Origin of the sequence: Aeromonas sp. 5HA1 (assembly GCF_029237245.1) — a bacterium.
Lineage (GTDB): Bacteria > Pseudomonadota > Gammaproteobacteria > Enterobacterales > Aeromonadaceae > Aeromonas > Aeromonas salmonicida.
Genome location: NZ_JAACFW010000001.1, coordinates 288,358 through 346,028, shown reverse-complemented (window position 1 = coordinate 346,028; position 57,671 = coordinate 288,358). Strand labels below are relative to the sequence as shown.

The window sequence follows — 57,671 nt, the reverse complement described above, 5'->3', positions numbered from 1 at the left end:
AGTTGATTGCAAGCAGTCCGTTGCTCAAGGGGCTGGAGTGTGACTTGGTGATGGTTAGCGAACCGAGTGACGAGCACGAACGCCAGCTGGCACAGGCCAAGCAGGTGTTGAAAAATGCGGGCATCAGGGTTGAAACAATGCCGCTGCAAGGAGAGGTGGTGTCAGTGGTTTGCCAGCATGCCGCCGACATGGGGTGCAACCTTATCGTGATGGGGGCTTACGGTCACTCGCGGATCAGGCAGTTCATTGTGGGAAGTACGACAACTGGTATATTGAAAACAACTGAGTCATCGGTACTTCTGCTGCGGTGACGTGATGAACTGTTTATGGGGAGTTATACGTAAAGGGAGCATTCAGCTCCTTTTTTAGTTATCGTCAAAAAGACGGGGCGAGCGCCCCGTATAAATTTCATGTGCACGGGATATATTACGTAGCCAAAACATGTTACTACGCAAACTAACAATAGCCTATTCCGATTATGATACAAGTACTATTTTACCAAAATGTGCATGAACTTTTTATGGAATAGACACAGGTCATAGGTCCGTTGAATGTAGGCAAGATAAATCGCCAATACCATGTCGCTAAAAGCGCAATGTAAGGCACTATGAGTAAGATCTGGGAGAGCTTCGTGCAAATGTTCCAACAAGTCGTCCAGTGGTTGAGAGTGTCGTCAGCTGAACTCCACTACGTCCCACCCCATCAGGCAGACGAGCACATCTGGGTTGGTTGCCCCATCGGCTTGTCAGCGGTGGTGGTTCGAGAGCGCTGTTTAGCGACGGTTTTGATGTTCAATCCGTATCTATCGGTAATTTTGAGCGTCAACTCTTTCAACGCTTGGCACTTGGCTCGAAGTCTCGGTGTTGTGAGGTTGAGCCATTAGGACTGCGGCTAACAAAGCTCGCCCATACTGAGTATATAAACAATATTGCTGGGACTGAAAACCTAGTTAAGAAGATTCATGATATCTAATTGCAAAAACTCATAGTGAATGATAAAAATCATTATTGATAAGATAAAAGCAATGTTCATTACTGATTAGGTTTATACTAGTGTAAAAATACAAAGTCATGCATGGGAGGCGCGTATGAGAAAACTTAGTAAAAATAGCATGGTTTTATCATGGGGTGCATTAATTATTAGCCTATTGATAGTTGCAACTCAAATGCTTATTTTTTTACAAGTAGGCGCTAACCCTCATGATTTATATATTCTATTTATGTTCAATTCTGTATTTTTGATCGCTCTTTTCGGTTACTTGGCATACAACAGATATCATCTCCATTATTATGTTATGAACAATCAATTTACGGGCTTGCCAGGTAGATTCGCGTTAATAGAAAAACTGGAGAAAGGATTACAAAATCGTATCCATGGAGTGGTGCAAGATAGTTTGGCTGTAGTCTGCATTGAGAACTTACAAGATGTCTCTAATACATTCGGTTTCGAAGCCGCAGATCAACTTATTGTGGACGTATGGCAACGTATTTCTAGGGAATTCCACCCAAGCGCTCAAGTGTACCACTATCAACGAGAACGTCTGGCAATTATTTTCTATGATGAGAACAAAAATTTACAAAATCAAGTCAAAAAGCTTGATAAGGCTCTTGAGGCATCCTTCGAACATCGCTTAGTGCCGATATATTTTTCTACGAAGATAGGTATTGTAAATCTCCATGGAAATAATGCTTTAAGCATTATAAATAATGCTGAGACAGCAATTGAGTTTGCTAGGGCAAGAGAGAAAAGTTCTGAAATATACGATTCTTCAATGGCGATTGACCGATATCGTGCTATGAAGATATTGGGCTCGGTTTGCAAAGCTATGAAAAGCGGAGCCCTCATGTTAAATTATCAACCAAAAATTTCATCGTATGACTTTACTGTTTCTGGCTTTGAAGCACTAGCAAGGTGGAACGATCCTGACTTGGGCAATATTTCTCCTAGTGAATTTATTCCATTAATTGAAAAAACTGATCTCATTCAACATTTTTCTCGCTGGGCTATAAAGCAAGCAATCACAGATTTTTCATCTTATTTTCATGTGAGTGGGGAGCAAATAAATATCGCTGTTAATATATCTAGTCATAATTTATCTGACCCTGACTTCCCACATTGGATACAAAGTTTATTAAAGTCGTATGACTTTCCATCAAGCTGCTTAGAATTAGAGTTAACTGAAAGTGATATTATGAAGCAGCCTGAACTTGCTATCAGAGTTCTAAAGGAGTTGAGTGACATCCCCATAGTTATTTCAATCGATGATTTTGGAACGGGATATTCTTCCTTGTCATATCTTAACCGGCTTCCAATAACGAAAATAAAAATAGATCAACAATTTACAAGGAAGTTAACTACTGATGAAAAGACGACACATATTGTCAGTCATACTATAGCTCTGGCTCATGCGTTGAATATGCAAGTGATTGCTGAGGGTGTTGAAACGGAACATCAACTGCATATATTGAAATCACTGGGTTGTGATAATGTACAAGGCTTTTTATTCTCTCCTGCAATTCCTCTCTTGGAAGCAATTAAGTGGAAAATAGAACCTCTCGACAAAGAGGGTGATTTAAGCCAAGTTAATTAAACAATGCAGGTCATTATTACATTAATTTCTTAAATTTTCTCATCTATGTGTCACTAAACACCTAGATGAGGAAAAAGCAATAATGGAGTTTCCCATGGAGATAGAGCAGTTAGAAGTCCTAAATTTTATAAGCAGGCATCCTCCCTTCAATGATTTACCAGAAGTTGAGTTGAGGAAGATAGCAAAAAATATAGAAGTAGCTTATTACAAAAAAGACACAGACATTCTTAAATATGGCAGCCCCATTCACGATCTATATATGATTAGAAGTGGGGTAGTAGAGGTGTATCGACGTAATGGGGAGTTGTATAATCGTATAGATGAGGGGCGATTATTTGGACAGATGGGAATTTTAATGAATAATCGAGTTCGCATGCCAGCGAAAGCGATTGAAGATAGTTTGATATATTGTATACCAGAAAGTATTTTCAATGAGTTGTGTGAGCGGTTTGAATTCTTTGCTGACTTTATGGAACTAGAGAATGGCTCAGGATTACAAAGGCTCGCCTCAAGTCATTCGGAGGGTAATGACTTCACAACAGTGAAGGCCCGAGATATTTTAACTAGAGGCCATGTCACAATAAATGCGACCTCGACAATTCAAGAAGCTGCACAACTAATGGCGAAAGAGAACGTGACAGCTGTGCTTGTAGTTCAATCATCTGATGGAAATAATAGTGATGAAGACGACCAACTTCTGGGCATCTTAACAGATCGAGATCTATGCATTCGAGTTTTAGCAGAAGGTGTGGATTCAAATATTATGGTGAGTCAAGTAATGAGTAATAGCGTAGTTTCTCTAAATTATAACTCCTATGTGTTTGAAGCTATACTGACAATGCTACGCTATAATGTACATCATCTTCCAATAATAAAAGATAAAAAGCCTATTGGTATAATTGGAATGACGGATATCATCCGTTATGAATCTCAAAATAGCCTACTTTTAGTAAGTTCAATATTCAAACAAACAAATGTTGAAGAGCTCAGAGCTGTATCAGAGCAGGTAAAAAACTGCTTTGTTCGCATGGTGAGAGAAGATGCAAATGCGCATATGATTGGACGCGCAATGTCGGTTATTGGTAGTAGCTTTAAACAGCGGCTTGCAGAGTTAGCTGAACAACAATTCGGCCCACCGCCAATTCCTTATTGTCTTGTAGCTATGGGTTCAATGGCCCGAGATGAGCAATTAATTGTAACCGATCAGGATAACGCTCTAATCCTTGATAATAGTTATAGTCCAGAGGTACACGGAGAGTATTTCTTCAATTTATCAAAATTTATATGTGATGGGTTGGCTGCTTGCGGATACGAGTATTGTACTGGGGGGATTATGGCAACTAATCCTGAATGGCGTAAAACAAAATCTGAATGGGAGGAATGCTTTGCACAATGGATAGATAACCCAACACCGGAAAGATTATTAAATAGCAGCATATTCTTTGATATACTAGGAGTCTATGGTCGCTTAAAATGGGCAGAGCAATTAAATAGCTTCATAGTGAGAAGAGCTAAGAAAAACAATCATTTCCTCGCCTGCATGGCCTATAATGCAATCCAGAGAACTCCACCACTTGGTTTCTTCAAAGATTTTGTTATGGAGAAAGACGGGAAATATCGAAACTCCATAAACCTTAAAAGGCGTGGCACAGCACCACTTGCAGACTTGATAAGGGTTCATTCACTAGCGATAGGCTCACATGCTCAAAATTCTTTTGATCGCCTAGAAGATATAAATAGTGCAGGTATCCTACCAAAAGGTAGAGGTAGTGACCTAAGAGATGCAATGGAACTCATCTATATGGTTCGAATTCGTCACCAAGCATTGTATATAGAGAATGGTCATGAACCTAACAACAATATAAAACCTGAAAACATGTCTGATTTTGAAAGGCGTAATTTGAAAGCTGCATTTCAAATATTAAGCGGCGCTCAAAACTTCATCAAGTTTCGTTATCAGAGAAGTGGTAAGTGATTATGTTTAAAAATAAAATAAAGAAAAATAGTCTTGTTTGTGATCCACATGCTCCTGACTGGGCTGATTTATTCAAGACATTATCTGAACAAGCAATAGATGATATGCTAAGGCGCTATTATTCCGTGCCGATGGTTAAAGCTGACACCCCTTTGGAGGATACTCCCTTTGTGTCGGTTGATTTTGAAACAACAGGCTTAAATTCAAATGATGATCTCATTCTAACAATTGGCCTTGTACCATTTACAATAGATCGTATTCGATGTGCAGGTTCTGCACACTGGATTGTAAATCCAAATAGAGCATTGAATAGTGAGTCAGTAGTTATCCATGGGATTACCGACTCTGATGTTATTCATGCGCCTCAAATAAGTCAGGTCTTAGGTGACTTTCTTGATGCTATCGCGGGTAAAATAGTACTCGTACATTATAAAAACATTGAGCGAACGTTCTTAAATGCAGCGATAACCCGCTGTATTGGTGAAGGAATTAAGTTTCCCGTAGTCGATACATTAGATATCGAATATGCATTACAAATTCGTGAGTGTCGTGGTTTTTTCAATAGACTCATAGGTAAAAAACCAGGATCTGTAAGACTGGGGGATGTTAGAAAACGGTATGGACTTCCAATGTACCCACCTCATCATGCGTTAACTGACGCTCTTGCAACAGCTGAGCTTTTCCAAGCACAAGTGCAGCATCATTTCTGTCGTACCACACTCATTTCAGATTTATGGCAATAATGTTTCGTTATTAATTTATAATGGAGGTGCTGAATATGAAAAGACGTTACATGCATTGACTTTATATCGACGTTTAATTATGCTGCAAAATGTTACATTTTTTACGGATTAGCTTTATTAAAAAGGAGATCACCTTGGATAATGAAAATAATGGCGGAATTCCGCGTCCTGATGGAAAGGTCAATGCGATAGACACTGACTATCAAATAGGCCAGGATAATATTGCATTGAAAGTCGGCCCTTTTGGACTTGATATTCATAACCGAGTTTTTTTAATATCCGGCATGATGATTGTTCTATTTGTTGTCATGACGTTATTATTTAGGCAACAAGTAGAGCCTTTTTTTTCTGGTTTGAGGTCATGGTTGGTTTCAAATCTTGATTGGTTCTTCTTAGCATCAGGTAATATATTTGTTATTGTCTGCTTGGGGTTGATTGTCACACCATTAGGCAGAGTTAGAATTGGTGGTACAGAAGCCAAACCTGATTATTCATATGCTGGATGGTTGGCGATGTTATTCGCTGCTGGTATGGGGATTGGGTTAGTTTTCTTTGGTGTTTCCGAACCGATGTCTCATTTCAGTTCAGCTTTAGGTGGAACGACCATTGAGAATGGTGTTCGTACTGACTGGTCGCCTTTAGGCGGGGCACAAGGAGATACATCTGCTGCCTCTGCACTCGGTATGGCTGCAACAATCTATCATTGGGCTCTTCACCCGTGGTCGATATATGCGTTGTTGGCACTAGGTCTAGCCATATTCTCTTTCAACAAGGGCTTGCCTCTCACAATGCGGTCCATATTCTATCCGCTCTTTGGTGAACGTATTTGGGGTTGGACAGGACACATTATTGATATATTAGCGGTTGTAGCTACAGTATTTGGACTAGCGACATCGCTTGGATACGGAGCATCTCAAGCTGCAACAGGTCTCAATTTCCTGTTCGATATTCCAATGACAACTACTTCTCAGGTCGTGATTATTGCTATTATTACTGCTCTAGCATTAATATCTGTAGTAGCTGGCTTAGATAGTGGCGTAAAACGTCTTTCAGAAATAAATATGATACTCGCAGCATTATTACTACTATTTGTTATTGTTGTGGGCCCGACCTATTTTATAGTTACTAGTTTCTTTGAAAATATTGTATCGTATGTTTCGAATATCCCGGCACTATCTGTTCCATTTTCCCGTGAGGATGTAAATTATTCTCAGGGATGGACTGCCTTCTATTGGGCATGGTGGATATCTTGGTCTCCATTCGTTGGTATGTTTATTGCGCGAGTATCTCGTGGCCGAACTGTTCGCGAGTTTATTATATGCGTAATATTAATTCCCTCAACTGTATGTATATTGTGGATGACTGCATTCGGGGGAACAGCAATAAGTCAATATATCAATAATGGATACCAGGCGGTATCTAATGCTGAGCTGCCACTTAAACTATTCGCTATGCTCGATGCAATGCCGTTCTCTCAAATAACTTCCGTGTTAGGAATTGTATTAGTTGTAGTGTTTTTTATCACATCATCTGATTCAGGATCTTTAGTGATAGATGCCATTGCGGCAGGGGGTAAAGTTGATGCTCCAACACCTCAGCGCGTATTTTGGTGTATATTTGAAGGGCTGGTTGCGATAGCATTAATGTTGGGGGGAGGATTGGCTGCGGCGCAAGCTATGGCTGTAACAACAGGATTTCCATTTACTATTGTCTTGTTAGTTGCAACGGTATCTCTTATAAAAGGCTTGATTGACGAGCCGAGACCGAAAAGAAAATAATAATAAGACCTATGACTATTTAAAAGCGGCATGCGTTTGCATGCCGCTCTCATTTATTTTAGTAAATGTGCATTCTGATCACATTGGAAGCCATGATTATCGGTCATGTGGTGCATTTATAATATTCATTATGCGCATAAGAGTGAGGTGTTTATAATCGCGCCATCTGATCCAGATAGTTTTATTAGAGGTGTTGATTTATGTTTAGTGCTTTGGTTATTAATAAGCAAGATGGTCGCACTGTTGCATCGATTGAGCAATTAGATGAATCTCAGTTGCCGGAAGGTGAAGTTTTAGTTGCTGTTGAATACTCTTCACTAAATTATAAAGATGGTTTAGCTATAACAGGAAAAGGAAAAATAATAAAAGACTTTCCCATGGTTCCTGGTGTTGATTTATCAGGTACAGTCATTAGTTCTCAAGATGTACGATATAAGGTCGGTGATAAAATCGTATCAACGGGTTGGGGCGTTGGTGAAAACCACTGGGGAGGGATGTCTCAGCTTGCAAGATTGAAAGCTGACTGGTTAGTGCCTCTACCCATTGGTTTAAGCAGTAAGCAAACGATGATGATTGGCACTGCTGGTTTTACCGCAATGTTATGTGTTCAGGCTCTTATCGATGCAAGCATAAATCCAGACGCTGGTGAGGTTTTGGTTACGGGGGCAAGCGGAGGAGTTGGCTCTATAGCCGTTACTTTATTATCGAAGCTTGGATACAGAGTGGTCGCGGTTACAGGGCGTCTAGAACAGAACAAGACTTTGCTGGAAGGACTAGGTGCAAGCCGAGTTATAGATCGAAGCGTGCTTGAAGAACCATCTCGTCCGCTTGAAAAGCAGTATTGGGCTGGAGCGGTTGATACAGTTGGGAATCATGTACTAGCAAAGGTCTTAGCACAGATGAATTACAATGGCGTTGTGGCCGCATGTGGCCTTGCGGGGGGCTTTTCTTTGCCAACTACTGTAATGCCATTTATTCTCCGCAATGTACGCCTTCAAGGCATTGACTCTGTAATGTGTCCAATTGAAAAACGTATTGCTGCATGGGAGAAACTAGCAGCATTATTGCCCAATGAGTTTTTCCAACAGGCTTGTACTGAAATTGACTTTCAACAAGTGCCAGAGTTTGCCGAGAATATAACGAATGGTCAAGTAACAGGCCGTGTAGTGATAAAAGTATAAGGTGTTGATATTAGTCATAAAGCCGGACAGTTGTCCGGCTTTATTTTATATGAGTATCATATCGATAATTCTTTTTGCAATTAGATGTCCACATTCTTCTTTGACGATAGATCTCAACCATTCCTGAGAAGCGGAGTGCTCAGAGCGAGGATGCCAAATCATAGAGTAATCGAATGGCGTGAACTTAAATGGCAGTTTTTTTACAACCAGGTCATAACGCTCGGACACAAGATAAGCTAGATCAGCTGGTACAGTAATAATAAGAGGCATGGTATCGATGATCGCTAGTGCTGCCTCAAGATGATAGGCCCGTATTACCATCCTCGGTTGTGGCAGATCAACTAAAGCTTGTTCAATTAGCTCTTTAACACCATCACTTATGGCGATCATTGCATGAGGATAGTGTAGATAGTCGTCTAAAGTCATTCCCCTATCAGCTAAAGGATGTTTTTTGGAGAGTAAACAAAGCACACCAACTTGACCTAAAATCTCGCATTGCAATGGTTCAATAGGCCCCATGGGGCGACATATCGCTAGATCTGCTCCATCATATATAAGTTGCTCAGTCAGTCTATTATGCTGTAGCGATAAGAAATTGAATGATACTTGTGGGGCCTCTCGATAAATTCTGGGCAAGGCAAATGGTAAAATTGTCTGCATTGCATAATCTGTAGTTGCGATAGTAAAGTTTTGGGTGCAATGTTTCGGATCAAATATGGATGGTGACAATAGTTTACATATTTCATCTATGGAGGATTGAGATGCCTTACTGACCTCCAATGCCTTTTCTGTTGGTAATAGATACTGACCTTGCCGAGTAAATAATGGATCTCCAAGCATGTCTCGTAATCTACCAAGGATCCTACTTACACCTGACTGAGTTAAATTTAAGCGTATAGCCGCTTTGCTTACACTATTTTCCTCAATGAGGACTCGCAATGCTACTAATAAATTTATGTCTTGACGATAAAGATCTTCCAGTTTCACATTAAACCACCCAACCTGTTGAAACATCCAATTCAAAGAAGAAATTGTCAATGAGCATGATCTGTTTGGCTAATCGAAACTAAAGCCCATATTCCTTTTTAAGAGCCAAGTACTCTTCTGTCTTTTGTACGTAGCTAAATGATGATACGAAGTTTTTATAGAATTTTATAGGAACAGACTTGTTGAAAGCAAAGCATGTCGGTATATTTGCTAGTGTAATAATGCTCTTCACTCCATCAACTTTATATCTTACGCCTTTATTTACATAGTTAAAGACTGACTCGTTGTATGCTATCATATCAGTCCGATTTTTTAGTAGTTGTTTAATGAGTTGTTCACCCTGTGAAACTTGATATAGATTTTCCGTGGGAACGTTATAATTTAATAAGATCTGTTCTCCTGCATCCGCCTTTATAACACCTATCTTGTATTTGTGTAAGTCCTTTAAGCTTTCAATATATATGTCTTTATTAGAGAGTAAGGAAATCTTTGATGTTGTGATTGCACAAGCCCAGTTGAAAAGAGACTCTCTATTTTTTGTTTTAGCAGTAGAAAACAGCACGGCATTAGGACGTTGTGTTGCAAAATACCACGAATCAGCCCAAGATAAAAAGTGAATCTTTGGCTCTTGATATCCCATCCTTTTCATGATTAAGAACAAGGTTTCTACAGCAAATCCTGTCGGTTTGCCATCCGCACCTATGCCATTTAGCGGCAAGTGTTGCTCAGAGTAGAAAACAATATCGTTGTTATCAACTTTATCTAAGGATGAAAAAGATTGTAGAAGTAATAACAGTCCAAGCATTCTCTTTTCTCCCTACGATATAACTCATAAATATTAATTATAGCAGAGTGTTCGATACTAAATTAAAAATATTTAAGAACAGGTCTAAGGATTTGAAATGACACAGTCACGGCCTGATTCTTTTGCTTTATACAATGCTTCATCTGCACGCTCTTTAGCTTCTTGAAGATGGTCTGACTTCTTCAATTCTGTTATGCCAATCGAAACCGTAAGAATAGTTTTGTTATGGTGATCTTTAATTGCTTTACTACTAACTGTTTGGCGAAGTCTATCCATGACTTTGACTGCCAGGCTGATATCAGTATCTGGAAGTAAAACAAGAAATTCTTCACCGCCATAACGATAAACTTGATCGCGTAATCGGAGGCTATCTTCCATACGATTTGCTATAGTTTGTAGAGCTATATCGCCAAAAGCATGTCCATATGTATCGTTAACATTTTTAAAGTGATCTGCATCGACCATTGCGATACACAGTGGTTTTCCCGTTTTCTTAAATCGCTCAGCGGCACATTCTAGATCGCGCTCCATGGCTGAGCGATTAAGTAATCCAGTGAGAGTATCCACATCAGACAAAGATGCATGCACTCCAGCATAAAATCGGTCAACTAAAATATCAATCTTACGCATGTGAGATAGTAATTTTACAAATATCCTATGTGTTAGCTTCCCTTTTTCCACAGCAGAAAATGCCTCAGGGATATCATTAAGAAGCGCATTTACCCTTTCATTCATACTTATATATAGAGGGTGGTTTGATATTGAGCCAGGAATGTCTTCACCTATGGATTGTGAAATATTGATGTCACTCATAATGCTATCTTCGCTTTCATCTTGGCGAGATAATTTGGAGAATTGAAGTCGATAAAACAATGCTAATCTTGCTGCTCGATGACGTAATAACGCAGTCCTAAAGTTTGCACTAAGTTGTTGTAACTCATCGAGTTCCTCTTCCCGTGTAATTGGTTTTTCATTTTGGGCAACTTCATCCATGTTCATCAACCCTCAAAATATTAATCTGTAATGGTATACATCGTCTTATGCACAATATATCTCAGTATAGGTATTTCTACAGCTTTTTTATTCATAGTGGGGGGAGGGAAGAGCAGATTGGGGCCTTGGTGACATTGGCTCTGACCTGCTTTATCTTACGGCGTAGGGGGTTGGGTAGCGTCGGCTGTACCTCGTTATCCGCCCCCTCTCCAAGCTGACTTTGGCCGTGACGACAGCATGGGTCTGATGTTCACATCCATATGGAGCTTTCGCCATATTTGGCGTTTCTCCTTGCGGTACTTACATAGACCTTGAGACCGTGGAATCAATGACCAGGTTAGCCACCGAGCCTTGACTGAAAAATTGGTAGTTGATGAAACCTTCAGGGCTTGCAACTGTTGCTTAAACAAGCCCTTGAATATCAGGATGGGTATCAATGGTAGTATCACTTCAGTGGAAGCCTCGCCCTCGGCGACCATTGTGGATGTGAGAATACTACCTCATAATGGCTGGCTCGACAGCTTGCTTGGTTGCAAAGGGAGTTCTCGATTACTTCCTCACCAAGCCAACTGATGGCGCTTTAGTGAACGCGCAGGAGCTGGCTGACCATCAGGAAGGATGGTGGAAGGGCAGGCCGTTACAGCATGTTGAATAGGCTCTGAAATTGATACCAAAGGAAGGGCGCACGAAAGTAGCGTAAACAAGACACCGGTTTGAGGCCGGTGTCAGGTAATAACTAGATCTGTACAGTCAGAGGGGCGCGATCAGTGCCCCTCTGATGAATGAGGGCAGCTAACAATCGCCGTCTGTCAGCTGAATAGTGGGCAAGTTTTGACGCTATGCCCACCGTGTAGAATTTTTTAAATTGCCGTTAGTCAACGGCAGGATGCCAGTATAATAAAATACTTTTATTTTAATATTCCTGCGTACATACAATCCGTTGTTCATCATTTTTTTAGTTTTTAGACCGAACTGTGATCGGTATTTACTATCCAAACTTACCGTTAGTTTTATTTTTTAACAATGATACAGTTTTTGCTCTGTAACTAGGAGGTAGTTTTTTTTCTAGGTCGGATTGTTTAAATCCAATAACCTCAGTTATCAGGTAGGTAATGGGTTTCAATCCCTGGAAAATATTCTTAGCTTCCTCAATGTTTAATTTTGTTTTTCTGTGAGATCTGATAATTTCATCACACAACGGACTTAGCATGTCGACCAGTGTCCCATCCTTACGTATAAGGTGGAAATTTAATGAATTATCTTTATCTGATGTCGAGGGGAGGTGGTTTATTTTTATCGGATCAGCGATAACGCCTATGAACTCACCTATACGTCTATTTTGAATAAACCCAAATTCATCGCGATATTTTTCATCATCGGAAACTGATCTTTTTATAACGGGGTAACCACCCCAAAACCCTCTGGCATGATTCGCGAGATAGGAATTTTTAACGTCATTTTGTTGCTGTTTAGCCCATTCGGTAAATTTTATCACTTCATCCTGTGTTAGACTTGAAATGAGTGAGTAATCAGAATCTATATCAACAGTGCCAAGGTGCTCATGTTTGGATTTATATATTGACCTAATGGTTCCGTCCTTGAGCTCTAAATTTTCTTGAATGCTGATTGTTGTACTGAATGTGATTGTTTTTAAATTTGAATTCAATCTTGCTATTGCCATATAACTAACCTCATAATTTATTGTTTTTATTATTTTATCTTTAATAACTCAATGCCATTTGGGATGGTTCTTCCAGTCCAATCATCAATCCATTTGTTAGTGTTGTGAATTGACGTGACTAACTTCTCCTGATTGGATGATGTAATCACAACGATGTTTGGCGCCTGTGCCTCTGCATCCATAACGTACCCATCGGGTAGGTTTGGTTCCAATCCGTGATTAACTGACTCAAAACCATTCTTGAATATACGTTTTAATGCAGCCGTTATCGCGGCTAAGAACTCCTCAATCACTGAATCGGAAGGTTTTTCTTTCCATTCACATGAAAAATTCAGTTGTAGCAGGCTATGAGCGTTAAATTGTTTATCCCTGTATATGTATGACTTAACCCTACCTATAATTTTCTTATATTGCTTTTGAGTACAGCGAACCAATGCTATGAAATTTTCTATATATGTGTCACATTTAGATGTTAGTGATTTTTGGTTATGTTTTCTTTCATTTAAACTAACCTTTGATGCTATAGGGATGGTTTGTTTTAAATGTAAATTTGGCTCTGGTGAAATTTTATTGTATTTTTGAAGTTCAGTTTTTATTTTTTGTTCCTCTAAATTGTGAGTACGTAACTCTAAAATTTTATCATCTCTAGTTGGTGAGTATGTAATACCCTGTTCTAGTAGCCTTCCCCAGGTCGCACGGCGGCGTTTAACATGCGTTCCTGAAATCCATATCAGTCCATCAACACTGTACATAATGCCTGTTGGGACACCATTTTTTCTACGCACGGCAACCATCACATTATAGCCCCGCAACTTTTTTACGAGTCCAGAGATGGTGCTCGGTCTACATTCAAACACTCTATCTAAAACAGATCTTATAAGATTTTTTGGATCTTGCTGAGCTGACAACGTTCCTCTACCAATGCCGGTTTTCATGTCTGTGATAGAATATTCAATTCCCCAGTTTTCATCAGGATTTTTTTGTTTAACGAGGCCAAGAATTTTTTCTATATCTCGCACCGCCTGTATGCAACGGTCATAATCGTTGTAGGTATTGACTAGAGTGCGATCTAGTTTTACGCGACATGCAACGATATGGATATGTTGGCAATGAGCGTCATTGTGTATTACAGAGGTCCATTTCGTGTCATTTCCATATCCCATCCGATCCATGAAAATTCGAGCTGACACGAACCAGTGATATGGGCTGAGGTTATCACCAGCAGGTAACGAAATTGAATAATGCGCACATTTCATTTCTCCAGAACCCAAATACAAATTCGCCTGCTGCTCTAGTTCTGTGAGCAGCCCACTGACATTATAATTTTTACCGCTTTCAGTGAGCGCCAACTCTGGGTAGCTGAATACATTTCCGCCAAGATAATTTATCTGTGTTGTGGCCTTTTTTTTATGGTCTTTCTTTTTGTTGTTAGGATTTTTGAATGGAGAATTCCTGAATATATAATTTAGTCTCCCAGAAAAACCTGGCGTCAGATCAAAAACCTCACCGATCATGTTTGCCCTCCGCATGTGCTACGCCTGAAATATTTATCAGTAATTTATAGACGGATTGGATTTTCTGGAGGATCAAAACATTTTTGGAGTGATTATTTTTGACTTCATCAGAATGTAAATGGAGTCTACACTCCAAAATGAATTCGTTGATATCTGCCGCCAGCCTATTTAGCTGAGCTAACCAATGGATCAATTCTACATGACGGATAGCTGGTTCCGAGTCTATGTGTTTCTCGTTGAGTGCAATTGCGCGAACGAGTTCGCTAATTTTAGCTACCCCGGATGCATGGCATCGTGCCTGTAATTTCTGATATTCGTCCGCTGTAAACGAAACTCGAACTCGCAGGGTGCGTTTGTCCGAGTCTAATTTTGGGGGTCTACCCCATTTTTGCCTTTTTATCATAAACACCCTCTTATAGTTGTTATTAGTGTTTTTGTGCCTATCTGTGATCAATAAGACCAGATAAGTAGCCACCTAAATATAGCTGGTTAAGAAAAATTATCCAGAACATAATAATTTAAATATAATCTGTCATAAATATTGATGTTAAGCTACAAGGAAAAGTCTAAATCAATAATCTTGTTTTAATTATTGCAAATTATAAAAATGATATCAACCCTCACAATGAAATGATTATTGATTTTTAAAAAATTATTTATGAGTAAATTTCTAGGTTCGTAATTTTAGTTTTGATGATAGCTATGTCAGTTACGTGATTGATCATATTTTGACCATAATAAATGGTCATATTTAAATTGATTTTACCGGTACGGATGGCGAAAACGGTTACAGAGAAATTTTGATCTGATAGCGGGTATTTCTAGCACCCCAGGGCATTTCTTCAAGGCAGCCCGGGAATTCAGATAATAAGTGCGACACTCATGGTTAAGCGGTGAGAGGTAGTCAACTGCTGACGGTGGTACGCTTCAGCTCGCCAAAGTAGAAGCAGTATCACCATGAGTTATCAGCAGGTGACTGAAGGGCAACGATACCAGATATCGGCAAAGGATATCCGTTGCCGCTATGGCTCACTCCATTGGTGTTATCGTTCCACTGTCTATCGGGAACTGCGGCGTAACGCCTGCTAGGATAGCTATCAGCCTGGCTGCTGGCCGATCTTCGGCTTGGTGCTTTCTGGCAGATGGATTATCGGTAGCGTGAAATGGAACTCGGCCTGTCCAGCGATGGCGATTGTCAGCTGACAACGGGGTGATCTGCGCATCAGTAGCCGCTGGAAACCGCATTATCGGTATCGTGAAATGGAACTCGGCCTGTCCAGCGATGGCGATTGTCAGCTGACAACGGAGTGATCAGTACATCAACGCCCGCAAGCATTTGCATTATAAGTATCGTGAAATGCTTACATTACATCAATCTCGGTATCAGCGATTTTTGAATCGCCCCTAGGCACAGGGTTGTTGTTTTCAACGGTTTTGTTGTAGTCACAACGAGAGGATTGAGATACCTGCCGGCTTCCTAATCGGCCGTCTGGCCGATGCGTTTGTAAGTTGTGACACCGACGATTTCCTAAACAAGATCTCCTTTCCCTACAGGCCTCATGAGAGGACGGCCTAGACTCTGTGAGGGTCGACGGAGCAACGGATGTAGCGTTTGTGGGCAAACTTCTGGCCGAATGTGACGCATCTCCCTGATGCGTCCGATGACAACGAGTGTGGTTTCGCCTAGCACTGGCTGGAGCTGAAACTGTACCAAACCAGCTCAGGGCGGTTTGTATGCAGTGATAAGGTGAGGTGTTTGGCGTGTTCGAGTTTATTGCAAATCCAGGGCGGGCCATTGGGTAAGAGCAACAGCCATGCTATGGCTATGGCAGCAATGATGCAGGCGAGACCCCAAGGGCCTTTGCGATCAAATAAACTTTTTCAAGGGTTACCCTAGTCTCCCCACGTTCGATTTTTCCCATATGACCACGGTCTATACCAGCAATTAGCGCTAGTTTTTCCTGTTGCATACCTCGTGCAGACCGCAGTTCTCGTACATTTTTACCGAATGCAGTTGCGAGCATCGTCAGCTCAAACTCGTCAGAATCCATGTTATCTCCTCACAAGAGGAGCTATGGTCTACGTTATACGGCACACTGTACACGGCTATCAGTACACTTGTATAATGACACGGTATATAAGCATCATTTGAGGGTGGGTAATGTCCAATCAACAGATCATCCTGAGCCAGGATCAAAAAAGTGGCACAGTGACATTAATTTTTCACAATGCGGATTTCCTAGCCGCAGTAGGAGATGCCCTTAGAGTGGATTCACTCTTACATGTCACTATCAATCAATCCATATATGATGAATTTGTTAAGAGTGTGATGGGTTCGTTTGTTGCTGAGTTTATGGATTTTAAGAAAAATTGGCCGATACCTCAGGAGCTAAGAAGGTGAACAAGTCTCTGACATAAAATGTTGGTGCTCATATGGAGTCGTTTCTCGGGGCCATTATGAGTCATGCTTGGTATTCCAGCCAGTCTACAACCCTTGGGTGAATCACATAGGTCGACAGTGGCACAAGTTAGATAGACGGCTCTTATGTTCCGCGAGCGTCACTAGCACGCCCGAGCTTTTTTGCCGAGTACGGTATCTGCCTCCCAATTGCCAAACTGCTCCCGGCTATCGACGATGGCGGGCGTTCATCAACCGAGCGCTCGTCCTAGATGAAGGTGCGCTTGCTGATGCGCCAGATAGGCAGGTAACCCTCCTGGTGGGCATTACGACGTCGCTCTCGCGATGAACGACAATAGCCTGCGCAGTGGCGGACACAGACACGCCCTGCGCAAAGTGCGCGGATATCTGGTATCGTTGCCCCTCGGCCAACTGCTGATAACTCATGGTGATACTGCTTTTGCTTGTTAGCTGCATAGCTAATGATAGTATATTGAACGTTTTTTGGTTTCCGTAGCTGAGTTTCTGTTCAGCTAATTCAAATTGAAAAAATATTGTAAATATTTATGTTGTTATATTTGATTGCTCTATTAGTGGATTGAAAATGGAAACTATATCCCCCCAGAAAAGCCAATTTATTATGGAAAGGGGCGCAGGGTCGATAAACTTTGATCACGACCAATTTTTAGTTGAAGACCTTTTGGACGAAAATTCGTTAGCTGGATTTTACGGGCCCAGCGGTTCGAGAAAATCGTTCATTATAATAGATATTGCCTGTCGGATTGCATCAGGAAAGAGGTGGCAGGGCCGGGAGGTAAAACAGGGTGCTGTAATCTATGTTGCTGCCGAGGGAAGCAATGGCATGAAAAAACGCATGCACGCCTGGATTAATAAATACAATAATGGGCAAGACCTGGACAATCTGTACCGTATATCACAACCAATATTTGTATCACAGCCACAGGTTGTTACCGATTTGATTTTGGCTACAGAGAATGTTCAAAATGAAACTAATATGCCTGTAAGATTGATCGTTATTGATACGCTTGCACGCAGTTTTATTGGTAATGAAAACTCTGCTGAGGATATGGGGAAATTCCTCGCTGGTTGTGATGAAATAAAATACAAAACTGGTGCAACAATTCTCATTGTGCATCACACAGGGAAAGACCTAGGTCAGGGTGCAAGAGGTGCCTATTCATTCAAAGCTGCATTAGACAGTGAGTATTTTATAACTAAGATAGAAGGCAATGGTACTATAACTACTAAATTAGAATGCACTAAAAATAAGGAGGGGAGTGACGGATTAAAAATGGAAATACATCTACAGATCGAGGCTATAGGGAAAACGACAAAAGGAAAAACCATTGATACCTTGGTTGTCATAGACCATGATAGTCGTTTGGTCGGAGCCCCAAGTACTATACAAGATAAGAACAACCAGCGACTCCGTAAAGATAAAAAACCTAAAGAAACAGTTGATGAAAATTTCTAAAAATAATGACCATAATATAAAGAATTTCGCTCTGGCTGCTCCTTTTTTAGGGAGAGTACCTAGGTTGTTCATGCCTATGCCAAGTGGTAAGCGTCCAATAAATATTATACTAGATGCTGAAAGTGGTCATGAAAGACTGCGTGTTGAATTGGCGGAAGGGCTTGATAGTTCAGACCAAAGTGTGCTTCTCGCATTAATCGCCCTAGCTGGAATTGATAGTAAAATAATTTCGTCAGCCAATACAGGGCCGAAGTCGAGTCTGTTGTGGAATGATTTGAATGTAAGTTTCGATGCTGAAACTGAACAATGCGCATTAGTAACTACTACACAGACCGACATTTTAAACATTCTAGGGTGGAATAGATCAGGTCATGAATACAATAGGTTGAAGAAATGCTTAAATAGATTGAAGAATGTAAGTTTACTTATATTTAAGGGGGAGAGACAGTGGCGATCTGGGCTGCTGAGTTATCTAATTAACAACACGTCGGCAATTGGTGAGGAAGATATCGTCTATGTTGTTTTGAACTCCAAAATTGCAAAGGCTGTCGATGGGGGACAGTACGCTAGGATATGTTTGGAGGAGCGTCGTTCGCTTAGCTCAAATATAGCCCAGCTGCTTCATACATGGCTTTCATTCAATATCAATCATGGCTACCACTTATCTCCTTATATAGATACCCTAGTACAGCGGATTTGGGGAGAGCCATGCAAGCCTCACCAATCTAAATCAAAAACAGAGTATGAAAAAAAAGAGATAAGGCGTAAACGTGCTGAGATTGTTACTGCACTGAAGCAGATCAGCGAGTTGGACGGCTGGAGAGTTCGGTTTAATGACAAGGTTGGCTCGAATAAGAAAGTCGAGGTGAAGCGTTTAAGAGTCATCAATGGGGCTGTAGAAAAGAGTAATCCATGACGTTAAAGCGATGTACGCAATCAGCGTTAAAGCATGGTACGTCGCTACGTTAATTCATGGTACGAAAATTGATTTTAAATTCTCTTACAGCCCTTGTCCTACAAGGGTCTTAGCCATTTCATGTTCCTGCTGTTTAAGAAGATCTTAAATGAAAACTCCTTTCATACGAACTCTCATACGAAAAAAACTCAGTATCTCTATTGCTCAGTGTAAAACACTGAGCATCATGATGGCCAGTTCCTTTTCCGTTCGCTATTTCGCTATTTCGCTATTTCGCTATGATGTCAATCTATGCGTTTTACATACACAGAATCAATACCAGCCATGAAAATGGTATTATCACCCTCAGCCCTCATATTGAGATAAGTGGGTTCATCATAATGATGTTCATAGAAATAACCGCCTCTTCATGGAAAATCATGGAAAAGTAGTGTGCCATCGAATTTCAATTTGGCTGGTAAACAATTAACGATTTCCACAAGTAAAAATAGTAATGCCATCTATTCATAAAAAGTCCAGACCATATCCAAGAATTTATGCGTGTGTCAATTTTTTGATAAAATCAAAATGAGGGCGAAGCCCTAAAAATTTTAAAGCGAAGCGCCTGATAATACAAATCGAATAACAACGAAGTGGCAAGAGCGTGTGCGAAGCTAACACGCGGGTGTTTAAATTTTAATTGTGCTCAGATATCACTCACTCGCTATGGTAGTGATAGTATTTTTATTCAACGTTAGAAATCTATCTATTTATCTTTTTTATTTCTATCCAATTCAGCAGTTCGAATTCGTCTCATAGTTGCATGAGAGTAGTGCTGTTCGATCATTTTTACGCTGTTGCCGACCTGCGCAGCAATGTGTGCTAGCGGCTCTCCCCTAAGTATCTCATTAGTTATATAGGTATGCCTGAACCAATACAATGTTCCTTCAACTTCCATCTCATCAGCGAAAGATCGCCAAATCTCGGCAGGACGTTTTAGTTCGAATAGGCACTGGCTTGGAGCCTTAGCTTTGGCTTCAGATATTTTTTCAAATCCCTGTATTTTAGCAAGCGGAGACATTACTTCAATTATAACCTTGCTCTCCTGCCCACTCCTTGAAATAATCATCTCACGGCCCTCTTTTATAGTGCCCTCCATTTTCCCCTTGCGTACTTTTAAGTAGTAATCTTTTTCTGTTTTTAGATCATCCCATCTAACACCAAGTGCCTCATTCCCTGTTCTAATACCGGTTAGATAAAGAAACTTGCAATACAAGTTAAAAATTACTCTATCGGTGTTTGTTGGGGATAATGATTGCCATTTAGTTAGTTTATCAAAAATTGTTTTTATTTGATTAGGTTCCCAGCACTCTCCTTTTATAATATTTTTAGTTTCTACTTTATTGCTCATGTCAGGTATCGAGCTTATGAGGGCTTGTTCTTTTGCTTCAAGCAAGATCCTTCTCAATACAATATGGATTGAGTTGGCAAGTGATTTCCCTGGAGCATCATGAGTCTCACAGTATTTATTCCAAAACAGTCTAACTGATCTATCGTTGATGCTAGCAATCTCTTGCTCACCAAAATATGGAAGGAGGTGATTCTTGATCAGGCTTATGTAATATGTATCTATAGGTTTAGAGCGCTTCAAGTAGAATTGAACGATTTCATTCGCTATTGTTTTAAACGCAATCCCCTTTTTAAGCGCAACACCACTCGATAATTTCATTTTTAACATCAGTGCTATTTGATGTGCTTCGGACGTTGCATCTCGTAAGTCGAGTTTCCGTGTGCTCTGACGATAGTCATGAATGCCATCTGCTGGTTGATGGACTCTACAGTGCCACCTGGCGCTGCCTTTTTGCTTGAATAGTGTTATGCCTCCGCCTAAATCATGACGATTTTTGAACGTGCTCTGACTGTCAGCCTCGATCCTCTCTGCCAGCATTCTAGCCAAGTCGTGTACAGAAAATTTACTCAACACATCGATCAAATCGCTCATGAGAAGCCCCTAATACTCAACGCAGTCTCATACTAGCATTGTGTATAGTTCCATGGATATCAATTTAAAAATTGTTGTAAGTTACTGAATTTATAGTGGTATGTTATGTTGCGTTCTGATTGCAAATCAGGACGACGCCACCTGATGGCGCCGGATTGGTTGAGTCGTGGTGCGAGACGGCGCTCGCGTCACAACTACCCGATGGCGTACATCATTATGTAGGATCACAGGGGATGCACCTGATATACGGGGTGCGAGATTGTACTCGCCCCCACGCCATCATGCAATTTGGCAGGTAGCTGATGCCAGTGCGAGTCGCAATGAATGTGTGAGCCCGATCAGGCCCAGCGGGAGAGGGGGGAGGGCATGGCGTAGGCATAGCCCTGCTGATAATCGCAGCCCAGCCGGTTGGCGACCTCGATATGGGTCAGGGTTTCCACCCCTTCACACACCACCTTCATGCCGAGTCGCTGCAGGTATTCCACCAGACCGGTCAACATCTTGAGGGCATGGGGCGTGCGCGCCGCCTGCAGCAGCAGTGAGCGATCCAGCTTGATGATCTCGTAGGGCAGCGCCATCACCCGCTGGAAGTTGCATTCCAGAGTGCCGAAATCATCGCAGGCGATATGGGCGCCATGATCCCGCAGCACTTCGATCAAGGCTCTGTGCTGGCTGTGCAGTGGCGCGTGTTCAAGCACCTCGAACCAGATCTCGATCCCTGCCTTGCTCGCCTGGAGCAGCACCAGCAGCAAGAGATTCTGATAGGTCGGGCTGCACAGCATGGGGTTGAGGTTGATGGAGAGGGCATAGGGCCCGCCCTTCGCCAGGGTAGGCAGATCGCGCATGATGGCCCTGAGCATGACGATATCCACATGCAGGGACTCATCCTGGCTGAGGGAGAGAAAGTCGATGCCCTGATAGCTCTGACGTTGTGGATCCCAACGTCTGGCCAGAACTTCATAACCCTTGACCTGACGGTCGCGACCTATGATCGGCTGATAAAAGGGCACGGCTACCTCGGCTACCGCCACGGTTGCCATGTCACTCATCGGATACTCTTCTTTGAACGCAAACATGGCACTCACCTGATAGACGGATATGGCTGCGCATAATACAGGAGGGAAAGATCAAAGCACCGTAGGAATAGTCTGATAATTGGCGTGATTTTGCTTAGTCAATATAGGACTATTCTGATTAACTTCCCCCGTCATTCTACCTAGACTGGCTCCAGTGATATGCAACTGACTCCATTTTTAATAAATGGCATTTATTAAATGAACGTCGGCATGTGAAAACCAGTCTGGAATAAAAATGAAAAGAATATATCTCATCCTGCTGCTGATGTTCAGCGGTAACCTGTTTGCATCGGCTGAGATCAGCATAGGGACGCTTTATGACTATATGTCAGGCCAGCAAAGCACCTATTTAAAACGCATTCGAAATCAGGGTGACGCTACCGCCTTTGTCAAGGTGGCGATTCACGAAATAACTTATGACGAGGCCGGTCAGCCCCATGAGTCACCGGAGCTGACAGAGGGGCGCCGGGCGCTGATCGCCAGCCCCTCACGCATGATTATTCCGGCCAGCGGGGTGCAGGCAACACGGCTGTTGTATATGGGGGAACGGGATAATGAGCGTTATTTCAGAGTCCGTTTTATTCCTGTGTTGCCAAAACAGGAGGACGGGTTCGATCTGGATGCCAATATGGCTCAAGAAAATCAGCAGCAAGTCTCTGCCGGGGTCAATATATTGACCGGCTTTGGTGCCATTATTTTCGTGATGCCAAAAGAGAGTCGCTTTGATACCCGTTTGATCAAGACCGATACCATGACCACTGTCGTGAATAAAGGCAATGCCACCATAGTGCTGGATTTTTTTGAGGAGTGTGATGGACGGGGAAAAAACTGTTCAACACCCGGAAAAATTCATCTATTGCCGAATATGAAAAAGCAATTGATGAAAAAGAGCGATCACCTTTATCGGTTCGAACTGATCGAAGGTGACAAGAGCAGAAACATGGTGATTGGTCACTGATGTTTCGTATATCCGAGAGAGGAGAGAGTGATGAAAGTATGGATAGCTGCGCCTCTGGCAATGCTGGTATCGGCCAACTTGATGGCGGCGGAACGTATTGAGCATCAGGTCACTGTGACCGCCCAGATCCCGACCGAGGCTTTCTATGTGCAGCCGACCGGCGGGGACAACTGGATGAGCACGCCGCAGAAGCTGGCCTACAACCCTTATACCAAGAAGTTGGACAAGCTGAGCAAGCAGCTGGATGCCAAGAGCACCATAGGCGCGATTAAAGGTTATCTGACCAACCCGGCGGCGATGACCAGCGGCAATGACTACATTCCCCTGACCGTCAAGATTGATGGCGTTACCTTAGGCACCACCTCGGCGGAAGTAATGAAGGCCGATGATGCCAAGACCGGCAAGTTGCTGGGGCTGGAAGTGATCCCGGCGGATGCCCCTGACGCCGGCTACAAGCCAGGCAACTACCAGGGGGTGGTGAGCATGATATTTGAATCGGAAGCGCCACCAAAAGGTCCGTAAATAAATGACGGTCATTAAAATTGGCTCCCTGTATCGGGGGAGCCTTTTCGTCTGCGTTTAGAAGAGTGAGACAGGTCGTGCCGTATTCCTCTTTCCTGCTGATCCTGGTTGTGTTGTGCGTACCTGCCTGGGCCACGGGAGGGCGAACCACACAACCCCTTGATCTGTTGCAACAAGCGGAAGATTTGCCTGATGGTTTTGCCGATCACTTCTTCGGCGTCCCGCTGGCGGTGCGCATCCTGGTGGATGGGCAACTGCTGGGGGAAGGCGAGATAGTGCTGGGCAAAGACACCAGTGTGCAACTGCTGGCTCTGACCGACAGCCACGAGAGCGAGCTGGAAGAACGGGACCGCCAGCGATGGAGCAAGGTGTTGAGCGAGCCTCACTTGCTGGGCCCTTGCCAGAATCGGTGCGCTGACCAGGTGCTGGCGCTGGAGTACAGTCTGGAAAACTCCCAGTTGTCGGTGCTGACGGCGGGTGCCGAAAAGGGACTGCACGCTAGCCGCTATTACCGTCTGCCCACAACCGGCAGCTATGGCGCCCTGCTGCGCCACCAGTTGAACCTGACCCAGGGGGAAGGGGAGCAGCGCAGTGGCCGTTACAACCTGATGGCCCAGGGCAGCATAGGCCAGTGGACCCCGCTGCTGGAGGGGGAAGTGAGTCAGTCCGGCAACGGGCAGGCGGCGCAGCACCATGTGCAGCAACTTTATGCCGAGCGTGAGGGAGAGGGGCGTTTCTACCGGCTGGGCTACTTCTCGCCCTATGCCCAGGGGTTGGTACGCCAACCCACCCTGTTTGGCGGCGGAACCCCGACCGTGCTGGGGGTCATGCTGGGGGACTCTGACACCCTGCTGATAGAGCAGGGCCAGGCCAGTACGACGCCGCTCTATGTCACTCCGAGCCGGCCCGGCATGGTGGAGATCTATCGGGACGGGCAGCTCATCAACTCGCAGCAGGTGATCTCGGGCTTGCAGGCCCTCGACACCAAGGTGCTGCCCGCCGGCATCTACGAGGTGGAGTTGCGGGTGCTGGAAGATGGTCAGGTGACCGAGCGGCGCAGAGAGATGATCTACAAGCCGATGAACTGGCAAAACCCGGATGAAAGCTGGCGCTTCAACCTGTTTGTGGGCCAGCAGACCCGCTTGTTCAGCAACTGGGAAGAGGAGACGGTCCGGCCCCTGAGCAGCGGCGTCATGCTCAACCATCTGCTCACCGCCTCGGTGATCGTCGGGGCTTCCAGCCAGTATATCGACCAGCGCTGGCAGCATGGCCTCTCGGCCGACTGGAGCCTGAATGATCAGTGGCGGCTGTTTGGCAACCTGATGGCGACACAGGCGCTGGGCAGCGGTTTCGATATGCAGGCCTTGTATCACTATGGCGAGGGCAGTCTGGTGCTGAGCCATCAGCAGCAGCGCCAGCAGGGGCAAGCCGCCGGGGAGAGCCGCGACCTCAAGCAGAGCAACCTGTCGTTGCAGCAGCGGCTCGATGAGCGCCACTCCGCCAACCTCTATCTGGCTCATCAGGTGGGGCGCGGGCTGGGGGCCGATCTGGGCTGGCGCTACAACGGTGATCTGCTTGGCCAGACGGTGAGCTGGAACCTGACGGTGTTTGACCGCCCGGGCAGCATCAGTACCGATAATGCGAGGGACAGGGGGGGCATGCTCTCCCTGAGCATGAACCTGGGGGGAGACCGCAGCCTGCTGGCCATCGGCATCGGCAGCCGGACCTCCCGCTCCGGCGGGCAGGAGCGCAATGCCTCCCTCAGTTACCAGCAGTTGCTGGAGTGGGGCGCCCTGCAGAGCGTGGGGGCCAACCTGACCACCGACAGCTACGGTGTCGGCACGGCGGGCTACGCCAGGTTTCAGGGGGCCTTGGTCAGCGGTGATGCTCACCTGCAGTCGTCTTCCTATAACCAGGCCCTGAGCGGGGGGATCAACCTTGACAGTACCCTGGCGTTTGGCGATGAGGGCCGCCTGATCATGACAGGCCAGTCGCAAGGGCAGGAGGCGGGCATGATAGTGGATGTGGAGTCCGATATACCCGAGCTGACCCTGCGCGCCGATGACGATCAGGGTGGCAATATCAAGTTGCGGCCAGGTCGAAATTTGGTGCCCGTCACCGCCTATCGCAGTGGCGCCGTGCAGCTGGATATGGCCGGGCAGAATGCCCCTTCCATGACCATTCGTCCCAACGTCTTGCCCTATCATCTCAACAAGGGCGGCGTGGCCTATCACCAGGTCCGGGTGATGAAGACGGTGACAGTGATAGGCCGCCTGCTGGATGGGCAGGGGATGCCATTGAAAGGGGCCATGGTGGTCAACCATGCGGGCCGCACCGTCAGCGAGGCCGATGGCTTCTTTGCGGTGGAGATGAGCGAGCATAATCCCATGCTGAGAATGGAGATGGATGGGTTATTGAAATGTGAGCTGCCGGTTAACATCGAGAAAAAGCCTTCGCAACAAGAAGTGATTCTACTGGGTGATCTATCCTGCCAACAGCCTGAAACCATATTGAGCTCGTTAAACCATGATTAAAATTATTTTTTTGATAGCAGTGTTAATGCCATTTTCTTTCGCACAGGCTGTCGTTATAAAAGTAAATGCTGAGTATGCGCAGTCGTTAACAAATCCAGGTGAGAATGAGTTCAGGATTACTGATCCATGTAAACCACTACCACTGTCTGTATTTTGCAATGACAATCTTTCACGGGTCATTTCAATTGATTCAGATATTGATCGGCCTTTAGTAAAGGGAGGGACTTGGTGGGAACGTCTTTTTTATCACAGTTTCCCTGGTGAAAAAACAGTTCAATTATTCAATGAGAATGGCTCGCCAGCATCAATGAAGTTCTCTATGACCCATACAGGATATAGTATTGACAACCCATTTTTCCAAGTTACCAATGAAAGCTTGCAGGCAGATTCAAATGCAAAGTGTAAACTGGTTGATAATATATTGTCAGTAACGGGGGATAGAACGGACACAATTTTTTATGCAATTGATCTAAGCGCACAGAAAACAGGGGGGGTATGTTATAGTGGCGATTTTAGTCTATGGTCAGGTCGTCCTACGCCTCATGTTGGAAAAATAAGAAAATTTTATCTTGGCTATAAACTCACACCAGTCAATATCGGTACCATTAGTAATGGTACATATAAAGGAAAGCTGAGTTTAAGTGTTGGTTCAACTAAGGATATTGATTTTACCAACGCAACGTACCGCTATCCAATCGTTGTTGATCTAGAATTTTCATTAGTAGTTAGAAATCATCTGAAAGTTGTTTTTCCTCCAGCAGGGAATAAAGTTGTTTTACAGCCTGACGGAGGATGGCACCATGGAAACAAAACGCCATCTTTAAGCGGAGTGATGCCCGTCCAGATTGCGAGTAGTATTCCATACTGGATTAAGCTGGAGTGCCAATACCTGAGTGCTGTCGATGACTCGTGCCAGATAAAAAGTGACAAGAATGCCAGTTTGGTCTCTATGTCTATTTATAAAAAGAGTGCAAAAGGCAATGTGTTATTGAGTCCGACAGTGAAGAAAACTTTTGAAAAAAATGAACCAATCTCCAATGGGTTATTTTCTTTTAAAATTAATAAAGATAAAGTGAAGGATATGATGAATTATCCGGGCAGCACATATAAAGGAAATGTAACTATCATCATGGATGCTATGATAGAGCCTGTTTATAACTGAAGTATTTAACAAAGACCGTGCTTATTGGCATAAAAAAACAGGCCACTGTCACTGGTAATGCCCAATCTCAACATGGCGCTCTTTTTCTGGGTGCTGATGGTCTTGACGCTGCGATGCAGGTACTCAGCCACCTGGGTGACAGACATGCCGCTGGCCAATAAACGCACAACTTCGCTCTCCTTGGGGGTGAGTTGAATCGAGGTGGTGTGATGATCCAGCCCGGCTTCGGCCAGCAGGGTTTTCACCGAACTGCCGATATAGCTGTGCCCGGATAATATCTGGCGGATGGCATCGGACAATTCACCGATCACTGCTTTTTTGAGCAGAATACCGCTCACTCCTAGCTGGAGCAGCGACTGCAAGATACCGGCATTGTGGATCTGGGTCAGCACCAGAATAGGCAGGGTGGGATAATCCCGTTTTAATTGCTGGATCATGGTCAAGCCATCGCTGCGCTCATCCCCTGGCATGCTGAAATCGGTGATCAACAGATCACAGCTATGTTGCTGCAATGTGTTTAATAGTTCGGAGACTTGATGCGCCTCGGCAACAATCTCGCAACCAGGTTGGTTATGTGCAATAAGGCTGCGGATCCCGGTCAGTATGAGCGGATGGTCGTCGGCAAGAATGATCTTGAAAGACATAGGTGAGCCCCATATAAAACAGCGAATAATATTTAAACTATCAAACATCTCATTTCTATACTACTTTGCGCACCGCATTTTTTCGAGCGTTAATATGATGTCATTTCCTTCTGGGTTGTCACGATGAGGTGTCCTCTCGTGGTGATATTTCGATGCATGGTCGTCATATTGGTATTTAATATCAGTATATTAAGTCAACCTCTTCTTGCTGAAAGCAAAGTCGCCTTACCCACTATCAAAGTCGGGTTGTTGGTGGGCGGCTGGGGGCCGTATCAACAGTGGGATGGCCATAATGGCAGCGGCTTTAGCGCCGAATTGATGACCATCTTGGCCAAGAACCTTGACTACCAGATTGAGTGGAAAGCATACCCCGACTGGAACCGGTTATATGCGGCCAGTTGCAAAGGTGAGGTCGATATTTTACTGGATGCCTTTCGCTCGGAAGAACGGGAATGTATTTCATACACGCGCCCTTATTATTCATCACCGACCGTGGTCGTGGTACGCCATGACACCTCTTTTTTTCAGGATGTCAGTGCCTTAAGTCAATCCAGGATTGCTATTGAAGCCGGTTTTCTGACCGAAAAGTTGGTCCGTCTCCATTATCCCGATGTCTCTCGTATTCTGTTTCAGGACTCCGGTTCTGCCATGCAGGCTGTGCTCGACAAGCAGGCCGATGCCTATATTGGCAACCTGCATGTTGCCAATCAATTTATTGCCCGGCACCCCGAATTGGCCGTGGTGGCCCAGTCCCCTTTGCTGATGGAGAGCTTGCATCTGGGGATCAGCAAGCGGAAGCCCAGGCTGGGGGTCCGGTTTGACACTGCTATTCAGGCATTGAGTGTGGAAGATCGCAGTGTTCTGGAGCAGCGCTGGTTGGGGGATAACAGCCTGAGTTTCTTGGGGCATAGCGCGTTTTTGCTGCGGCCCGATGAGCGTGAGTGGCTTTCTCGACTTCCTCCGTTGCAATTAGGTTTTATTCAGGGCTGGGAGCCTTTTTCTTACACGGATAACAGTGGCAAGGTGAGCGGTCTTATCGGTGACTATCTTGCGCTGTTCAAGGACAAGCTGGGTCTAGCCTATCGCTACCGCACTGATCAACGTTGGCCCGAGCTGCTGCAGGCATTGCTGCATCAGGAGGTGGACTTGACCATTATTCCAACCCGTATCAGCCAACGCATGGTTGGTTGGGAAATAAGTCAGCCCATTACCGCCTTCCCAGTGATCATCGCCATGGCCCGTGGCAACAGTACAGTGGGCGGCCTTGCCGAACTGGTAGGCAAGCATCTGATCGTGACCGACAGCATGCTCGTTGCCGAGCTAAAGAATCGCATTCCCGATATCAGGGTTAGCGTAGTCTCGGGCCCTGAAGCCGGTCTGGCCATGGTAGCCGCAGGGTCAGGGGATGCTTATATAGGCAATCTGGTGGTAGTGTCGCGCCTTATCAATAAGCAGTTCGACGATAGCCTGCATATAGTGGCGCCCACCCCCTTCAAGGATGAACTGGCTGTTGCAGTGCGTGACACCTATGCTCCCCTGCTGCCGCTGATCAATCGGGTCCTTGTCAGCATGAGTGACAAGGAGAAGCAGCAGATCCGCAATACCTGGCTGGCGGTGAACTACAGCGAAGGGATCCCGTGGCAAAAGCTGATACAAACCCTGATCCCCGTTGGCACGGGTGTCACCTTGTTTATTCTCGCACTCTCCATCGCCTACTGGCGTTTGCGCCAGGAGATCCTGCACCGCCGTCAGGTGGAGGAGGCTCTGGCGCGGGCCAAGGAGATCGCCGAGCATGCGGCCAGCAAGAAGGCTGAATTTTTGGCCACCATGAGCCATGAGATCCGTACCCCCATGAACAGCATCGTCGGCATGGCGGAGCAGCTGAGCTTCACGTCGCTCGACCTGGAGCAGCGGCAGATGGTTGCCATCATCAACCGGGGGGCCGAGGGGCTGTTGCAACTGATCGGCAATGTACTCGATTACTCCAAGCTGGATGTGGGCAAGATGGCGCTGGCGCCGAGCTCTTTTTTGCTGCGCGAACTCATCGACAGCGTGTTGACCATGATCAGCAGCGAGGTACAACGCAAGGGGCTGCAGTGTTACCTGCGTGTCGATGATGAGGTGGGCGCCCGCTTCACTGGGGATCTGCTGCGACTCAAGCAGGTGTTGTTCAACCTGGTCAGCAATGCCATCAAGTTCACCGAGCGCGGCTTTATCGAACTCTCCATCAAGCTGGAGGCGCAAACAGACGGGGAGCAGCGGTTGCTGATCGGGGTGCAGGATACCGGCATCGGCATGAGTACCGAGGCGCAGGCCCGTATCTTCTATGCCTTTGAGCAGGCAGATGGCGCCACCACCCGCAGTTATGGCGGGACCGGGCTTGGTCTTAGCATCAGTCATACCCTGGCCGAATTGATGGGGGGAGAGATCAGGCTGGAAAGCGCGCCCGGGCTTGGGACTTTCATCGGGCTCTCGGTCACGTTACCTCTTGAGCTGCGCCGTGAATATGACTCCATTCTCATGGGGTTGCGTGCCTTTATAGCACTGGAGGATGGCAAGCTGCGCCATACCTTGCGCCTGCACCTGCTGTCGTTGGGCGTGCAGATAAGCGATGAACGGCAGGGGGCCGACTTGCTATTTGCCGATGGGGCGGATCTCTCTGAGCCCTGCATCTCTGTTGCCCCACTGGGCAATGCGCTGGGTTATCAGTTGCGTGAAGGGCGTTACTGGCTCAACAGCAATCCCTTGACCTGGCAAGCGGTGCGGGAGGTGTGCTATCGCCAGCTGGGCCAGGGTGAGCAACTGCTGCCCGACCCTATTCCCGTGGCGCCAACTTCCCGGCCTTTGCCATACCGGCTGCTGGTGGTCGAGGATCATCATCTTAATCAGGTATTGGTGCAGCGCCAGCTCAAGCAGCTCAATCTGGTGTGCGATCTGGCCGAGAATGGCCAGCAGGCGCTCGCCATGCTGGCACAGCACAGTTACGACCTGATCCTGTGTGATTGCCAGATGCCGGTGATGGATGGCTACGACTTTACCCGTCAGGTGCGCACTGTTGAGGGACTGGCGCGGCTCCCCATCATCGCCATGACCGCCAACGTGATGCCGGAGCAGGCGCAGCGCTGCCTGGTGGCAGGCATGAATGATGTGCTGGGCAAACCCGTGCTGTTGGACGGGCTTCGCCAGATATTGATGAAGTGGCGCATATTGTCCGTCCCCAAACTGCTTGATGTGACATCCCTGCAGACGTTTTTCGGCGTTGGGGAGCCTTTTGAGCAGATGATGACGCTGTTTCGTCAGGAGCTGGAACAATCCCTTGCTTTGGTACATGACGACGACAAGGGGCTGGCTAACTGGGTGCACCGTCAGGCCGGCACCATCTCCATGATGATGGTAGATGACTTGGCGCAGCAGGCCTGGCATCTGGAGGAGAAGATCCGCAAGGAGGGGGCCGAGCTGTGTGGGGCCGAATTGGCCGGATTCAGAGCTGTGTTGCAGCAGATAGTCGATGAGTTGACTCTGCTGCTTGCCAGTCCTCGGGAAGAGGGATCAGGAAGAGACTGAGCTGAGATAGGAGAACCGGGGCTCACGGATGACATCCGGATGCACGGCTTGCGCCAGCCACGACCAGTCGAGCAGGGGGGTATCCGCCTTGAAGCGCTGGTAGGCCTGACCCTTGGCTATGGTCAGGAACAGCGTGGTCGGCAGGCCGATGCGGTTGGTGTAGCGCACCATGACGTCGCCCTGATAGCTGATCAGCCGCTGTTGCAGCTGTGGCAGCGTCAAGCCGCTTGCTTGTCCCGTCTCATCCCAAATCTCAAACATGGCGCGCTATGTCCCTGAAAGGTATGAAGGCTACTGTTTCTAAAAGTAGCGGATGATGCAATTGTCAGATCTGACAGTGTCAAATGGATGCAATTTTAAAAAGCAAAAACCCGGCACCAGGCCGGGTCTTCTAAATGATGGTGGAGGGAGAAGGATTCGAACCTTCGAAGGCAGAGCCGTCAGATTTACAGTCTGATCCCTTTGGCCGCTCGGGAACCCCTCCACAGGGGTAAAGCATAGGTTATTCAGCCATTGCAATCGGGAAAATGGTGGAGGGAGAAGGATTCGAACCTTCGAAGGCAGAGCCGTCAGATTTACAGTCTGATCCCTTTGGCCGCTCGGGAACCCCTCCACGGGGTATTTCCTGATTGTCACTGCATTTGCACTTGAATGGTGGAGGGAGAAGGATTCGAACCTTCGAAGGCAGAGCCGTCAGATTTACAGTCTGATCCCTTTGGCCGCTCGGGAACCCCTCCCCAAGTGCGAGGCGCATACTACCAGATCCGGCAGCTTTGTGAACCCCTTCTGGTGATATCTGGCGACAAAAAAGTGCGAGTCGGTCATTTTTTGATATCTTTCGCTCATTTTTCATCCTTATCAACGACTTCTACACTGATTGCCGGCATGAAAGCGGCGAGTCGCCCGCGCGTCCCAGCCTTGATGGAGAAGCATGCCATGGAGAGCTTGCCAGCATTTTATACTGAAAATATGGCCTCATCATGTAACTGTGATGGCTGACCGGTTCATGGATGGACATTGCTGCTGCGCCATTTTACTCTCACCATGTTATTCAACTGTTAACATGGACTGTGGACTCTTCTATGCAGCCTCTCGATATTGCCGTGTTGCGCGGCCAGTTTCCCGCCCTCAATCAACTGGTTGATGGCAAGACCCCCATCTTCTTCGACGGCCCGGGCGGCGCCCAGGTGCCTCACTCAGTGCTCACCGCCATGACTGACTATCTCGGCCGCTTCAACGCCAATCTGGGGGGGCCTTTTTTCTCGGCCCGAGCCACGGAGCAGCAGGCACAGCGAGCCAGAGAGGCAGTGGCGACCCTGCTTGGGGCGGACAGAGCTGAGGAGATCGTCTTTGGCGCCAACTTCACCACCCTGACGTTTGCGGTCAGCCGCGCTCTGTCACGGGAGTGGCAGGCGGGGGACGAGATCATCGTCAGTGGGCTGGATCACTACTCCAATGTGTCGAGCTGGCAGCAGGCGGCGGCTGATCGCGGCGTTGTGGTGCATCAGGTGAGGGTAGATGTGGCGAACGGCGGGCTCGACTACGGGCATCTGCTCAGCCTGCTGGGCCCCAAGACCCGGCTGGTCGCGGTGACGGCGGCTTCCAATACGACGGGTACTCTGGTCGATATCCCTCGCATCGCCGATGCCGTGCACGGGGCCGGGGCGCTGCTCTATGTGGATGCTGTTCATTTTGCCCCTCACGAGCGCATTGACGTGCAGGCCTGGGATTGTGACTTTCTCGGCTGCTCCGCCTACAAGTTCTTCGGTCCGCACCTTGGTATCCTGTATGGCAAGCACCGCCATCTGGAGCATTTCACCCCTTACAAGGTGGAACCTGCAAAGAATGTGGCGCCCGGCAAGTGGGAAACCGGCACCCAGAGCTGGGAAGCGCTAGCCGGAGTCGAGGCCACCATAGGGTATCTGGCCTCCCTCTCCGGGCTGGATGCGGCCGAACATGATCTGGAGGCCCGTCTCGATCTGGCATTTTCCCGCAGCCACGCCCATGAGCAACAGCTCAGCGCCCATCTGCTGGCCAAGCTGGCCGAGCGCCCCTGGTTTACCCTGCATGGTATCAATGACAGCCAGGGGCGCACCCCCACCTTCGCCCTCACCTCTAACCGCCATACGCCGGTCGAGATGGCGGAATTTCTAGGCCAGCATCAGGTCTGTAGCTGGGCCGGCCACTTCTATGCGCTGGCGCTGGTGGAACAGTTGGGGGTGAGCGAGGGGGTCTTGCGGATAGGTTGCATGCACTACAACACGTTGGCCGAGATCGACCGGCTGTTTGCCCTGCTCGACGACATGCCCGCCTGAAACAGTTGTGCCCGGCAGGCCGGGCACATTTTGCCAGTGGCTGAACGCGCGCTTTATCGACCCACTATGGCGTGGTGAATATCCTGCAGCGGCAGTATGTGACGGGCGGCCCCGAGCTTGATGGCCTCCTTGGGCATGCCGAACACCACGCAGGATGCCTCATCCTGGGCGAAGGTGTTGGCCCCCGCCTCCAGCATTTCCCGTAACCCGCGAGCGCCGTCATCTCCCATGCCCGTCATTATGATGCCGGTGGCATTGCCGCCGGCAAACTTGGCGACCGAGCGAAACAGCACATCCACCGAGGGGCGATGGCGGTTGATGAGGGGGCCATCCATGACATCGACGTGATAATAGGCGCCGCTGCGCTTGAGCAGCATGTGCTTGCCGCCGGGGGCTATGAGTGCCAGACCCGGAATGACCCTGTCATTGCTTTTGGCCTCTCTCACCTCGATCTGGCACAGGTTGTTGAGCCGCTCGGCAAAGGAGGCGGTGAACTTCTCCGGCATGTGCTGCACTATGACGATGCCGGGACAGACCCGCGGCAGGTTCGTCAGCACGGCTTCCAGTGCCTGGGTACCGCCGGTAGAGGTACCGATCGCCACGATCCGCTCCGTGGTCTGGGCCATGGCATGCTGGCTTGCCGGCGGCATGATGGCATCGGCGCTGAGTTTGGCCGCCACGATCAACGGGGGCGCCTTGCCTAGCCGTTTGACATTGGCTTGGGCGGCGGCGCGCACCGCCATGGCCAAGGCTTGTGCCGACTCCTGCAAGAAGCTTTTGAGGCCGACCGTGGGCTTGGTGATGATGTCCACCGCTCCGGCGGCCATGGCCTGCAGCGTGGTTTCCGCGCCTTTCTCCGTCAGGGACGAGCAGATGACTACCGGGGTAGGGTGTTCGGCCATGATCTTGGTGAGGAAGGTGATGCCATCCATGCGTGGCATCTCCACATCCAGCACTATCACGTCGGGCCACTCCTTTTTCAGTTTTTCCAGAGCAAACAGCGGATCCGAGGCGGTGGCTATCACCTTGATGTCCGGCTCCTGTTCGAGAATGGCCTGTAACACCTGCCTGACCACGGCGGAGTCGTCCACCAGCATGACCTTGATCTGTTTCATTCCCGTTCCCTTAACGATGTGGCAGCCGATGATGACGAACCCAGACATTGCCGCTGGCCAGTTCAAAGATCAGGCTTCTGTGTCCTGCATGTCCGAGATGATGGGCCTTGATGGTCAGGCCCAGGTGCTGCGTTAGTTGCCAGGCTGCCTTGATGTTCTTGATGGCCACATTCATGGTGGTGAGTGTCTGCTGTTCTATAAACATGTTGCCGCCGCCGAACAGTTTGACCTCATAGTCGTGAATGGGGGCGGGGTACTTGCTTATTTCATTGATAAATAACTGGATTGCTTCATCGGCATAGCGGCCATCCAGTGGGTCATCGCTGCGAGCCCGGCTTGGCAGCATGTAGTGGCACATGCCACCCCGTTTCTGCTCCGGATGCCACATGGTAATGGCGACACAGGAGCCCAGATGGGTGCGAATGATGGTATCATCCTGGCCAAAAAAGAACTCTCCTGGTTGCAGCATGATCTCTTTCATTCTGAAACCCTCATGGTTTCAGATAGATGGACGGCGACACCAGTTGCAAGCCGTGGGGCAGGCCGTTCAGGCTTTCCGCATGGCTGACGATGAGGTAGCCCCCCTTCTTCAAGCGCGGCACCAGACGCTGCAGCACTTGTCCCTTGGTGTCCCGGTTGAAATAGATCATCACATTGCGGATCAAAATAATGTCGAACATGCCGATGTCGGGCAGCTCCTGATTCAGATTGATGTGGCGAAACTGTACCTTGTCCCTGAGCTTGCGATCGATGATGAAGGTTCCCTCCTGAAATCCCACACCCTTCAGGCAGTACTTCATCAGGAAGGAGAGCGGAATATTGTGGGCTCGTTCCATGGGATATTGCCCCGCTCTCGCCTGTTCCAGCACCCTGGTCGAAATATCCGAGGCGATTACTTCCCAATTGCCCTGGCTCAATGTCTCGGCCAGGGTCATGGCCAGGCTGTAAGGCTCTTCGCCCGATGAGCTGGCCGCGCTCCAGACTCTCACCCCCCTCTCTTTTGGCAGTCGTGCCAGTACCTTCTCGCTGAGAAACTCGAAGTGCTTTGGCTCCCTGAAAAAGTAGGTCTCGTTGGTGGTGAGCAGATCCAGCGCGACCTGCAGCTCGGCCCCCCTCTGGTTCATGATCAGGCTGAAATAGTCACCATAGCTCTCCAGCTCATAGTGGCAGAGCCGTTTTGACAGCCGGCTGGCGACCAGGGCTTTCTTGGCCGGTGACAGATCAATGCCCGCCGTCTGGTGGATCCAGCGTTGAAACTGCGCAAATTCATCATCATGCAACTGGGTCTGATACACGGTCGGACTCCCTGTGGCGATAGGGTTGGGTCGGGGGATCCATGCTCACCCGGCCCCTCGATTAAAACCGGACAAAATCCCCATCGTTGCGGGGGCGAGGGGAGGCGCCGAAGCCATCCTGCCCATTGCCGTCAGTCACGAATCGTCCTCGGGTAGCAGTACGGGGGGGGGCGGCTTTCTGACTCGCGCCGCTTTTGTGTTGCTCCAGGGTGAAGAACTCCATGGCCAGTTGCAGTTGCTCGGCCTGGCTGCTCATCTCCTCTGCGGTGGCGGCCAGCTCCTCGCTGCAGGAAGCATTTTGCTGGGTCACCTGGCTTAACTGATTCATGGCGATGTTGATCTGGCTGACGCCGGTGGATTGTTCAGCGGAGGCTGCGCTGATCTCCTGCACCAGATCCGAGGTCTTGTTGATGGAGGGCACCATCTGGTCGAGCAGGCGACCCGCTTTCTCCGCCATGTCGACGCTGCTGGACGCCAGCTCGCCGATCTCCTGGGCGGCTACCTGACTGCGCTCCGCCAGCTTTCGTACCTCGGCGGCAACCACCGCAAAGCCTTTGCCATGATCTCCCGCCCGCGCCGCCTCTATGGCGGCGTTGAGGGCCAGCAGATTGGTCTGGTACGCGATGTCATCTATGATGCCGATCCGCTTGGCGATCTGCTTCATGGCATCGACCGTGAGCTTGACCGCTTCACCCCCTTCCATCGCCTCTTTGGCGGCCTTGCTGGCCATGCCATCCGTGATCTGGGCGTTGTCTGTGTTCTGGTTGATACTGGCACTCATCTGCTCTATGGAGGCGCTGGTCTGCTCCATGCTGGATGCCTGCTCGCTGCTCGACTGGCTGATGGATTGGGCGGTGGCGCTGACTTGCTCAGAGGCGCTGGAGAGGTTGTCAGAAGCCCCTCTGACCTCTGTGACTATGTTGGTCAGCGAGACTATGGTCTGATTGAGGGAGTCCTTGGTGGTGCCGAACACACCAGGATAGTCGGCCTCGATCGTCTGGGTCAGATCGCCCCTGGCCAGGCATTGCACCACCCTGATGACGTCGTTGAGGCTGGTGTCTATTACCTCGGCAATGTGATTGATGCCTTCCCCCAGTGTCTGGAAGAAGCCGCTCTTGCCGGTCAGATCCATGCGGCGGTGCAGCTCGCCCTTGATCACTGCCTGCACTATCTCCGACATTTCCCGCTCGATAGAGACCTCTTTGGTGCGATCCGACCACTCGACCACGGATCCCAACCGCTCGCCATCGTCGCCGAACACAGGGTTGGCGATGAGGGAGAAGGTGCGCCCGCCGAGCAGTATCTGGGTTTGGTAGGTGTTGTTCAGCTTGGCCAGCATGCTGCGTTGATGGCCGGGATTTTTGTGGAAGCTGTCGATGTTGGCACCCATCAGGGTGGCGGAGTTGAAGCTGTAGAGCTCTTTTTTAATGTCGGACTCGGCCTCGTTCAGCATTGCCCTGACAGACTCGTTCATGTAGATGATGTTGAGGTCTGTGTCGGCAATCATCACGTTGGTAGTGGCACCATCGAGCGCCTTCTTGACCCGCAGGCTTTCGGCGGCGGCGAGCTTGGCCGCAGTGTTTGCCGCTTTCACCTCGTTTTCGATGGCGATTTCCTTGGTCCGGTCGGCCCACTCCACCACTGAACCGAGTCGCTCTCCGCTGTCGTTGAAGACAGGGTTGGCAATGAGGGAGAAGATGCGGCCACCGACCGAGATCTGCGCGCGGTAGGTCTTGTCCAGCTTGGCCAGCATGCTGCGCTGGTGGGACGGATCCTTGTGAAAGGTATCTATGTTCTTGCCCATCAGTTGTCTGGTGTCGAAGTTGGGCAGATCCTTGCGGATGTCGGATTCCGCCTGCCCCAGCATGGCGAGCACGGCTTCATTCATGTAGACGATGTCGAGGTTGTTATCGGCGATCATCACATTGGTCGAGGCGCCATCCAGCGCCTTGCGTACTCGCAGGTTCTCGTCATAGAGCGCCTGATTGTCACTGATGGTAGTGAGGCTGCTGCTGAGCCGCTGCCCCAGCAGCGTGATCACGGCATTGAACTCCTGACAGAGCTCCCGCAGTGGGCCGCTGAGTGTGCCCGGTTCAAGCTGGGTTGGCAGGTCACCCTGTGCTATCCCTTGCTGCAGGGTGCGTGTGGCGCCTATCAGCTGGGTCAGTTCTGTTTGCAGCAAGGCATGCGCGTTGCCGTTGCCGAAGAGATTGCCAAAGAATGATTGAGTCATGAGCCTTATCCTTGTGCGACATGCCATTGCTGTGTGGTGTGAGCGTCACCCTTGCTGTTTTTAATACCCTGCTTAAGGGGTTTGCACTCTGTGCTCCAGCTGCCGTTCCTGCTGCTGGGTCAGTTCGCTGAGTTGTGCCATTTCGTCGATGGAGAGCACCTTCTCGGTATTGATGAGAATGACGAACTTGCCATTCACCTTGCCCATGCCGCTAATGAAGTCGGCCCGGATGTGAGCCCCGAAGCTGGGGGGCGGCTCTATCTCGTCGCAGGGAATGGTCAGCACCTCAGATACCGAATCCACTACGACGCCTATGTCCTGATTGCCATGCTCCGAGTCATCCGGGTGTATTCCTTCGATGATGACGATGCAGCTGCGGCGAGTGATGCTGGAGGGTGCATTGCCAAAGCGGGCATTGAGATCCACCACTGATACCACAGCTCCCCTGAGGTTTATCACGCCCCGGATGAAGCTTGGCATCATGGGGATAGGGGTGATGTTGCCGTACTCGATGATCTCTTTGACCCCGAGAATATTGATGGCAAACATCTCGCCATTGATCAGGAATGTCAGGTATTGGGCGTCGCCCTGATTGTCATGGGCCAGTGTGCTTGGGGGCGCGGCCACTTCGGTTGACATGCTCATGGGTCTCTCCGGTTAAAAGCGGACAAAGTCGGCTTCGTCAACCAGGGGTTGCGGCGCCGTGTTGCCGTGCAGCGGGTGTTGGGCAGGCATGACAAACTTGCCTCTGGGGGCCGAGCCTCTATGCGAGTTGTCACTCGGCTTTGAGGGCTTGGCCAAGTTTGCCAGCGAGAAGAAATCCATGGTTTGCTGCAGCTCGTTGGCCTGGGAGCTCATCTCCTCGGCGGTGGCGGCGAGTTCTTCGCTGCTGGCCGCGTTCTGCTGGGTCACCTGGTTAAGTTGACTCATGGCCATGCTGATCTGGTTGGCGGCGCTGGCCTGTTCGCCGGATGCCGCATTGATCTCCTGCACCAGATCGGATGTCTTGCGAATTGAAGGCACTATCTTGTCGAGCAGGCTGCCTGCCTTTTCCGCGGTATCGACGCTGCTGGAAGAGAGCTCGCCTATCTCCTGCGCCGCTATCTGGCTGCGTTCGGCCAGTTTGCGCACCTCGGCGGCCACCACGGCAAATCCCTTGCCGTGTTCACCAGCCCGTGCCGCCTCAATGGCAGCATTGAGTGCCAGCAGATTGGTCTGGTAGGCGATGTCATCGATGATGCTCACCTTGCGGGCGATTTGTTGCATCGCCGCCACGGTTTGCTGCACCGAGCGACCCCCTTCGGTGGCTTCAAGCACGGCGCCGCTCGCCATGTTGTCGGTGACTTTTGCGTTGTCGGTATTCTGGTTGATGCTGGCGCTCATCTGTTCGATGGAGGCGCTGGTCTCCTCGACGCTTGCGGCCTGTTCGCTGGTGGCCTGGCTCAGGGATTGAGCCGTGGTACTGACCTGATTGGAGGCGTTGGTGAGGTTGTCGGCGGCGTTGCGCACCTCTTCGATAATGGCGGTCAAGGCGTCTATGGTGCTGTTGAGGCCATCCTTGGTCTGACCAAAAATGCCCGGGTAGGGTTGCTCAATTTTCTGGGTCAGGTCTCCCTGAGACAGGGCGGTGGCGATGCGCATCACATCCTTGAGGCTGGTGTCAGTAACATTGGACAACTGGTTCAGCAACTCGGACAAGCGCTTGATGTACCCCTGCCGATTGTCCAGCGCTATCTTGTAGCTGAAATCCCCCTTCTCGACGGCCGCTGTGACCAGGGTTTCAATGTCATTGATGAGAGAGGTCAGCTTGTTGACCATGTTCTGCATGGCCATCAGCAGTTGGCCTGCTTCATCATGGGCACCAATGGTGATGGTGACATCCAGATTGCCTTCTGCCAGGTGGTTGGCTACCTGCAGCGCCTGATTGATGGGGGCAATGATGCTGCGAATGAGGACGATGCCAAACCAGGCAGCTGCCACTATGCCTGCTGTTATCCCCCCCATCATGGTGAGCAGCATGGTGTCATACCAGGATTGGGCCCGCTCATATTCGGATTTGGCGACATCCAGTTGCAGGTTGACCAGCTCGGTTATCTTGTTGCCGATGGGGTCGATGGAGCCATAAAGTTTGCCGTCAAAGTCATTGAGCGTACCAGTGATGACACCGCGTTGGGTCGAAAGAAATTGCTCCAGCTGGGAGATATCGCGATCCGCCGCGCTGAACAGGCTGCCCGCCTCTGCTGATAGTTTCTGTTCTGCACCCGTTAATTCGGTGGACTGATAGTGCTGCCACTCCTGCTTGATCTGCTGCTGGGCCTGCTGGATATGTTGCAGCGCATCTTCGGCACTGGTGAGACCCGCATTGGCCTTGTTGACGTTGTCTATGATGGCGACGGCGTAATTGTCGGAGATGGTTTTCAACTGTTTGAGCGGTACCACCCGGTCGTTATACACCCTCTGCAGGCCCTGATTGCTGCTCTGCATGTTGTAAAGTCCCAGCCCGCCCACCGCCAGCAGCAGCACGCATAACAGGCAGAGCAAGATGGTGAGGCGCATTTTAATGGTGGAGTTTTTGAACATGACTGGCTCCTGGCGTTAATTGGCTCTTGGTTGGGTTTGCATGCGAGGAATGGCGTACTGGCTCAGCTGACCCAGCTCCTGATCGATGGCATGTTGAATGAGGGAGGGGATGTCCAGGATCAGGGCGACCTCACCACCCCCCAAAATGGTGGAGCCACTGATCCCCTGCAGGCGCTGAAACAGCTTGCCGAGCGGCTTGATGACGGTCTGGAACTCCCCCAGCAGCTCGTCGACCACCAGCCCGGACTTCTTGCCGCCGTGACTGACGACGACGATGTTTTCCCTGCGTCCTCTTGCCCCCTCGACGTCGAAGTAGTGCTGAAGCCGGACAAATGGCAACACCTCACCACGCAGATTGATGTAGTTGCGTCCCTGGGTGTCAGCCAGTGCACTCTGGGTCAGCTCCACGCATTCGATCACCATGTCGAGCGGGATGACGTAATGGGTGGTGCTGACTCGAACCAGGAAGCCGTCGATGATGGCCAAAGTCAGTGGCAGCCTGATTTGAACCCGGGTGCCTTGTCCCGGCTTGCTGTCCAGCTCGACGCTGCCGCGCAGGGCCGTGATGTTGCGTTTGACCACGTCCATCCCGACGCCCCGGCCCGAGAGGTTGGTAACGGCCTCGGCGGTAGAGAAGCCTGCCTCGAAGATGAGCTGATAGATCTCCTGATCCGTCAATGTTGCGCCGGCGGCCACCAGCCCCCGCTCCTGCGCCTTTTGCAGGATCCTTGCCTTGTTGAGCCCGGCACCGTCGTCCAGGATCTCGATGACGATGCTGCCGGAGTCGTGATAGGCGTTGAGGGTCAAGGTGCCTCTTGCCGGTTTGCCGGCCGCGAGGCGCTGCTCGGCCGACTCTATGCCGTGATCCATGGAGTTGCGAACCAGATGCATCAAGGGATCGCCAATCTTCTCCACCACTGACTTGTCGAGCTCGGTATCTCCGCCCGTGATGACCAGCGCAATGTCCTTGTTCAGCTCGTGGCTGACATCCCGCACGACCCGCTGGAAGCGGTTGAAGGTGTCGCCGATGGGCACCATACGCAGGTGCAAGGCCCCGTCCCGGATCTCTTCAACCAGCATGGCGATGGTGGAGTTGGCCTCCTGCAGCTGGCTGTCCCGCGAGCGCTGTGCCAGCAGGCTGGCACCCGAGCTGGCGACCACCAGCTCGCCGACCAGATTGATCAGCTCATCCAGTTTGTCGGCGTGCACCCGAACGTAGCGTCCCTCCTTGTTTTTGTTCTCCTTGTTCTGGTTCTGTTTCTTGAGCGCCGCGTCCACCACGACTCCGTCGACTGCGCCCTGAGCGACCAGTATTTCTCCCAGCTTGCTGTTCTCTGTTCGCTGGTCGTCATGCTGAGTTTGCAGGCCCAGAGCCAGTTCGCTTGCCGTCAATGCTCCTGTCTTGACCAGCAGTTGCCCCAGCATGTCGTTGTCTTCCGGCAATTCATTGATGAGGTTTATGTATTCAGCAATCTTGCTATGCGGGGGCAGTATGGTGATGCGGCAGTCGTCACGTACGAATTCAAACACATCGCTCAGGGTGCTCTTGTCGGCCTGGGTATCGACATCGAGTTCATAGCCGAGGTAGCAGGTTTCCGGATCAAAATGTTCCCAGTCGGGCAGGGCATCGTGGAGGGTTTCGATGGCGCAGAGGGTACCCATGGTGCCGAGATAACGTAAAAACGAGGTGGGATCCATGCCGTTACGCAGAACATCCGGGCCAAAGCGCAGAGAGATGTGCCACAGGGAAGTGGCGCTGGTGTGCCCCTCCTCCTTGCTGACCGGGTCCGGGGTGGTTGACGCAGTGCGCTCCGGCAGCTGGCTCTGGCTGGCAGTTTGATGCCGAGCCAAATTAAGCCTCAGCTGAGCGTCTTGCGCCAGTTCATCGTCCCCTGGCGCCGACCCTAGCTCTGCAACCAGATAGACCAGCCGCTCGATATGATCCCGGCTCTCCAGCAGATCCTTGATGAGCGCAGTCGTGATCCCCAGTTGCTGATTGCGCACCTGATCGAGCAGATCCTCGACTATGTGGGTAAAGCTGACGATGGGCTGCAAGCCGAACAGGCCAGCGGAGCCCTTGATGGTATGTGCCGCCCGAAAGATGGCACCGATCAGCTCGCTGTTCTCCGGGTCGTTTTCCAGGGTCAGCAGGGAAGACTCCATCTCTTCCAGCAGTTCGCGTGCCTCGGCTATATAGGTTTGCAGGGCCTGATCAAGATTGATGCTCACGAATGCCTCCTTGTCACTGGGACTGCCTAGGCGTGATCTGCGTGGGGAATAAGGGTGGGATCGCCAAAGAAAGCAGCCAGCTGGCATAGCTCCAGCGCATCGAGCACCGCATGGCTGTGCATGACCAGATGCAGCGGATAACCCCCTTGCTGCATCGTTTTCTTGGCGGCCAGCAGCAGTTGCAGTCCGGCGCTATCCATCTCGGATACCCCAGAAAGATCCAGCTCCAGCGTCTGCTGGCGGTAGAGCAGGGGCGTGAGTGCCTGTTTGAGCTCGGCGGCGGTATAGATGGTCATCTCCCCCGATACTTTGACCAGGGTCTTGTGCTCACCCGTCTCTATGTGCAGCGGCATGGTCGCCTCCAGGCTCAGGGCATGATGAGCTTGGCGACGGCCGCCAGCATCTGGTCTGGCTGGAACGGCTTGACCACCCAGGCCTTGGCCCCGGCTGCTTGTCCTTCCTGCTTCTTGCTGTCCTGGGATTCCGTGGTCAGCATGATGACGGGGGTGAACTTGTAGCTGGCCAGTTTCTTGGCCTCCTTGACGAAGCTGATGCCGTCCATGTTCGGCATGTTGACGTCGCTGATGATGAGATTGATCTTCTTGCCGTCGAGTTTTCTGAGGGCATCCTTGCCATCGCAGGCTTCCATCACCTCGTATCCGGCTCCCTTGAGTGTCATGCCGACCACTTGGCGAATAGTTGCCGAGTCATCCACGATCAGGACTGTTTTGGGCATAGTTGTCTCCTAGAAAAAAGTGACGTCTGCATTGCTGGATGCGTTGACCACAGCGGCTTGGCGGCGGCCGTGGTGAATATTGCGTTGTTCATCGGTGGCATAGGAGAGCTCCATCTCAGCCAGCCAGCTGTCTGCATCGATCTGGAGGGGGCCGGATTGATGGGGCCTGTTGCGGGAAGAAACCAGGTGGTCATAGAGACTGTCCATGTTCTGGCGTACGTGGTTGAGTATTTGACTGACCCTATCCTGGAACTGTAACGACACTATGACATCGGAGATCTCCCTGTGGATCCCTGCGCTCTCGCTCTGCAGCAAGGCGGCTGATTCCGACAGGCTGGTGGTGGCCATACGAAAGCGCTCCAGTACTTGCTCGATGGCACGCTCAGAGTCGCTGACCGCGGCTTGGTCTCGTGCGGCGGCGCTTTCTGCTATCTGGAAGGCGCGACTGATACCTGTGTTGATGGTGTCGACCTTGTCCGTCATCTTTTGGGCTGTCTCGCTGGAGAGGCGTGAGAGAGTGCGGACTTCGTCGGCCACCACGGCAAAACCACGACCTGCCTCACCGGCCCGCGCGGCTTCGATGGCGGCATTGAGCGCCAGCAAGTTGGTCTGGGAGGCTATCTTGGCCACGTCGAGCGCCATGGTATTGAGTTCTATGGTGTAGGCGGTGAGGGTCTTGATCTCTGCCAGCATGGCGTCGCGATTGGCCTGCGCCGAATGCATGATGGTGAGCACCTGATTGAGCTGGGCCTGACTCTCGGCGAGTACGGCGGCCATGCCTGCCGACTTTGCCCCCCCCAGATCCCCGGCAGCATCGTGTGAGGCGGCTACCGCCTCTTCCAGCTTGGTGGTGAGCCCCGCAAAGCGCTGGGTCAAATCGATCATGGCCTCTTCGGTTTGCAGTCGAGAGTTTTCAATCTGTTGTGACCAGATGGGGACGGCCTTTTCACACACCTGCTCGAGCCCGATGATGGAATGGTTGAGCTGGGCTGCTGACCAGGTATGAGCCTGCTCCTCTTCGTGGGGTCTTGACTCCTGCTTGTTGTGATAGTGGTGTGAGTTCCACACGGCGGCGCCCAGCGCCAGCGCGCCGTTGGCAAGCAGATAAGGCAGGGGGCTGCCGGCCAGCACCAGCAAGAGGGTGCTGAGCAGGCCTATGCCCAGGCAAGATGCCCAGCTCACCGGGTCCCAGAATGCAGTGGTCTCTGCCGTTTTGTGATCTGTCATACGCGAACTCATCCCTGCATGTGAGTTGAGATGGGAACCCGCTGCTCTCCCGCTGGTGACAAGAAGGATGAGCTGCGCCTGAACCCATAGTTACAAATGGCTCAGTAAGGTTAGCGCAAAAAAAGTACTTGGTTGCGAATTGGTCTTATTCGGGGGGGAGTACTGAGAAAACTGGAATATGGATGCGGTAGCGTGGTGATGAACTAACGAGTGGGAAGGCGGTGAAGGGAGAAGAGAGGAGCCTGATGATCAGGCTCCCGATGAAGATCAGGCCTGGTTGGCGTGGGCCTTCTGGCAGCCTTCGACGGCGTGGGCAATCAGCTCCAGCGCACTCTTGTCGCACGGAGGCAGTTCGGCATCGCATTGGCCGACAGGAGTAACGCGATCGCCCCATTTGATGATGGCTGCGCCCCAGGTCAGACCGGCACCGAAGGCGGCGGTGAGCAGATAGGAGTTCGGCTTGACGCGGCCTTGCTCCAGCGCTTCACACAGGGCGATGGGCACGGTAGCGGCGGAGGTATTGCCGTAGTTTTCGATGTTGACCATCACCTTTTCCATGGGGGCGTTCATGCGCTTGGCCAGAGTCTCGATGATGCGGATGTTGGCCTGGTGCGGCACTATGAGATCGACCTGTTCAGGGTCTATGCCAGCTTGAGCCAGCACTGAGCTGGTGGCTTCTCCCATGCCGCGCACGGCGCGTTTGAAGATCTCTGGCCCTTCGAAGTTGAAGGTGAAGAGGCCATCGACATCGGCAAAACGCACTCGATCGGTACCAAAGTTCGGGACGTGCAGTATTTCCCGCGCCTCACTGTCACAACCGAGCTTGTTGGCGATAAGGCCGCACTCCTGCTCGCTTGCTTCGATCACTACGGCACCTGCGCCATCACCAAACAGCACGGCAGTGTCCCGGCGTGCCCAGTCCAGCAGATAGGTCAGGCGCTCGGCGCCGATCACCAGTACCCTCTTCATCATGCCAGTCTGTACCAGCGAGGTGGCGACGGAGAGGGAGTAGACGAAACCGGTACAGGCGGCGTTGAGATCGAACACGGCGGCGTTGACGGCGCCGAGCTTCTTCTGCACCGCAGAGGCCGCGCTCGGCAGCAGATTATCCGGGGTAGCTGTGGCCAGTATGATGCCATCGAGATCGCTGGCGTCGAGACCGGCACAGGCGAGGGCGCGACGACCGGCCAGGGTGGCGAGATCCGAGGTGCTGACATGGGAGATCCGGCGGGCCTTGATACCGGTACGCGGATAGATCCACTCATCCGACGTATCCATGATGGTGCTGAGGTCATCGTTGGTCAGCACAGAGGGAGGCAGACATTTGCCCCAACCGGTGATATTGGCGTATTTCATCTTGTTACCGCTTCTCAAAGTGGATCGCCCGCGGGCGGAAAATCGCGCAATTATGCCGCACGAGACAACCACTGTCATCTTGTGGTCATCGTTATCTGAAGGGTTACCTGAGTGGTCATCTGGCTGCAAGGCGGCTCGACAGGTGGCATCTGTGGCCGAAAATAGCGGGAAATTTTGCTTAAAACGAAAGACGCCTCTGCCCTAAGATAGGGCTTTCCACCACGGATGGGGTCACCCCTTGCACAAAGCCAATCTCAACCTGTTGCCTACCCTCAAGGTGTTGCTGGAGACCCGCAACATCAGCCGGGCGGCGGAGCTGCTGCACCTGAGCCAGCCTTCCATCAGCAAGCAGCTCGGCCAGTTGCGCAACGAGTTTGGTGATGAACTGCTGGTGCGTGAAGGGCAACGCTGGTTGCTGACGCCCAGGGCCGAGACGCTGGCGGCTCAGCTGTCTGACTCCCTCTGTGCGCTGGAGCGGCTCTATGAGGCGCCCGGGTTTGACCCTGGCCGCTGCGAGCGGGTATTCAGACTCGCCTCGTCCGATTACGTGGCCCAGCATATTCTGCCGGATATCTGTGCGGCGCTGGCCAGGGAAGCGCCCCTGGCTGCGCTGGAATACAGTCTGTGGGACAAGCGCCAGCTGCCACAGTTGTGGCAATCCGAGCTGGATCTGGTCTCCACTATCACGGATCTGGTGCCGGAGCAGATCCGTGGTCTGCATCAGGGAGAAGATCGGCTGGTAGTGTTGATGGGCAGCCACCACCCGTTGGCGGGCAATCCTCTAGGCCTGGATGAGTATCTTGCCTGGCCCCATCTGCAGGTGAGTGGCGGTGGCGACAAGGACAGCCCGGTAGAGCAGGTGCTGGCGCCGCAGGGGCTGCTTCGGCGCTGGTTTGCCCGTGTACCTTTCTTTCAGGCTGCGGTGGAGGTGTTGCTGCGCACCGATTGCCTGATGACGACGCCTGCCCATATTGCCTGGCAGCTCTCCCGCGAGCACGGGCTCACCTTTCAGGATCTGCCGTTTGCGACTCGATCCCAGCAGTATCATCTGCTGTGGCATCAGCGCCATCATCAGGATCCTGCCCACAAGTGGTTTCGCGAGCTGGCTTACCCCTTCTTGCGGGAGCACCTGCAGCGCACCATTGCCGAGAGCCGAAAGCTGCTGGTTCGTGCCCGCTAGCCCAGTCAGTTGTACCAGACTATAGCCATTGGCTATGGAATCTATTCACAACTTTCACTTCTGGCATAACAAGCCGCCCCTTACCCTGAGCCCAGGTATTTACATTCAGCGTGCAGACAAGGAAAGGGTATGGAATTGACGAGTTGGCTGGCACTGGCCGCGATCTGTGTAATGGGGGCTATCAGCCCGGGGCCGAGTCTGGCGTTGATCATTCGCAACACTGTGCAGGGTGGGCAGGGGCACGGGGTGGCGACCGCCCTCGGCCACGGCTTTGGGGTGGGGATCTATGCGCTTATTACTGCGCTGGGGCTGTCGGTGCTGATCACCCAGACGCCGCTGCTGTTTGATCTGATCCGCTACGGCGGCGCCGCGTTTCTCGCCTGGCTCGGCATCAAGGCGTTGCTTGCCAAGCCCGTCAGCGCCAGGACCGAGGAGGTGGTTCATCAACTGCGTGGCCGTCAGGGGGCATTCGAAGGCTTTATGGTGGCCTTTCTCAACCCCCAGCTCGCCATCTTCTTTATCGCCCTGTTCAGCCAGTTTGTGCGTGCCGATACAGGCTGGAACGAGGGGGGGATCATGATGCTCACCGCAGGCGGCATAGATGCTGTCTGGTACGTGCTGGTAGCGCTGGTACTCTCTCGTGGCCCAGTGCTGGCCTGGCTCAAGGCCAAGTCCGTTGTCATCGACAAGGTGAGTGGTCTGGTGCTGCTGGGGCTGGCGCTCAAAGTGGTGCTCTGAGGTTCGCTTGTCAGCGGCTCGTGCCATGAGGGCAGGGCCGCTGAACGAATTCCCGGCTCCACAGGCGGGACTGCGAGCGCCAGACGTTCAATCCTGTATTTCGCGGTGATCTTAAGCGGGATCAAGGCAAACCCAGGGTGACTGGCCTAGAGTGACGGGCATTTTCTGTCTGCCGATAGATTCAGAGACCATGCATCCACAGACTAATCACCACACCCTGAACCGCCTCGAACTGCTGGCTCCGGCCAAGAATCTCGCCTACGGCATCGAAGCGATCAACCATGGCGCTGATGCCGTCTATATAGGCGGCCCTGCCTTTGGTGCCCGCAGCGCGGCGGGCAACTCCCTCGACGATATTGAAGCGCTGGCGCGCCATGCCCACCGTTTCGGCGCCCAGGTCTTTGTCGCCTTCAACACCTTGCTGCACGATCACGAACTGGAGCAGGCCCGGCGCCTAACCCACCAGATCTACCAAGCGGGGGCCGATGCACTTATCGTGCAGGACATGGGGCTGCTGGCGCTGGATCTGCCGCCCATAGCGCTCCATGCCAGTACCCAGACCGACAACCGCACGACGGAGAAGGTGAAGTTTCTGCAGGATGTGGGCTTCTCTCAGGTGGTGTTGGCGCGTGAGCTGTCCCTTGCACAGATCCGTGAGATAAGCGCAGCGACCAATGTACAGCTGGAGTTCTTTATCCACGGCGCGCTCTGTGTCTCTTACAGCGGCCAGTGCAATATCAGCCATGCCCGTACCGGCCGCAGCGCCAATCGTGGCGAGTGTGCCCAGCTCTGCCGGCTGCCCTGCTCGCTGCAAAAGCCCGATGGGGAAGTGCTGGTGGCCGACAGTCATTTGCTCTCCCTGAAAGACATGGATCAGACCGACAATCTGGAGGCGCTGATCGCGGCAGGCATTCGCTCCTTCAAGATTGAGGGGCGCCTCAAGGGGCTCGATTACGTCAAGAACGTCACCGCCTGGTATCGCAAGAAGCTCGACGCCATTCTCGATAGCCGCTCCGATCTGGTGGCCGCCTCGGCGGGTCGTTGCAGCTACAGCTTCGAGCCGGATCCGAAAAAGAGCTTCAACCGTGGCGCTACCGACTATTTCCTCCATGGTCGCCAACAGGGGATCGACTCCACCCAAAGTCCGAAATACGTGGGCGAGCCGCTGGGGCGAGTCACCAAGGTGACTCGTGACGGTATCGAGATAGACGGCAACCAGGTCAGCCTCAACAACGGTGACGGTCTCGGCTTCTTCAAGCCGAACAAGGAGCTGGTGGGGATGCGCCTCAACAAGGTGGAAGAGAGGGCAGGACGTAAGCAGTTACTCTTCTCCGAGTCCATTCCTGGTCTGAAAGTAGGCACCGAGATATATCGCAACCACGATCAGGCATTCAGCAAGATGCTGGAGAAGGCGAGCGCGGATCGCCGTATCCGGGTCGACATGCAGCTCTCTGAGTGCGACGAAGGGATCCGGCTCGATCTCACCGATGAGCAGGGCATCAGCGCCACCGTCCGGTTTCCCTGCGACAAACAGCTTGCCGACAATCCGGAGCGGGCGTTGCAACAGGCGCGCGACCAGCTTGGCAAGCTCGGCAATACCCTGTTTGTGGCGCGCAAGATTGAGTTGGCATTCACTTACCCGCTATTCATCGCCGCGTCCATGCTCAACGGTCTGCGTCGTGACGGCATAGCCGCGCTGGAAGAGGCTCGTCTTGCCAGCTACCAGAGGCCCGAGCGGCGCATCACCCTGCGGGATGTCAGCTATCCCCAGCACCGTCTCTCCTACCTTGGCAATGTGCTGAACAGCGCCGCCGAGCAGTTCTTCCGCGAGCACGGGGTGGAGCGCATCGCCCCGGCCTATGAGGCGAACAAGGAGGAGGGAGAAGTGGTGCTGATGATCACCAAACACTGCATCCGCTACAGCCAGAACCTCTGCCCGAAAGAGGTGCCCGGCCTCAAGGCCGAGCCGCTGGAGCTCAAGATGGGTAAAGATACCTTCCGCCTGCGCTTTGACTGCCACCGCTGCGAAATGCAGGTGATGGGGAGCCTCAAGCGTTAATGGCCCATCAAGGGACCAGACGGGGCATGCCACAGGAGTGGGTTTGATGGCAGTATAAGACGCTCGAGAGAGGGCCCGCTTGCCCGAGATGCCGCGGTCAACGGCTGGCATGGCAATGCCTTCTGTGGGGGCAAGCGAGTCGTCCTTGGGATCCCCGTTTTTTCGACAAATGGAGTTGTGATGGAAATCAAAGACCTGCCGTTTTGCACGACCCGCTGGGCCGATATAGCGCCGACCGAGCACAAGGGGGAAACCGGCGTTGCCCGTTGGCATACCCAAACCTTTGGTGCGCTGCGGGTTCGGATGGTGGAATATTCTGCTGGCTACCTGGCGGATCACTGGTGCAGCAAGGGGCACGTCCTGCTCTGCATCGAGGGGGAGCTGCACACAGAGTTGCAGGATGGCCGGGTTTTCACCCTGACGGCGGGCATGAGCTATCAGGTGGCCGACAACGCCGAGCCCCATAGATCCTTCACCGAGCTGGGTGCCAAGCTCTTTATCGTCGACTGAGCCGCTCACCTTCTTCCGCTGCCACTGAGGTCAACCACCATGCTCGAACTCAGGCCCAACTGTGAATGTTGTGACAAGGACCTGCCCGCCGACACCGGGCTTGCCTATATCTGCTCTTTCGAGTGCACCTTCTGCGCCGATTGCAGCGAGCACTATCTGCAACTGACTTGCCCCAACTGCGGCGGCGAACTGGTCAGGCGTCCCCGCCGCCCCACGGCCAAGCTGGCGAACAGTCCGGCTTCCATCAAGCGAATATTCAATCCGGCCCTGAGAAACAAGAGAGATAGCTAGCGGCACTCCTGGTCGCCGTTTCCGGGGCATCTCGTGGGCGGCGTACAAGGCCTGAACTCTGGCGTCATCATGGCGCTTTACCTTCTCCCGACAGGAGCCCGTATCAAGGGTTCCAACGAGCAAGGAGGAGCAGATGGTGGAACGATTCAAAGGTGACGGGGCACAAGATTATGATCAGCGCATCTCGCGGCTGGTACCCGGTTATGCGCTGCTGCATCAGCTCAGTGCAGCCCAGCTGATGACAAGGCTTGGCCCTCGCGCTCGTGTGCTGCTGGTGGGGGTCGGCACGGGCAGTGAACTCTTGCTGCTGGGCCAGTCCTGTCCCGAATGGCAGTTTATTGCCCAGGATATTTCGGCGGACATGCTGACACAGGCCCGCCAGCGGGCGGAGCTGGCTGACATGGCCGAGCGGGTCACATGGTGGGAAGGGCCGCTACCGGCACAGAGCCTGGGGTGTGACGGTGCGCTCTGTCTGCTGGTGCTGCACTTCCTTCCCTTTGAGCAAAAAACGGCGCTACTGCGGGATATTGCCCGTCAGATCCGGGCGGGATCTCCCTTGCTGATGGCCGACTTGATGGCGGCGCAAGATGACACCGAGCGAGCGGTTATGGGCCTGCAGGCCCATCTGGCCGGTTTACCGCTCTCGGCCAGCGAGCAGATGATACAGCGTCTGGATCGGGACTTTTTCCCCTTGAATGAGGACCAAACCCGGCAACTGTTGGGGGCCGCCGGGTTTGGCACTGGCTGGCGCTATTTCCAGGCGCTCGGTTTTCATGGCTGGTTGGCTGAACGTGACTGAGCACATTCAAGCGCCAGCAACTGCTGCTTGATGGGAAGACCGCCCGCATAACCGGTCAGGCTGCCGTTTTGGCCTATCACGCGATGGCAGGGCACTATGATCGATAGCGGATTGCGACCGTTCGCCGCGCCGACTGCCCGTACCGCCGCCGGTTTGCCGATGGTGCGGGCAATATCGCCGTAACTGCGGGTTTCGCCATAGGGGATATCACACAGTGCCTGCCATACCGCCTGCTGAAAAGCCGTGCCGTGGGCGGCGAGTGGCAGGGTAAAGCGCTGCAGACGCCCGGCGAAATAGGCGGCAAATTCGGCAAGATAGGGGGCGAGCGCCTCGCCATCTTGTTGCCAGCCGCTCATATCGGGCAGCGCCCGCAGGCCTGCCACAAAGTCCACGTGTACCAGGCCGCGGCCGTTGATGGCGACCAGCAGATCGCCGCAGTCTGTTGGCAGCATGTCATAACGGATCATGGGTTATCTCCTCGTCATGGCTTTGGGGCGCATTGCTCCCCGTTGTGGGTGAAACCAGGCTCGCAGTGGTGGTCAATGGCTTGTTGATCAGCAGCTCTGGTTGCTCGCTCATGGCGTGCCACAGCCAGCTCGCGGCATAGCCGCGCCACGGTTGCCATGCTGCGCTTTGCGCCAATACCTCCTTCACCGGCAGTTTGTCGCCGCCCCCCAGCGCCTTTTGCAGCACCAGATCGGAGGCGGGGAAGGCGTCCGGATCCTGCCCGCAGCGCAGCCGCCAGTAGGCGACCGTCCAGGGGCCTATGCCCGGCAAGGCCAATAATTGCTCGTCGCTGGCTGTGCTCAGGGAAAGTGCACCGTTCGCGAGCGCAGCGGCGAGCCCTTGCAGCGTGCGGATGCGACTGCCGGGCATGCCGATGCCATCCAAATCCAGTGCACACAGCTGCGCTGGTGTGGGCAGCTGGGCCACGCCGAATTGCGCCTCGGTACGCGCCAGCAGCCGACTCATAATGGTGATGGCGCCCTTGACCGATACCTGCTGGCCAACAATGGCGCGCAACATCACCTCGTACTCATCCCAACCGGCGGGCAGTCGCACCCCGGGCCAGCGTGACTGCAAGCGGGCCAGCAGCGGATCCTGGCCGAGCCGCTCGCCGATGCGCTGCATGTCGGCATCGAGATCCCACATGCGGCGCACGCGATACAAGAGATCAGGCAGTGCAGCGGGCGGCAGATCATGCACTGTGAGCCTGATGCTATGGCCCTTGCCCTGCTCGATGCGGATCCATCCAGACTGATCGCCGACCCTGTGGCGCCGTTCATACACATTTCCATCAACCCGCTCCAGCCCGGGGATGGCCCGTAGCCGGTAGAACGCCAGCATGGCCGCCACATCGTAGGGCGGGCGATACGGCAATTGCAGCGTGAGTGCAGCGCCACCTTCCGCCGTCGCTTCACTCCCTTGCTGTTGTCGCAATGCCCGGGGGGCGAGGCCATACGCCTGGCTCCATGCATCGTTGAAGCGGCGGATGCTCGCAAAGCCTGCCGCAAATGCGATATCCGTGATGGGCAGTGCAGTTTCGGTCAGCAGCCGTTTCGCGAGCAGCAGGCGGCGCGTCTGCTCCACCTGTTTTGGCGAGGCGCCAAGGTGCTGTTCGAACTGGCGGCGCAGCGTGCGCTCCGTGATCCCGGCCTGCTGCGCGAGCATTGCGAGCGTTGTGTCTGCCAGCTCGCCACGTTCTATCCGCGCCAGCAAACGGGCGAGTCCGGGCGGTAGATCGCCGCTGGCGGCAGGGGCCAGCTCGGGGCGACAGCGCAGACACGGGCGCAGTCCATGCTGCTCGGCGGCAGCTGCGCTTCGGAAGTAGCGCACATTGTGCTCGTGCGGTGGCCGCGCGGGGCAGACGGGGCGGCAGTAGATGCCGGTGGAGAGCACGCCGGTAAAGAAACGGCCATCGAAGCGCGCATCGCGGGCGAGGCGGGCTGCATGGCACTGTTCGCGGCTGAGGCTCGGGGTCCCCTCATCCTGAGGGTTGTCACTGACGGGCTGTGGGGTCATGGGATGCAAGCTCTGCATTGGGTGTATGGCTGAGAGTAAGGGGGAGGGGGCGCAGTGACTAGCCAGAAACGGACAGGAATTGAAATAAAATTGTCGTCGGGAGAGACCCGATGATGAGGTTGAAAGCGGTCGAACCGGGCGGGCAAGTGTGAGAATCTGGTGTGACAACATTCAAGGAGGATTGCACCATGCCCGGACCCGCTCGCGCCGGCGCCCTGATCTACGCCAAGGATCTCGGCCTGCTGACCCATTTCTACCGCACCTTGCTGCAGATGGACATTCGCAGTCAGGAAGCCGGTTTTGTGGTGATGGAAAATCACGACATCCAGTTGCTGATCCACGCCATCCCCGAGTCGATTGCCTGTGATATCGATATTCAGGTGCCACCGATCCTGCGGGAACAGGGGGCGATCAAATTGTTCTTTACCGTGCCAAGCCTCGCCTGGGCCGAGGCGAAGGCGGCCGACCTCGGTGGCGGCCTGTTGCCGCAGCAGTGGCCGGGACCGGGTTTGGTGCTGCGCAATGCGTTCGATCCGGAAGGCAATATCCTGCAATTGCGCGAGCTTCTCACCACCCCCGACCCGCTGTGATGGATTGCCCATAAAAACGGGGCAGTCTCGCTGCCCCGTTGCCCTCTTCATTTGCTGCCGCCGCATCCGTTATTTCAGATAGCGCTGCTCCAGATGCTGGCGCAGCCAGCGCGGGTTCAGTGCCTCGCCAGTCGCGCGGCGGATGAGCTCATCCGTGCTGTGCTGGCTGCCCTGTGACCAGATGTTGCGACCAAGCCAGGCGAGCACCTCCGGCAGGCGGCCCGCCTCGATCACGCTGCTCATGTTGCCCAGCTCTTTCTCGAGCGCAAAACGCAACTGCGCCGCATACATGGCGCCGAGCGTGTAGCTCGGGAAGTAGCCAAACGAACCGTCTGTCCAGTGAATGTCCTGCATGCAGCCACTCTGGTAGTTGCCCCTGGTGGAGAGGCCGAGCCACTGCTGCATCTTGGCATCCCACAGCTCGGGCAGATCCGCCACCTCGATGCGCCCTTCAATGAGGTCACGCTCCAGCTCGTAGCGCAGGATCACGTGAGCCGGGTAGGTCACCTCGTCCGCATCGACCCGGATAAAGCCGGGCTCGACCCGGTTGTAGAGCTTCGCCAGGTTTTCCGGGTCAAACGCCGCCTGCTCACCAAAGTGGGCGCGAATGCGCGGCGCCAGCAGAGCCAGGAAAGCCGCATCATGGCCGAGCTGCATTTCGCAAAACAGGCTCTGGCTTTCGTGAATGCCCATGGAGCGCGCTTCGGCCACCGGCTGGCCCAGCAGGCGGCGCGGCAGGCCCTGCTCGTAACGGGCGTGACCGGTTTCATGCACTATACCCATCAGGCTGGAGACGAATTCTTGCTCGTTGTAGCGGGTGGTGATGCGCACGTCGGTCGGCACACCGCCACAGAAGGGATGGCTGCTCACATCGAGCCGGCCGTGGGCGAAATCAAAGCCGAGCAGCCCCATTACCTCCTGACCGAGCGCCTGCTGATTTGCGATGGGGAAGGGACCTTGCGGGATCAGCAAGGACTCGCTTTTTTGCTGTTCGCTTACTTGCTGGATCAGGCCGGGCAGCCAGCCGGTGAGATCGCCGAAGATCTGATCGAGCCGCGCACTCGTCATGCCGGGTTCGTACAGCGCCAGCATGGCGTCGTAGGGGCGCACATCAAGCGCCTCTGCGCGAAGGCTCGCCACTTCTCGCGACAGCGTCACCACTTCCTTCAGATTGGGGGCGAAGCCTGCCCAATCGTTGTTTTTGCGCTGGCTGCGCCAGGCGTGCTCGCACTTGCTGCCCGCGAGGGACAAGGCCTCTACCAGATCCGTGGGCAGCAGGCTCGCATCCTGCCAGTGGCGTTTTATCTCGGCGAGATTGGCGCGCTGAACGTCATCCAGCGGCTCGCTCTCGGCTTTGGCTATCCAGTCGCCGAGCTCGGGGGCGGTACGCTTTTGATGGATCAGCACACCGAGTTCGGCCATGGCCTCGGCGCGTGCCTCGTTGCCGCCCTCCGGCATCATGGCGGCCTGATCCCAGCCGCAGATGGCGCTGAGGTGAGAGAGCCGGTGCAGCTGTTGCTGATGTTGTTCAAGTTTTTGATATGACATGGGATTGTCCTTGTTATCGTCCCTGATGGTATGCACCCCGTACCTGGCATGATCGGGGCCGATCGATGCTAACACTGCCATCGCGCGTTTTACCACCCTGGCTGAAGGGGCCTGACCAGATGACGGTTGCTGACTAGCCGAGCCGCTTCTGGTGTCGCTCGCGGTTCTCCGCCTTCTGGCGATCGCTTTTTCGCAGCAGCACATAGAGGGCACCGCTGCCGCCGTGGCGGCGTTCGGCGCTGTGGATGGCCATGACGGCGGGCAGTTGCGGCAACCAGGCGCTGATATAGCTTTTGAGCAGGGCACGCGGCGTGCTGCGTTCCCCCTTGCCGTGCATGATCAGCAGGCAGCGGATGTCCCGCACCTCGCAATCCGCAATGAATTGCACCAGCGCCTGACGCGCCTCATTGAGGGTCTTCTGATGCAGATCCAGGCTCGCCTGCAACTCATATTTGCCGAGTCGCAGCTTCTTGTAGACCCCCTCCTGCACCCCATCGCGCTTGAAGCCGATGATGTCATGGGGATCACGCATCTCCACCGCCTCCATGGTGAGGTGGTCGAGTGCCAGTTGCTCGGCGGTAGCCGCCTGACGGCGTGCCAGTTGCGCTTCCGTCGGGACGGATTTGCCCGTAGGGGGAATGGATATTGTCGCTGCGAATGGGGCGCACATCGGCCACTTCATTGCGAAACAGTGAGAGTTCGTCGTTGCAAGACACGGCAGGCTCCCCGCATTGGAATGGGCGGGCATTATAGCGGGCGGGGGCGAGTCAGAAAATGGCGGCCAGCATCGGCTGGCTGATGCTGGCCGACAGGCGGGCACTATTGGCCGATAGACAATGCCAGCCAGGAGACATGGGCAGGCGATCGGGGGATCGCCTGACGCAGGGGCGTTACTGCTCTTCTTTCGGCGGCTTGGCGCTCATCACCTTGTAGATGAAATAGACCGCATAGGAACTGATCAGCAGGAAGGTGCCGATAATCACCAACATGGACATGAGTCCCACGCTGTTGCCGAACATCAGGTTCATCCAGAATTCCATCTCACACACTCCTGTCATCCCATTGATGACAGGCATGATAGATACCTCTTTGGGCCTGACGAGATGATCTCGATCAAGTCCCCTTGCGGTTATTTAATCGGCAGCCTGATCTGTGAGCCGCCTCCCATTCGGCCCAGTGCGTGTGGGGACGGTCCCCCGGTTTGGCAGGGCCTTCACGTCATGCCCTGGTCGTTTACTTAGCGGCTGGATTGATGAGCGGCGTGACGCGCCACCCTTGCTGCTCCAGCAGGGCGATCAGGCCCTGGTCGCCGTAAAGGTGCAGGGCGCCTACCACGATAAAGCTCTCGTTT

General features: G+C 51.8%; 48 protein-coding genes, 3 tRNA genes and 3 pseudogenes (2 of these 54 only partly in view). 23 read left to right on the top strand and 31 right to left on the bottom strand.

Annotated features, from left to right (window positions below):
• From GWQ27_RS01520 to GWQ27_RS01495, 6 genes are all read left to right on the top strand, one after another.
• Positions 1–311 carry the end of a universal stress protein gene (locus tag GWQ27_RS01520; RefSeq protein WP_275906513.1) on the top strand. Its footprint begins 535 nt before the window's first position, so only the last 311 of its 846 coding nucleotides appear in the window; its start codon lies beyond the left edge, outside the window; the stop codon is at positions 309–311.
• Between the two features lie 776 nt (positions 312–1,087).
• Positions 1,088–2,590: a GGDEF domain-containing phosphodiesterase gene (locus GWQ27_RS01515; RefSeq protein ID WP_275906512.1), complete on the top strand. Its 1,503-nt coding sequence runs from the start codon at positions 1,088–1,090 to the stop codon at positions 2,588–2,590.
• A gap of 94 nt (positions 2,591–2,684) precedes the next feature.
• Positions 2,685–4,565 carry a DUF294 nucleotidyltransferase-like domain-containing protein gene (locus tag GWQ27_RS01510; RefSeq protein WP_234664258.1) on the top strand — a complete coding sequence of 627 codons (1,881 nt, stop codon included), beginning with the start codon at positions 2,685–2,687 and terminating at the stop codon, positions 4,563–4,565.
• A gap of 2 nt (positions 4,566–4,567) precedes the next feature.
• Positions 4,568–5,308, top strand: coding sequence for a 3'-5' exonuclease (locus GWQ27_RS01505; protein ID WP_275906511.1), 741 nt, complete (start codon positions 4,568–4,570; stop codon positions 5,306–5,308).
• Positions 5,309–5,442: 134 nt separating this feature from the next.
• Positions 5,443–7,086: a BCCT family transporter gene (locus tag GWQ27_RS01500; RefSeq protein ID WP_275906510.1), complete on the top strand. Its 1,644-nt coding sequence runs from the start codon at positions 5,443–5,445 to the stop codon at positions 7,084–7,086.
• 200 nt (positions 7,087–7,286) lie between these two features.
• Positions 7,287–8,267 (top strand): MDR family oxidoreductase, encoded by a 981-nt coding sequence (locus GWQ27_RS01495; protein ID WP_234579886.1) that lies wholly within the window; start codon positions 7,287–7,289, stop codon positions 8,265–8,267.
• A 45-nt stretch (positions 8,268–8,312) separates the two neighbouring features.
• Here GWQ27_RS01495 and GWQ27_RS01490 read toward each other — a convergent pair whose 3' ends face one another.
• The 5 genes from GWQ27_RS01490 to GWQ27_RS01470 form a co-directional block, all read right to left on the bottom strand.
• Positions 8,313–9,254, bottom strand: coding sequence for a LysR family transcriptional regulator (locus tag GWQ27_RS01490; RefSeq protein WP_265433025.1), 942 nt, complete (start codon positions 9,252–9,254; stop codon positions 8,313–8,315).
• A gap of 79 nt (positions 9,255–9,333) precedes the next feature.
• Positions 9,334–10,059: a transporter substrate-binding domain-containing protein gene (locus tag GWQ27_RS01485; protein ID WP_265433024.1), complete on the bottom strand. Its 726-nt coding sequence runs from the start codon at positions 10,057–10,059 to the stop codon at positions 9,334–9,336.
• A gap of 84 nt (positions 10,060–10,143) precedes the next feature.
• A complete protein-coding gene (locus tag GWQ27_RS01480; protein ID WP_275906509.1) occupies positions 10,144–11,052 on the bottom strand; it encodes a GGDEF domain-containing protein in 909 nt (302 codons plus the stop codon).
• A 988-nt stretch (positions 11,053–12,040) separates the two neighbouring features.
• Positions 12,041–12,733: a hypothetical protein gene (locus GWQ27_RS01475; protein WP_275906508.1), complete on the bottom strand. Its 693-nt coding sequence runs from the start codon at positions 12,731–12,733 to the stop codon at positions 12,041–12,043.
• A 29-nt stretch (positions 12,734–12,762) separates the two neighbouring features.
• Complete coding sequence (locus GWQ27_RS01470) at positions 12,763–14,247, bottom strand: relaxase/mobilization nuclease domain-containing protein (protein WP_275906507.1); 1,485 nt, start codon at positions 14,245–14,247, stop codon at positions 12,763–12,765.
• Between the two features lie 957 nt (positions 14,248–15,204).
• Between GWQ27_RS01470 and GWQ27_RS01465 the strand changes: the two are divergent.
• Positions 15,205–15,330, top strand: a pseudogene (locus GWQ27_RS01465) (IS30 family transposase); the annotation flags it as partial.
• A gap of 740 nt (positions 15,331–16,070) precedes the next feature.
• On the opposite strand, the gene GWQ27_RS01460 reads toward GWQ27_RS01465, so the two are convergent.
• Entirely contained in the window at positions 16,071–16,298 is a 228-nt protein-coding gene (locus GWQ27_RS01460; protein ID WP_080697938.1) for a helix-turn-helix transcriptional regulator, read from the bottom strand.
• Positions 16,299–16,408: 110 nt separating this feature from the next.
• Between GWQ27_RS01460 and GWQ27_RS01455 the strand changes: the two genes are divergently transcribed.
• Positions 16,409–16,648, top strand: a complete 240-nt coding sequence (locus GWQ27_RS01455; RefSeq protein WP_224480036.1) for a hypothetical protein — start codon at positions 16,409–16,411, stop codon at positions 16,646–16,648.
• Positions 16,649–16,780: 132 nt separating this feature from the next.
• Here the strand turns inward: GWQ27_RS01455 and GWQ27_RS01450 are convergent.
• Positions 16,781–17,092 (bottom strand): annotated as a pseudogene (locus GWQ27_RS01450) (hypothetical protein); the annotation flags it as partial.
• 157 nt (positions 17,093–17,249) lie between these two features.
• On the opposite strand from GWQ27_RS01450, the gene GWQ27_RS01445 reads away from it, so the two are divergent.
• Both GWQ27_RS01445 and repC read left to right on the top strand, forming a co-directional pair.
• Positions 17,250–18,140, top strand: a complete 891-nt coding sequence (locus GWQ27_RS01445) for a helicase RepA family protein (protein ID WP_275906506.1) — start codon at positions 17,250–17,252, stop codon at positions 18,138–18,140.
• Complete coding sequence (repC, locus tag GWQ27_RS01440) at positions 18,127–19,056, top strand: replication protein C, IncQ-type (RefSeq protein ID WP_275906505.1); 930 nt, start codon at positions 18,127–18,129, stop codon at positions 19,054–19,056. Before GWQ27_RS01445 ends, repC begins: the two co-directional genes overlap by 14 nt.
• Positions 19,057–19,801: 745 nt before the next feature.
• Here repC and GWQ27_RS01435 read toward each other — a convergent pair.
• Both GWQ27_RS01435 and GWQ27_RS01430 read right to left on the bottom strand, forming a co-directional pair.
• Positions 19,802–21,037 carry a site-specific integrase gene (locus GWQ27_RS01435; RefSeq protein WP_275906504.1) on the bottom strand — a complete coding sequence of 412 codons (1,236 nt, stop codon included), beginning with the start codon at positions 21,035–21,037 and terminating at the stop codon, positions 19,802–19,804.
• A gap of 338 nt (positions 21,038–21,375) precedes the next feature.
• On the bottom strand, positions 21,376–22,113 hold the full coding sequence (locus GWQ27_RS01430) for an EAL domain-containing protein (protein WP_096120053.1): 738 nt from the start codon (positions 22,111–22,113) through the stop codon (positions 21,376–21,378).
• 265 nt (positions 22,114–22,378) lie between these two features.
• On the opposite strand from GWQ27_RS01430, the gene GWQ27_RS01425 reads away from it, so the two are divergent.
• From GWQ27_RS01425 to GWQ27_RS01410, 4 genes are all read left to right on the top strand, one after another.
• Entirely contained in the window at positions 22,379–23,071 is a 693-nt protein-coding gene (locus GWQ27_RS01425; protein ID WP_275906503.1) for a hypothetical protein, read from the top strand.
• Between the two features lie 30 nt (positions 23,072–23,101).
• A complete protein-coding gene (locus GWQ27_RS01420; protein WP_275906502.1) occupies positions 23,102–23,593 on the top strand; it encodes a CS1 type fimbrial major subunit in 492 nt (163 codons plus the stop codon).
• Between the two features lie 77 nt (positions 23,594–23,670).
• Positions 23,671–26,127 (top strand): fimbrial biogenesis outer membrane usher protein, encoded by a 2,457-nt coding sequence (locus GWQ27_RS01415; RefSeq protein WP_275906501.1) that lies wholly within the window; start codon positions 23,671–23,673, stop codon positions 26,125–26,127.
• Positions 26,120–27,289 (top strand): hypothetical protein, encoded by a 1,170-nt coding sequence (locus GWQ27_RS01410; RefSeq protein WP_275906500.1) that lies wholly within the window; start codon positions 26,120–26,122, stop codon positions 27,287–27,289. The genes GWQ27_RS01415 and GWQ27_RS01410 overlap by 8 nt, the downstream gene beginning before the upstream one ends.
• A gap of 5 nt (positions 27,290–27,294) precedes the next feature.
• Here the strand turns inward: GWQ27_RS01410 and GWQ27_RS01405 are convergent, their stop codons facing one another.
• Complete coding sequence (locus GWQ27_RS01405) at positions 27,295–27,981, bottom strand: response regulator transcription factor (protein WP_265422133.1); 687 nt, start codon at positions 27,979–27,981, stop codon at positions 27,295–27,297.
• 75 nt (positions 27,982–28,056) lie between these two features.
• On the opposite strand from GWQ27_RS01405, the gene GWQ27_RS01400 reads away from it, so the two are divergent.
• Positions 28,057–31,497: a transporter substrate-binding domain-containing protein gene (locus GWQ27_RS01400; RefSeq protein WP_275906499.1), complete on the top strand. Its 3,441-nt coding sequence runs from the start codon at positions 28,057–28,059 to the stop codon at positions 31,495–31,497.
• Here GWQ27_RS01400 and GWQ27_RS01395 read toward each other — a convergent pair.
• The 4 genes from GWQ27_RS01395 to GWQ27_RS01380 form a co-directional block, all read right to left on the bottom strand.
• Positions 31,483–31,758 carry a hypothetical protein gene (locus GWQ27_RS01395; protein WP_155602817.1) on the bottom strand — a complete coding sequence of 92 codons (276 nt, stop codon included), beginning with the start codon at positions 31,756–31,758 and terminating at the stop codon, positions 31,483–31,485. The two genes, GWQ27_RS01400 and GWQ27_RS01395, sit on opposite strands and share 15 nt — an antisense overlap.
• A gap of 138 nt (positions 31,759–31,896) precedes the next feature.
• Positions 31,897–31,981: transfer RNA gene (locus GWQ27_RS01390), tRNA-Tyr, on the bottom strand.
• 44 nt (positions 31,982–32,025) lie between these two features.
• Positions 32,026–32,110 (bottom strand) — tRNA-Tyr (locus tag GWQ27_RS01385).
• Between the two features lie 39 nt (positions 32,111–32,149).
• A tRNA-Tyr gene (locus GWQ27_RS01380) sits at positions 32,150–32,234 on the bottom strand.
• 345 nt (positions 32,235–32,579) lie between these two features.
• On the opposite strand from GWQ27_RS01380, the gene GWQ27_RS01375 reads away from it, so the two are divergent.
• The gene (locus tag GWQ27_RS01375; protein WP_275906498.1) at positions 32,580–33,812 is read left to right on the top strand and encodes a cysteine desulfurase-like protein; all 1,233 of its coding nucleotides are present in this window, start codon (positions 32,580–32,582) and stop codon (positions 33,810–33,812) included.
• Between the two features lie 53 nt (positions 33,813–33,865).
• Here GWQ27_RS01375 and GWQ27_RS01370 read toward each other — a convergent pair whose 3' ends face one another.
• The 11 genes from GWQ27_RS01370 to GWQ27_RS01320 form a co-directional block, all read right to left on the bottom strand.
• Complete coding sequence (locus tag GWQ27_RS01370; RefSeq protein ID WP_005311844.1) at positions 33,866–34,927, bottom strand: chemotaxis response regulator protein-glutamate methylesterase; 1,062 nt, start codon at positions 34,925–34,927, stop codon at positions 33,866–33,868.
• Positions 34,928–34,937: 10 nt separating this feature from the next.
• The gene (cheD, locus tag GWQ27_RS01365) at positions 34,938–35,408 is read right to left on the bottom strand and encodes a chemoreceptor glutamine deamidase CheD (RefSeq protein WP_005311846.1); all 471 of its coding nucleotides are present in this window, start codon (positions 35,406–35,408) and stop codon (positions 34,938–34,940) included.
• A gap of 10 nt (positions 35,409–35,418) precedes the next feature.
• Positions 35,419–36,222, bottom strand: a complete 804-nt coding sequence (locus GWQ27_RS01360; RefSeq protein WP_021140865.1) for a protein-glutamate O-methyltransferase CheR — start codon at positions 36,220–36,222, stop codon at positions 35,419–35,421.
• 61 nt (positions 36,223–36,283) lie between these two features.
• A complete protein-coding gene (locus tag GWQ27_RS01355) occupies positions 36,284–38,455 on the bottom strand; it encodes a methyl-accepting chemotaxis protein (protein ID WP_275906497.1) in 2,172 nt (723 codons plus the stop codon).
• A 72-nt stretch (positions 38,456–38,527) separates the two neighbouring features.
• Entirely contained in the window at positions 38,528–39,100 is a 573-nt protein-coding gene (locus tag GWQ27_RS01350) for a chemotaxis protein CheW (protein ID WP_058393555.1), read from the bottom strand.
• Between the two features lie 12 nt (positions 39,101–39,112).
• Complete coding sequence (locus GWQ27_RS01345; protein ID WP_275906496.1) at positions 39,113–41,035, bottom strand: methyl-accepting chemotaxis protein; 1,923 nt, start codon at positions 41,033–41,035, stop codon at positions 39,113–39,115.
• A 15-nt stretch (positions 41,036–41,050) separates the two neighbouring features.
• Entirely contained in the window at positions 41,051–43,264 is a 2,214-nt protein-coding gene (locus tag GWQ27_RS01340; protein ID WP_111589502.1) for a chemotaxis protein CheA, read from the bottom strand.
• A gap of 26 nt (positions 43,265–43,290) precedes the next feature.
• Positions 43,291–43,617 carry an STAS domain-containing protein gene (locus GWQ27_RS01335; RefSeq protein WP_212540665.1) on the bottom strand — a complete coding sequence of 109 codons (327 nt, stop codon included), beginning with the start codon at positions 43,615–43,617 and terminating at the stop codon, positions 43,291–43,293.
• A 14-nt stretch (positions 43,618–43,631) separates the two neighbouring features.
• Positions 43,632–44,000, bottom strand: a complete 369-nt coding sequence (locus tag GWQ27_RS01330) for a response regulator (RefSeq protein ID WP_021140510.1) — start codon at positions 43,998–44,000, stop codon at positions 43,632–43,634.
• Positions 44,001–44,009: 9 nt separating this feature from the next.
• A complete protein-coding gene (locus tag GWQ27_RS01325; protein WP_275906495.1) occupies positions 44,010–45,227 on the bottom strand; it encodes a methyl-accepting chemotaxis protein in 1,218 nt (405 codons plus the stop codon).
• A gap of 267 nt (positions 45,228–45,494) precedes the next feature.
• A complete protein-coding gene (locus GWQ27_RS01320) occupies positions 45,495–46,583 on the bottom strand; it encodes a ketoacyl-ACP synthase III (protein ID WP_059169603.1) in 1,089 nt (362 codons plus the stop codon).
• Between the two features lie 238 nt (positions 46,584–46,821).
• Here GWQ27_RS01320 and GWQ27_RS01315 point away from each other — a divergent pair, with 238 nt between their 5' ends.
• From GWQ27_RS01315 to GWQ27_RS01290, 6 genes are all read left to right on the top strand, one after another.
• A complete protein-coding gene (locus GWQ27_RS01315; RefSeq protein ID WP_005311863.1) occupies positions 46,822–47,763 on the top strand; it encodes a LysR family transcriptional regulator in 942 nt (313 codons plus the stop codon).
• A gap of 129 nt (positions 47,764–47,892) precedes the next feature.
• Positions 47,893–48,501: a LysE family translocator gene (locus GWQ27_RS01310; RefSeq protein WP_275906494.1), complete on the top strand. Its 609-nt coding sequence runs from the start codon at positions 47,893–47,895 to the stop codon at positions 48,499–48,501.
• A 190-nt stretch (positions 48,502–48,691) separates the two neighbouring features.
• The gene (locus GWQ27_RS01305) at positions 48,692–50,560 is read left to right on the top strand and encodes a U32 family peptidase (protein ID WP_275906493.1); all 1,869 of its coding nucleotides are present in this window, start codon (positions 48,692–48,694) and stop codon (positions 50,558–50,560) included.
• 180 nt (positions 50,561–50,740) lie between these two features.
• Positions 50,741–51,070: a DHCW motif cupin fold protein gene (locus tag GWQ27_RS01300; RefSeq protein WP_159165721.1), complete on the top strand. Its 330-nt coding sequence runs from the start codon at positions 50,741–50,743 to the stop codon at positions 51,068–51,070.
• A 39-nt stretch (positions 51,071–51,109) separates the two neighbouring features.
• Positions 51,110–51,361 carry a DUF1272 domain-containing protein gene (locus GWQ27_RS01295; RefSeq protein ID WP_058393546.1) on the top strand — a complete coding sequence of 84 codons (252 nt, stop codon included), beginning with the start codon at positions 51,110–51,112 and terminating at the stop codon, positions 51,359–51,361.
• 133 nt (positions 51,362–51,494) lie between these two features.
• Complete coding sequence (locus tag GWQ27_RS01290; RefSeq protein WP_275906492.1) at positions 51,495–52,160, top strand: class I SAM-dependent methyltransferase; 666 nt, start codon at positions 51,495–51,497, stop codon at positions 52,158–52,160.
• Here the strand turns inward: GWQ27_RS01290 and GWQ27_RS01285 are convergent.
• Both GWQ27_RS01285 and GWQ27_RS01280 read right to left on the bottom strand, forming a co-directional pair.
• Positions 52,133–52,627: a methylated-DNA--[protein]-cysteine S-methyltransferase gene (locus GWQ27_RS01285; protein WP_275906491.1), complete on the bottom strand. Its 495-nt coding sequence runs from the start codon at positions 52,625–52,627 to the stop codon at positions 52,133–52,135. The two genes, GWQ27_RS01290 and GWQ27_RS01285, sit on opposite strands and share 28 nt — an antisense overlap.
• Entirely contained in the window at positions 52,614–54,182 is a 1,569-nt protein-coding gene (locus GWQ27_RS01280) for an AlkA N-terminal domain-containing protein (RefSeq protein WP_275906490.1), read from the bottom strand. The genes GWQ27_RS01285 and GWQ27_RS01280 overlap by 14 nt, the downstream gene beginning before the upstream one ends.
• A 188-nt stretch (positions 54,183–54,370) precedes the next feature.
• Between GWQ27_RS01280 and GWQ27_RS01275 the strand changes: the two genes are divergently transcribed.
• Positions 54,371–54,772, top strand: coding sequence for a VOC family protein (locus tag GWQ27_RS01275; protein WP_275906489.1), 402 nt, complete (start codon positions 54,371–54,373; stop codon positions 54,770–54,772).
• A gap of 69 nt (positions 54,773–54,841) precedes the next feature.
• Here the strand turns inward: GWQ27_RS01275 and GWQ27_RS01270 are convergent, their stop codons facing one another.
• From GWQ27_RS01270 to GWQ27_RS01255, 4 genes and pseudogenes are all read right to left on the bottom strand, one after another.
• The gene (locus tag GWQ27_RS01270) at positions 54,842–56,320 is read right to left on the bottom strand and encodes a carboxypeptidase M32 (protein WP_275906488.1); all 1,479 of its coding nucleotides are present in this window, start codon (positions 56,318–56,320) and stop codon (positions 54,842–54,844) included.
• Positions 56,321–56,453: 133 nt separating this feature from the next.
• Positions 56,454–57,036 (bottom strand): annotated as a pseudogene (gene smrA, locus GWQ27_RS01265) (DNA endonuclease SmrA).
• A gap of 174 nt (positions 57,037–57,210) precedes the next feature.
• Positions 57,211–57,360: a DUF3149 domain-containing protein gene (locus GWQ27_RS01260; protein ID WP_005311880.1), complete on the bottom strand. Its 150-nt coding sequence runs from the start codon at positions 57,358–57,360 to the stop codon at positions 57,211–57,213.
• A gap of 193 nt (positions 57,361–57,553) precedes the next feature.
• Positions 57,554–57,671, bottom strand: partial view of a TraB/GumN family protein gene (locus GWQ27_RS01255; protein ID WP_275906487.1) — the end only. It continues 761 nt past the right edge of the window; only the last 118 of its 879 coding nucleotides appear in the window; its start codon lies beyond the right edge, outside the window — the gene reads right to left on this strand; the stop codon is at positions 57,554–57,556.

Coding starts and splice junctions, on each gene's coding strand:
- GWQ27_RS01515 (WP_275906512.1), top strand. CDS start 1,088: ATGAGAAAACTTAGTAAAAATAGCATGGTTTTATCATGGGGTGCATTA.
- GWQ27_RS01510 (WP_234664258.1), top strand. CDS start 2,685: ATGGAGATAGAGCAGTTAGAAGTCCTAAATTTTATAAGCAGGCATCCT.
- GWQ27_RS01505 (WP_275906511.1), top strand. CDS start 4,568: ATGTTTAAAAATAAAATAAAGAAAAATAGTCTTGTTTGTGATCCACAT.
- GWQ27_RS01495 (WP_234579886.1), top strand. CDS start 7,287: ATGTTTAGTGCTTTGGTTATTAATAAGCAAGATGGTCGCACTGTTGCA.
- GWQ27_RS01485 (WP_265433024.1), bottom strand. CDS start 10,059: ATGCTTGGACTGTTATTACTTCTACAATCTTTTTCATCCTTAGATAAA.
- GWQ27_RS01480 (WP_275906509.1), bottom strand. CDS start 11,052: ATGGATGAAGTTGCCCAAAATGAAAAACCAATTACACGGGAAGAGGAA.
- GWQ27_RS01475 (WP_275906508.1), bottom strand. CDS start 12,733: ATGGCAATAGCAAGATTGAATTCAAATTTAAAAACAATCACATTCAGT.
- GWQ27_RS01470 (WP_275906507.1), bottom strand. CDS start 14,247: ATGATCGGTGAGGTTTTTGATCTGACGCCAGGTTTTTCTGGGAGACTA.
- GWQ27_RS01460 (WP_080697938.1), bottom strand. CDS start 16,298: ATGGATTCTGACGAGTTTGAGCTGACGATGCTCGCAACTGCATTCGGT.
- GWQ27_RS01455 (WP_224480036.1), top strand. CDS start 16,409: ATGTCCAATCAACAGATCATCCTGAGCCAGGATCAAAAAAGTGGCACA.
- GWQ27_RS01445 (WP_275906506.1), top strand. CDS start 17,250: ATGGAAACTATATCCCCCCAGAAAAGCCAATTTATTATGGAAAGGGGC.
- repC (WP_275906505.1), top strand. CDS start 18,127: ATGAAAATTTCTAAAAATAATGACCATAATATAAAGAATTTCGCTCTG.
- GWQ27_RS01435 (WP_275906504.1), bottom strand. CDS start 21,037: ATGAGCGATTTGATCGATGTGTTGAGTAAATTTTCTGTACACGACTTG.
- GWQ27_RS01430 (WP_096120053.1), bottom strand. CDS start 22,113: ATGTTTGCGTTCAAAGAAGAGTATCCGATGAGTGACATGGCAACCGTG.
- GWQ27_RS01425 (WP_275906503.1), top strand. CDS start 22,379: ATGTTCAGCGGTAACCTGTTTGCATCGGCTGAGATCAGCATAGGGACG.
- GWQ27_RS01420 (WP_275906502.1), top strand. CDS start 23,102: ATGAAAGTATGGATAGCTGCGCCTCTGGCAATGCTGGTATCGGCCAAC.
- GWQ27_RS01410 (WP_275906500.1), top strand. CDS start 26,120: ATGATTAAAATTATTTTTTTGATAGCAGTGTTAATGCCATTTTCTTTC.
- GWQ27_RS01405 (WP_265422133.1), bottom strand. CDS start 27,981: ATGTTTGATAGTTTAAATATTATTCGCTGTTTTATATGGGGCTCACCT.
- GWQ27_RS01400 (WP_275906499.1), top strand. CDS start 28,057: ATGAGGTGTCCTCTCGTGGTGATATTTCGATGCATGGTCGTCATATTG.
- GWQ27_RS01395 (WP_155602817.1), bottom strand. CDS start 31,758: ATGTTTGAGATTTGGGATGAGACGGGACAAGCAAGCGGCTTGACGCTG.
- GWQ27_RS01375 (WP_275906498.1), top strand. CDS start 32,580: ATGCAGCCTCTCGATATTGCCGTGTTGCGCGGCCAGTTTCCCGCCCTC.
- GWQ27_RS01370 (WP_005311844.1), bottom strand. CDS start 34,927: ATGAAACAGATCAAGGTCATGCTGGTGGACGACTCCGCCGTGGTCAGG.
- cheD (WP_005311846.1), bottom strand. CDS start 35,408: ATGAAAGAGATCATGCTGCAACCAGGAGAGTTCTTTTTTGGCCAGGAT.
- GWQ27_RS01355 (WP_275906497.1), bottom strand. CDS start 38,455: ATGACTCAATCATTCTTTGGCAATCTCTTCGGCAACGGCAACGCGCAT.
- GWQ27_RS01350 (WP_058393555.1), bottom strand. CDS start 39,100: ATGAGCATGTCAACCGAAGTGGCCGCGCCCCCAAGCACACTGGCCCAT.
- GWQ27_RS01345 (WP_275906496.1), bottom strand. CDS start 41,035: ATGTTCAAAAACTCCACCATTAAAATGCGCCTCACCATCTTGCTCTGC.
- GWQ27_RS01335 (WP_212540665.1), bottom strand. CDS start 43,617: ATGCCGCTGCACATAGAGACGGGTGAGCACAAGACCCTGGTCAAAGTA.
- GWQ27_RS01330 (WP_021140510.1), bottom strand. CDS start 44,000: ATGCCCAAAACAGTCCTGATCGTGGATGACTCGGCAACTATTCGCCAA.
- GWQ27_RS01325 (WP_275906495.1), bottom strand. CDS start 45,227: ATGACAGATCACAAAACGGCAGAGACCACTGCATTCTGGGACCCGGTG.
- GWQ27_RS01320 (WP_059169603.1), bottom strand. CDS start 46,583: ATGAAATACGCCAATATCACCGGTTGGGGCAAATGTCTGCCTCCCTCT.
- GWQ27_RS01310 (WP_275906494.1), top strand. CDS start 47,893: ATGGAATTGACGAGTTGGCTGGCACTGGCCGCGATCTGTGTAATGGGG.
- GWQ27_RS01305 (WP_275906493.1), top strand. CDS start 48,692: ATGCATCCACAGACTAATCACCACACCCTGAACCGCCTCGAACTGCTG.
- GWQ27_RS01300 (WP_159165721.1), top strand. CDS start 50,741: ATGGAAATCAAAGACCTGCCGTTTTGCACGACCCGCTGGGCCGATATA.
- GWQ27_RS01295 (WP_058393546.1), top strand. CDS start 51,110: ATGCTCGAACTCAGGCCCAACTGTGAATGTTGTGACAAGGACCTGCCC.
- GWQ27_RS01290 (WP_275906492.1), top strand. CDS start 51,495: ATGGTGGAACGATTCAAAGGTGACGGGGCACAAGATTATGATCAGCGC.
- GWQ27_RS01285 (WP_275906491.1), bottom strand. CDS start 52,627: ATGATCCGTTATGACATGCTGCCAACAGACTGCGGCGATCTGCTGGTC.
- GWQ27_RS01280 (WP_275906490.1), bottom strand. CDS start 54,182: ATGACCCCACAGCCCGTCAGTGACAACCCTCAGGATGAGGGGACCCCG.
- GWQ27_RS01275 (WP_275906489.1), top strand. CDS start 54,371: ATGCCCGGACCCGCTCGCGCCGGCGCCCTGATCTACGCCAAGGATCTC.
- GWQ27_RS01270 (WP_275906488.1), bottom strand. CDS start 56,320: ATGTCATATCAAAAACTTGAACAACATCAGCAACAGCTGCACCGGCTC.
- GWQ27_RS01260 (WP_005311880.1), bottom strand. CDS start 57,360: ATGGAATTCTGGATGAACCTGATGTTCGGCAACAGCGTGGGACTCATG.